Source organism: Nonomuraea roseola, assembly GCF_039535395.1.
Taxonomy (GTDB): domain Bacteria; phylum Actinomycetota; class Actinomycetes; order Streptosporangiales; family Streptosporangiaceae; genus Nonomuraea; species Nonomuraea roseola.
In genome coordinates this window covers 4,416,351-4,472,505 of record NZ_BAAAXC010000015.1, presented here as the reverse complement: position 1 = coordinate 4,472,505, position 56,155 = coordinate 4,416,351, and the positions used below count along the sequence as shown (strand labels likewise).

The following is a 56,155-nucleotide window of genomic DNA, read 5'->3' as shown; positions in this document are numbered from 1 at the left end:
CTGCACGTGGGAGGGCGCTACCTCGGCACCGTCACCCCCGGCGGCGGCTTCGCCAGGCTGGACGGCCCCGCGGGAGGCCGGGTGGAGGTCAGGACCGAGATCTGGGGTCATCCGAACTTCGACGACGCCAGATTGCCAGCGCTCAGGCTCGGCTCCCTTCGCGGCTTCGACGCGGTCACCGCCGTCCGCTCGACGAGGGTCCTCGGCCCGTGGCGGTTGCGGTCGGCCGAGGGAGGTCCGCCCGTGGGCGCCGCCCCCGCGCCCTTGGCCCCCTGGGGCGGCTGGATCACCGCCCATCGCCCCGACGACACCCACTACGTCACCGATCTGCTCCCCGACCCCGGCTGCGACAGCTGGATCCTGCACCTGGACGGCGTGGCGGCGCATGTGGAGGTCCGCGTCGACGGCGTCGACCTCGGTGTGGTCAACCCGCGCGACCCGTACATCGATCTCACGCCCGCGCTGGATCCTGGTGTGCCCGCCCGCCTCGAGCTCACGCTGCGCCGCCGCCACGGCGAGAGCGCGGGCGAGGCCGTCCTGCTGGAAGGGCGCCGGGCGTCGCAGTGGTCGGCGAACTCGGCCGACGAGGCGGCGCTGTGGCAGGCCGCCACCAGCACCGGCCCAGGGACGGAGACCGACCTCCCCGTACGGCTGGCTCCCGGCGAACTGTGCTGGCTGCACGCCGATCTCACTCCCTTCGCGGGCCGCACCTGGACCGTCAGGCTCACCGGCGAACGGATGAAGCTGACCGCCTGGTTCAACGGCCGCGTCGTCGGCAGGCTCTGGCTGCCCGGCGACCCGCGCCCCTCCATGCGCGGCGGCGACCCCGAGCTCCTCACCCTTCCCGCTTCCTGGTTCGCGCCCGCGGGAGGCGACCGGCTGTCGCTGCTGGCCGAGTCCGTCCACCGGGACCTGCCAGGACAGCTCACCGGCATCGCGTTCGGCCCTTGAACGACCCCTCAGACTCGTAGCGCGTGCGCCCGTCGCGGTAGGCGGCCAGCTCGAAGATGCCGTGCCCCACCAGCCCCGTTATCCGCCGCCCTCCAGAACGCGGGGTCAGGGGCGGCGGAAGACGAGTGCCAGCGAGCGCAGCGCCAGCACGAAGCCGACCAGCAGCAGCGCGCAGCCGACCAGCGCGAAGAGCCGCAGGCTGGGGGTGATCATCGGCCCCGTATCGGCGGCCATGAGCACGATCGCGCCCAGTGTCGCCGCCGCGGCCAGGATCGCGACGACCACCTGCTGGACCAGCCCGGTGAGGTAGCTCCTGTCGCGCTGGTCCGACAGCGACCTGACGTTGACCGTGATCCTGCCCTGCTCCAGATCCTCGGCAAGCTTGTTGATCCGCCTGGGCAGCCGCTGCAGCACGGGGAGGTATCCGGCAAGGCGGCTCTCCAGGTCGGCGCGGACCGCCTCGGGCGCGGTGGCCTCGCGCATCATCTCCCTGCCCTGCTCACGGGCGGCTTCCACGACGTCGAGGTCGGGACTGATCAGGCCGAGGGTCCCGTCGAGCGCGGCCAGCGCCCTGAAGGCGGCGGCGATCTGCGGCGGTACGGCGAAGCCGTGCGCGTGGACGAGCCCGAACAGCGAGGCGAACATCCCCGAGCTGCCGCCCCTCCCGAGCCCCGTGCGGTAGCGGACCATCAGCTGCCCGAGTTCGCGTTCGAGCTCGCGCTCGGCCAGGCCCTCCGGCCTGTCCAGCATCTCGATGAGCGCGTCGGTGGCGGCGATGGCGTCGTTCTTGTCGATGGCGAGCAGCAGCATGCCGAGGGCGTTGCGGGTCGCCTGGTCCAGGCGGCCGACCGAGCCGAAGTCGAGCAGGCCGAGCCCGCCGTCGCCGGTGATGAGGATGTTGCCCGGATGCAGGTCGGCGTGGAAGACGCCGGTGCGGATGAGCTGCCTGAGGATCTCGCTCAGCAGCCGGTGGGCCAGGGCCTTGCGGGCCTGCGCGGGCATCGCGGCCAGCAGCGCTCCCGCGCTGCCCACGGGGGTGCCCTCCAGGCGCTCCATGACCAGGAGCCTGCTGGTGGAGTGCCGCTCGTAGGCGGCCGGGACGTCGACGCCGCCGTCGAGCGTGGCCGCCACGCCGCGCAGGTTGTCGAGCTCGACGGTGTAGTCGAGCTCCTCCTCCAGGGAGGCGGCGAACCCCTCGGCCAGCCTGGTGACCCGCAGCGACCTGCCCCAGAGGGTGGCCCGCTCCAGCCACCTGGCCAGCCTGAGGATGATCTCGACGTCCGAGGTGACCTGCTTGCGCGCGCCTGGGCGCTGCACCTTCAGCACCACCGGCGTGCCGTCCAGCAGGTGGGCGGCGTGGACCTGGGCGACCGAGGCCGCGGCCAGCGGCTCGGGCTCGACGCTCGCGAACACCTCGGCGAGCGGCCTGCCGAGCTCCTGCTCGATGGCCTGCTCGATCTGCGTCCACGGCTCGGGCGTCGCCCTGGTCTGCAGGGAGGCCAACTGGTCGGCGAAGACCTCGGGGATCAGGTCGCGCCTGGTCGAGAGGGTCTGGCCGAGCTTGACGAAGGTCACGCCGCCCTCGTTCAGCGCGTCGCGCAGCGAGCGGGCGACCTTGGCCTGCCCCTCGAACGACCGGCGCCGCCCGCCGAGGTAGCCGCTCAGCCCGTGCTTGGCCGCGATGCGGATCACCTGCGTGTAGCGCCTGCCCCTCCGCCTTCGCGCCTTCCAGCCGCGCAGGAACGTCATGGGGGACGGCAGCGTGCCGGTCGGGACGAAGACCTCGAGCAGCACCAGGACGATCAGCCCGATGACGAAGACCCACGCGGCGATCAGCGAAAGGATGACGAAGAGCGTCCCGAGCGGGACCACGACCTCGCCGTCGACGAAGGAGCCCGTCAGCTCGCCGAAGTGGCCGACCGCCCACGACACGGCCGCGCCCATGAACAGGCCCATGACGATCGAGCGCGGCCAGCCGACCGGCACGCCGAGCGCCCGTCTGGCGAACAGCGCGACGAGCAGCGCGTTGAAGATCGGACCGAAGAAGGCGAGCAGATCGGGCACGTCAGTCCTCGTCGCCCTCGTCGCGCTTGTTGTCGTTGTCGCCCTTGTCGCACTGATCGCCCTTGTCGAGTTTGTCGCCCTCGTCGCGCCTGTCGTCGTTGTCGCGCTTGTCGTCCTCGTCGCGCCTGTCGTCCTTGTCGCCGCCCTTGAGGGCGTCGCGGATCCGCTCCTCTTCCTGGTCGATCCAGCGCATCGTGGACTTGGTGAAGTGCTTGCCGTACCTGAAGAGCAGTTCGGGCGCGCCCAGCGCGGCGGCCTGCTCGGCCTCGGGCAACTGGTCGCCGGGAAGGACGGCGTCGATCACGTTCTCGAACTGGGCGAAGAGCTTCTTGCGCTCGTCGAGGAGGCGGCCCACCACGTCGGGGCCGCTGCGCCCGGCGAAGAAGAGCTTGACGAGGTTCTCGTCGCGGATCTGGACGGGCGAGGAGATCGACTCCAGCCACGACCGCAGGGCCGTCCTGCCCTCGTCGGTGATCTCCCATCGCTGCCGCGACCTCGGGCCTTCGGCCTCGCCGACCGCCCTGATCAGGCCCAGTTCGGCCAGGAAGCGCAGCTGCGGGTAGAGCTGGCCGTTGCTGATGCCCCAGAAGGCCTCCATCGAGCGCTTGGCGGCACGCAGGATCTCGTAGCCGGTCTGCGCCTTCAGCGACAGGAACCCGAGGATCGCCCAGGCGGTGGGGGTGAGCTCGACGTTGTCCATGCGCTCATCGTAATACGTCTGCCAGACATATGTGTGCTTATATGTCTGGCAGACATATAATGGACCCCGAGCGCACGGTCTTCCGCGCGGCGTCGGTCTCGAAGCTGGTCACCGCGACGGCCGTCATACGCCTGGTCGAACAGGGCAAGCTCGACCTCGACACGAACGTCCAGAAGTATCTGGACTTCAGGGCGCCCTTCCCCCGGGCCCGTCACGCTTCGGCACCTGCTCAGCCACACCGGCGGCTTCGAGGAGCGGATCTCCGAGTTCCTGGACACCGACCAGGCCACCCTGCCGACGCTGCGCGAGTTCGTCGCCGACGCGCCGCCCGAGCAGATCTTCGAGCCAGGCACCGTCCCCGCCTACTCCAACTACGGCAACTCGCTGGCCGGATACATCGTGCAGCGCGTCTCGGGACAGAAGTTCCAGGACTACGTCCAGCGTGAGGTGCTCGACCCGCTCGGGATGACCTCCTCGACCTTCGCCCAGCCGCTGCCCAAGGCGCTGAACGACCGCCTGGTCAGCACCGTGCCGTTCGAGTTCATCCCCGACGCCCCCGCGGGCGCGATGTCGAGCACCGCCGCCGACATGGGACGGTTCATGAACTTCGTGCTCGGCGGCGAGGGGCCGCTCAGCCGTACGAGCGTCGAGACCATGCTGCGCCCCGCATTGGGCGCCGACCGGCTGGGCACCCTCGCCGAGGGCCCGCGCGCCTCGCTCGGCTTCCTCGACCGCGGGCGCAACGGCGGCGCCCTGCCCGCCGCCCAGCCGACCGCGGCCGCGCACGCCGCTCTCGCCGAAGGCGCCTACGTGTCCTCCCGCCAGCTGCGCAGCACCTTCGGCAAGGTCATCCTGCTGTCCGCCCAGGCCACGCTCACGGCCCAGCCCGACGGCACGATCAAGGCCGACATCCCCGGCACGCTGGGCCGTGCCGGCCACCACGGCGGGGCCGTCCAGGCGGTACGCCCTGCTCGGCGCACTGGCCGCGCTCGTCTCCCTGGCGGGCTGGCTCCCCCTGCTCCAGCTGGTCAGCGCGAACGCCGTCACGCTGCGCGTGTGGCAGGTCATCACCCTGGCAGGGGTTCTCGGCCTGGCCGCCGCGCTGTGGCACCTGTGGCGCTCGCGCCGGATCCGGACGGTGCTCCTGGTGCTCGCGCTGGCCTTCTTCACCTGGTTCGCGCTGACCATGAACCTGCTGAACCCGGATATCACCTGGTAGAACCGCGCGCTTACGCGCGGCCGTCACGAGGCGAGGAAGAGGTCAGCACGTAGCTTCCCTCACTCGACAGGCCCTCGACGGTGTAGCCGTCCGCCAGTGCCATCCGTATCGCGTCGCGGACGGCCAGGCGCCAGCGGGTCGCCAGTGCCAGGTCCGACGCGCGCAGCGCCTCGACGTCCTCGGGTACGGCGACCAGCAGCGGCGAGCCGTCCCGCACGGGGGCCTCACGCAGGACCGGCTCGTCACCCGCCCTGCCGACCACGGGAACGGCCGCGCGGAGCACCGCCTCGGGCACAGGAGAGGGATCGCCCGCCGCGGCCGCCGCCGCCCTGGCCGAGTCCAGCCGCCAGACCACGTAGAACCGGTCGCTGGCGTCGCCCCTGTTGATCCCGTCGCGCATCGCGCCATAGAAGTCAGGCAGGTAGTCCACCGCCCTGGCGCCCAGCCTGTGCAGGCTGAAGTGGGCGTTGCGGCCGATCAGCGGGTCGAAGGTCCAGTGGATCTCCGTGATCCCCCTGGCCGTCGCCCACGCCCGCTGGTGCTGCTTGATCGCCCGACCCACATGGAGACCCCTGTGACCCGGCAGGACGCCGGTGATGTAGGAGCGCAGGGTGCCGTCGCCCGCGAAGAAGGCGACCGTGGCGCCCACCAGCTCGCCACCCACATACGCACCGGCGACGTAGTTCCCGGCGTGCGCCAGGGCCCTGATCAGGCTGGGTTCCAGCGGCTGGTGGGAGGCGCCGCCGCCGCTCCACACCCTGGTGAACAGGGCGGCCGCCGCCTGCTGCTCGGCCACACAGGACAGTTCCCTGACCCGCGGACCCACGTCAAGAACGTCAGCCATGTCCCCGTCCCTCTCGTCCTCGCCTGATCTCGCGACGGGAACGCTAGACGGTGGCAGGGGCCCTGGCCTCGGCCGTGGCGACGAAGGCAGGGCGCTCCTTTGGTGCCACAGCTCAGTCCATCGACCAGACCCCGAGGGCGGGGGCCGCGCGCCCGTCCCGCTACGTCGCATCCCCCGGCCCGGGGACGGCGCCGCGGTCGTCGGAGATCTCCGCCCGCGCCCTGATGGACGACGTCAGGGCGTCTCGCCTGCGGTCCTGGCCTCGAGCGCGTGGAGGACGGCCACCATGTCGGCCTGGCCGTGCCCCAGCGCGACGGCCTCGCCGAACAGGGCGTGACAGACGTCCAGCAGGGGCGAGGCGATGCCCGACGCCCTGGCCGCGTCGGCGATCAGCTGGTTGTTCATCAGGACGTCCCTGGCCGCGGCCTGGACGGCGAAGTCACGCGCCAGCAACTTGGGCGCCTTCATCCTGGAGACGCCGCTGGCCATCGGGCCGGCGTCGAGGACCTCCAGGAACTGCGCCCTGTCCAGCCCGTGACGATCGGCGAAGTGGAAGGCCTCCGTGAGGCCGGTGACCATGGTGATCAGGAACAGGTTGACCGAGAGCTTCATCAGCAGCGCGCTCGGCACCGGCCCGCAGGTGAACCTCTCGTGGCACATCGGCCGCAGCAGGGGGCGCACCGCCTCCACGGCCGCCCGCTCTCCGGCCAGCATCGCCACGAGCTGCCCGGCCTCCGCGGGCTTGCGCGATCCGGAGACGGGGGCCTCGACGTAGAGGCCGCCTGCCGTACGGACGTCGGCTTCGAGCCCGCGTGAGTAGCCCGGCGACGTCGTCCCCATGTGGACAATCGTGCGCCCTGCGACGTTCGCCCCGAAGTCGGGAGTGCCACGGCCCAGGGCGGAGTCGATCGCGGCGCCGTCGGCCAGCATGAGGATGACGGTCCTGGCGCGCTTGAAGACCTCGGCGGGGCTGCCCGCCACCTCTGCTCCGGCCTCCCGCAGCGGCTCGCACCTGGCGGGGGTGCGGTTCCACACGACGAGGTGCGTGCCCGCCCTGGCCAGGTTGAGCGCCATGGGCTGCCCCATGACGCCGAGTCCGATGAAACCCACGTCCACGACGCACCGCCGTCTCCGCGTCCGCTATGACACCCGTCATAGTAGTAGCCTTATGACACTCGTCATAGAGGAGGAGGCTCATCGTGGCGGTTTCCGAACGGGGGCCGCGCGAGCGGATGGTGTTCGGCGCGGCTCAGCTCATCCGGCGTGACGGGGTCACCGCCACGGGCATGCGCGACGTGGCCGCCCACGCGCAGGCGCCGAGGGGGTCGCTCCAGCACTACTTCCCCGGAGGCAAGGAGCAGCTCGTCAACGAGGCCGTGGCCTGGGCGGGCGCCTACGCGGGCAAGCGGGTCGCCCGCTTTCTCGGCGAGCTGTCCGAGCCCTCGCCCAGCGGGCTGTTTGCCGCGATGGTGCGCCAGTGGACCGACGAGTTCGAGAAGGCCGGGTTCGTCGCGGGCTGCCCCGTCGCCGCGGCGACGGTGGACTGCGCCGACTCCAGCGACTCCGTCAGAGCCGCTGCCGCCGCCGCATTCGCCCACTGGAGCAGCGCGGTGGCCCAGGCGCTGGAGGGGATGGGCGTCCCGGGCCCCAGGGCCGGGTCCCTCGCGACCCTCATGATCAGCTCATTGGAGGGAGCGATCCTGATGGCCAGGACCGAGCGGGACGTGCGCGCCCTGACCACCGTGGCGCGCGAGCTGGGGCCGCTCCTGGACGCCTGTGTCGCCCCCTCCTCAGGATGAGCCGCTGGTGGCGAACCGCTCACCCCCGCACGAGTCAGGCTGACCCTCGGGACGGCGGCGCCCCTCCCCGCGGACGGTCTGGATGCGCGCGGTCGCGGTGGCGAGCCCCTCCTGCACATCCCAGAACAGTCCGCGCCGCCGCGTCTCCTTTTCCATGCGCTCCATTGAACAGGGCGCCACCGACAACTGCTCGGGCCGTCGCCCTAGCGGGTCAGCAGCTCGTGCAGGCGGCGTGCCGTCCGCACGAAGCCGCTCGACCCCGTGCGCGCGGCCACCTCGGCGACGGCCGGGATCGGGCCGCGCGCCCCCGCCCAACCGGCGGCCCTTACGGCGAAGCCGAGGATCTGGGTGTGCCCGGAGTGCGCCCTTTCGTCCGTGCCGGGCAGGAGGACCGGCAGCATCCCCGCGACAAGCTGCCAGATCTCGCGGTGGGCGCCCTGCCTGGCGCAGTCCTCCAGGGACTCAAGGACGCCTCCGAGCTTGACCCCGGTCCTGCGCAGCACCAGCCCCAGCTGGCGGCCGCACTCGACGGCGGGCAGGCTGCCGCGCGCCACGGCTCTGAGCAGCAGCGTGGTCCCGGCATCACGCGCGTGCCAGGGCCCTCGCTCGGCCAGGAGCCTGGCGAGCAGCAGAGCCAGCCCTTCTCCGGGGGGACCGTCTCCGTCGACGAGCGCGGCGACGTACCGGTGGAAGTATCCGGGCCTGTCCCACTCGTTGAGCAGATGCGGCAGCAGGTGCATCGCCACGACCTCCCGATCGGCGGGCAGCAGCATCGGCCAGGACTCCATGTAGCGCCCGTGCCCCTCCCAGTGGTAGGGCTCCGGATCGGACAGCAGCGCGTCGACGATCTCAAGACCGGTGGGCTCGATCGCGATGCGGGGCTTGAGGCGGGACGAGTAGCGCTCGCCGGGCTGCTGGTCGTGGGTGTAGTCGCCGTCTCCGTGTGCCCAGTCGACGCGGGTCACCGGCTCCGGCCTGTTCGTCAGCCAGCCGACCAGGATGGCGCCCGCCCGGGTGCTCAGGGCCCGCGCCCGCGCTGCCACCTCGGGCGCGACCTCGCGGGGCACCCGGAGCAGCGCCTGCTGCAGGTCGAAGGGGAGCGCCTCGGCACCCGCCCGCTCGTAACCCTCGAGCCTGGCCACGAGCACCGCCGGGTTAAGGTGGCCGTCCGTGCGGGTCGGCGTGGCCAGCAGGTACGGCGGAAGCGTCCCGGCCTTGAGCGCGGCGTGCACCTCCGCGCACCGGCGGAGCATGACCAGATGCGGCATGGAGACGTTCTTGGGCAGTCTGTCGCGTGGCGGCTCCGGCTTCCTGTCGCGGGTGGGCCAGTCGCCCGTCATCGCCATCGAGAACCCGAGGATCCCGCCGCCGATCGGCTCGGCCTCCTCGACGTGCTCCAGATTGCCGAGCGGCACCCAGTGCGCGTTCAGATCGGCCGTGATGCTCTCCCGCACGGCGGCGGGCAGCTGCCCGAACTCCACCTCGAAGTGGCCTTCGGCGGTGCCGACCCCGAGGCCGCGGCGAGCGTACGCGGGTGGCTCCTCAGGCTCGGGAACGGGCGGCTCCTGACCTGGCGCGGCGGCTTCGCGCAGCATCGCCTCCGCCCACTCCTCGAGGTGGTGCCACTCACGCCGGTCGTAGAGGGAGGTCTTCCCCTTCACGGGCCTTCGCCTGGCCGCACCCTCACCGACGAACCACGCCAGCCAGCTCTCGAAGGCGACCCCGCCCTGCGAGGGCGCCCGCTCGGCCGGTGACGGAAAGGGTTCGGCCCGCTCGTCGACGGCAGGGAGCTCTCCCGGCTGGAAGTCGTCGGCCTCGGCCTCGGTGACGACCTCACCGCCGAACGCCTCGGCCAGCCGTACGGCCAGGTCGGCGGGGAGGACCGCGCCGGCCTCGCGGACCGCGTCGGCCCCGAGGGGCGTGAAGCGGCGAGCGTGCTTGACCGCCAGCCGTACGGCCCGCTCCCGCACGTCGTAGGAGTCGCACAGGAACGCCGAGCCCAGCGCGGGGGCCAGATGGTCGAGGTCGTCCGCCGCCGCGCGGGCGGCCCGGTCGAGCCAGGTCAGCCCGGCGCGCACGAGCTTGCTCTCGGCGCGGAACAGCAGTGCCTCGATCGCCTCGTTGAGGTCGTCGGCGCCGAGACCGACTCCGCGCAGCTGCCGCAGGGCCAGCTCGGCCACCGGCCCCGGGGCGGCCGGCAACAGCCGCAGGTAGTCGCGCGTGTACGGGGCCGTCTCGTCCGGGGCGGGCAGCAGCAACTCGTGCAGGCGGGCGAAGAAGCGGAGGTCCGTGGCGCCGCCACCGCGCAGGAAGCGGCTGACGCAGCCGTCGAGCAGCAGCTTGCGGTCGATCCTGCCCTCCTGTTCGAGCCGTCGTAAGGCGCCCAGCCAGGAGCCTGAGGCGCCGGGATCGGCGGGGTCGTCGCGCAGCGTGTTCCCCACGCCCTCGGCCTCGAAGAGCCGCGGCAGAAGGTGGGCGAGGAGGGGATCGTCACGAAGGGTGGGCACCGCTCCCCTGCCCTGGTCGTCCCAGGTGAGCGCGTCCGTCCATCGATCGCTCCGGGAGTCGGGGCGTGATCGGCGGGCGGCGGCGACCCACGCGACGACGAGCGGGTCGTGCTCGGGAGGTTCGGCTCCGCTCCCGCGAAGCAGCTCCAACGCGAGCTCGGCCGCGTTGCCCGTGTCGCGCCGTCGCGTCGCGCGGATCCGCGTGGCCAGCCTGACCGCCAGGTCGGCCTGCCACTCGGCCGGACGCTCGCCGATGACGCGCAGGATCGGGCCGAGGTCGTCTGCCGCCTCCACCAGGTCTCGGCGGTGCAGCCAGGCGGCGACCGCCGCGGCTCCGCCGATCGTGCCCGCGCCGGCGACCCGCATGGGCTCGATCCACTGGTCGCGCTCGCGCCAGTCGACCCACTGCTCATACCGGTAGTGATGGCCCGACCACCACTGGGCGTGGGCCTGCTCCTCCGACAGGCCACGCTCCATCGCCTCGCGCAGGAAATCCTGCTGGGCGCGCTCGTAGCGCCGGTGCGCCTCGGCCTGCCGCGTCTCGTACCGCTCGTGCGCCCTGCGCCTGGCCGTGGGAAGGTGGCCGGGCAACTCGGCCGCGACCTGCCTGCGCTCGGCCTCGTCCAGCCGGACCACGACCTCCGCCACCCGGCCGGCCTGACCGCTGTCGATCGCCTCGGCCACCGCCTCCCACGCGTCCGCGCGCTCGGCCTGAACCGCATCCGCCTGCTGCCCCGCGCTCATGCGCTCACCTCGGCCTCGACCGCGACCCTGGCGGCGATCCTGGCCGCGAGGACGTGCTTGCACGGTCCGCGCGAGCCTCTGTGGTCGAACCACCACTCACAGGTGCAGCTCCCCTCCGCGATGCTCACCCGACGGACGCCGCCGGGGGTGGTCACCTCGGCGGTCGAGCCGTCGAGCCGCACGGCGCCGGAGTCGACGAGCGCCCTGGCCGCGGTGAGCCTGGGGTTGAGCTCGGCGACCTGGTCTCTGTCGTAGGGCAGCTCCCTGTGGAAGTGCGAGGCCTCGTGCAGGTCGTAGCCGACGCGCCCTGCCGTACCGAGCTGGGTGAGGGCGGCCCGCACGCGCGAGGGCGAGAGCCCTGAGCGGTCGGCCAGCAGGCCGATCTCCACCGAGGGCTCGAAGTTGAGCAGCATGCCGATCACGTCGGCGTCGCCGGCCGCCTCGTCGGTGGACAGGTCGTCGAGGACGGCGCCCTCGCCGGAGAAGCCGCGCCAGGGCTGGGGGGAGATCGCCAGGGTGTAGCGCATGCCGGGCAGCTCGAGCTCCCACGCGCTCGCCTCGAACTCGCTCCCGGCCGCCGGGCCGTACACCCGGAGGGCCTTGGCGAACCTGAGCAGCGGCATCAGCGTGGTGATCCGCCCTGCCCCCGACAGGCAGACCGCGCCTGACGTGGGGCCCGAGACCACCCGCAGGTCGCGCCCCGCGGGCGCGACCCAGACGGTGGCCTTGGACGCGCGCGGCAGGCTGCGCAGGAAGCGCACCGCCTGCGGCCCTCGAAGCTCCGCGCGCAGGTCGAAGCCCGCGGCGATGACCTGCACCTCGGCGAAACCGCGCAGCCAGCGCGTGGGCAGCGGCACCTTCTTCTCCACCACCGCCCCTTCGAGCGTGGTGACGGTCAGCTCGTCGGGGCCCACGCCCAGGTGCAGCGGATCCTTCCCGCCGACCCTGACCAGCGCCTCGCGCAGCGGACCGTTGACGTCGACATTGGTGGTGCCCCTGTCGAGCACCTCACCGTCGAGCGCGTCGAGGTCGAGCCTGGCGTAGACGCCGCCGCACGCGGAGAAGGACTCCAGGCGCAGCCGCTGCCCGTCGCAGGTCACCACGGGGTCGCGGGTCCAGCCCGGACGCGGCTGGTGGTAGCGGGTCATCGCCACGTCGGCCAGCGCCAGCAGGCCCGCGGCGGCGGGCGCGGCCTCGGTGATCAGCCCGCTGAAGAAGCGAGGATGGGCCTGGGGGCCGGACAGCGCCCGGCCACCGGAGGTCGACAGGTCTAGCCTGGAGCCGTCAAGGGTCGAGGGCCCCGCGTAGGAGTACGCCTGCACCGCGTTCGTCATGCCGGGGACATTAGAGATCGTCACCGACAGTTCTACTTCCAGAACACCGCCACCGCCGCGGTCAGCATGGCGAGCGCGCCGACGCCGTAGATGGCCAGGACCTGTCCGCCTGGCGTGACGACATACCCGCGATATACCGCCACCTGCGACGCTCGCCACGACAAGGTCCGTCCGAGTGGAGAACCGAATGCGGAAGATCGCGGCAGCCCTGGCAGTGGTAACGGGCGCCTTCATCCTGACGAACGCCAGTCCCGCGCACGCGTGGCCCAGCGGATGTACTGCGTGGAAGAACATCGACACCAACGAGGCCAAGGCCAAATGCACGGGCGGAACGGGCCACGTGCGAGCGCTGGCGTACTGCACCGCCAACCCGAAAACCGGATTGGGCGGCTACGTCTACGGTCCTTGGGTGACTCCGAAGAAGTACACGAGCGTGGCGGAGTGCCCATCGACGGGCGCGAAGTACATCGTCGCCGCAGGTTACGAGCGGGCCAACTGGTAGAGGCACAACGCCTGCCCAGTCCCACTTTCCACGAGCACCGTTGGGGGAAACCTACGGCCAACGGCCGCTTGCGTCGGCCTCTCAACAAAAAACCCCAGCTCGCTGTAGCGAGCTGGGGTTTCTGCCGGTGCGCCGCCAGGGACTCGAACCCCGGACCCGCTGATTAAGAGTCAGCTGCTCTAACCAACTGAGCTAGCGGCGCTTGCGACGTCGATAACTCTAGCAGCAGCAGAGCACCACTCGCACATCACCCGATCCGCTCACCCACCCGCTCGAAAGCCTCCAGCGTCAGCTTCCAGAACCGGTCCACGTCCAGGCCCGTCGCCACGGAGGCGTTGGCCGTCCGCTCGTCGATCCTGAAGTCCGTCACGGTCATGCCGGCCGTGTACGTCCCCATCGTCTCGACGTCCACCACCGCGGGCACGCACGTCAGCAGCGTCGGGTCGATCACGTGCGCGACGGCGACCGCGTCGTGGATGGCGGGGCCTCCCTCCGCCGTCACCATCCCGTAGAACTGGGAGATCGGCACCACGAGGTCGGCCAGGCGGCCGAGCGTGCGCATCCGGTCCAGGATCGCCTCGGTGACGACCGCGGTGAGGGTCACGTCGAGGCCGACCATGGTGACCGTCCATCCGGCCCTGAACACGATCGAGGCCGCCTCGGGGTCGGCCCTGATGTTGAACTCGGCCGCGGGCGTGTGGTTGCCGCGGGTGTACGAGCCGCCCATGATCACGAAATCGCGGGCCCACTCCACGATGCGCGGCTCCCGCCGTACGGCCAGGGCGATGTTGGTCAGCGGGCCGACGGCGGCAAGGGTGATCTCCCCGGGATTGGCGCGGAGGGTCTCGATGATGAAGTCGACGGCGTGGCCGTCGGACACCCCCTTGACCGGCGCGGGAAGTTCGACGCCGCCCAGGCCGGTGGCGCCGTGGACGGATTCGGCGCGCACACGCTCCCCCATCAGGGCCCCTGCGCAGCCGGGCGTCACGGGGACGTCGCCCAGTCGGTAGAACTCGCGCAGCGCGAGGGCGTTGGCGGTGGTCAGCTCGAGGCTGACGTTGCCGCCCACGGTGGTGATGCCGACCAGGTCGATCTCGGGAGAGCCTCCGGCGAGCGCGAGGGCCAGGGCATCGTCGATACCGGGATCACAGTCGATAAGGAGCTTTTTCACCCTAAGACAGTACATATGAATCGGGGCCGGGCAGTTTCCCCCAAAACTGCCCGACCCCGATCTATCGCGGTCCAGGCCGGGCACCTTCCCCCGAAGCGCCCGGCGGTCCCGCACAGCAGACGACGGTCCCCCTCCGCGTCCGCATCGGCAAAAGCTCTGCAAGTCAGTCGCAGCACCCTTGACCTGCTTCAACGTTACAGAGCCGAATGCAACGGACGCGTCATACCAGGGTCGATAATCGCCCTAATCGGCCTAGGGGAGCTCCAAGCGGACCTCCGTGCCCTCCCGCAGGGAGCGGCTGACCGTGCAGTGCTTGGCCTCCACGCGCTCCGCCACCGCCCTGAACACCTCGTCGGCCTGCTCAGAGGGGAGCTCCACGTCGTAGGTGATGGTGACGGGGCCCAGCTTGTTCGGCTCGACCTTCTCCGCGTCGACGGTCATCGCCAGCTTCAGCAGCCGGTGCCCGCGCTTGGCCGTGAGCGGCTCCACGGTCACGATGCTGCAGCCGCCGACCGCGGCGAGCAGCAGCTCGACCGGGGTGAACACGCCGTCCTGGTCACCGCCGCCGATCTCCACGCGGGCGCCCCGCGCGTTGGTCGCCACGAAACCGTCATCTGTCCGCTCAACACGTACGTTCGCCATGCTCGCAAAACTACCGGGAGTATCACGGCACCGCGCGAGGCAGTGGAGGTCCCTCCGCGGATCAGGCTGGGGTGGGGAGGACGAGGCGGACCAAGGTGCCGCCGTCCGGGGCGGGGACCGCCGCCACCGTTCCTCCGTGGCTGTCCACCACCTGTCGTACGATCGCCAGCCCCAGCCCCGAGCCCGGCTTCGCCCGCGCCTGCGCCGACCGGTAGAACCGGTCGAAGACGAACGGCAGGTCGGACACCGGAATCCCCGGCCCGTGGTCGCGTACCTCGAGCACGCCGTCGTGCAGCGTCACCTCGACCGCGTCGGTGGGCGCGCCGTACTTGGCGGCGTTGTCCAGCAGGTTGCCCACCGCCCGCGCCAGCCGATCGGGCACGCCCTGTACCAGGGTCGGCGAGACCGACACCGTGAAGCGGGTCTCGGGCCAGTGCGACGCCGCCCTCGTCACCTGATGGGAGACGATCTCGTCGAGGCGCACGACCTCCACCAGGGCCGCGGGCTCCTCGTCTCTGGCCAGCTCGACCAGGTCGGACACCAGCCCCGTGAGCTCCTCGAGACCGAGGACCACCGCCTGGCCGACCTCGGCCCGCTCGGACTCCGGCACGTCGCCCCTGACCAGCAGCTCGGCGTTGGTACGCACCGCCGTCAGCGGCGAGCGCAGCTCGTGCGAGGCGTCGGCGACCAGCTGCTTCTGCGCCTTGGCCGAGCGCTCCAGGGCGTCCAGCATCGTGTTGAAGCTGGCCGCCAGCTTGCCGATCTCGTCGTCGCGCGTGACGGCGATGCGCAGGCCGAGGTCTCGGGTCACCGCGATCCTGGAGGTCGTGGCGGTGAGGGTCGACAGCGGACGGAGCGAGGTGCCCGCGGCCAGCCAGCCGAAAAACGCCGCGATGACCAGCCCGCCGGCCGCCACGGCCAGGAAAGGCCAGCCGAACTCCGCCTGCCACCGCCCGATCTGCCCCATGACGCTCTCGGCCCTGCGGCAGGTCACGTAGTAGGCGGCGCCCAGCACCAGCAGGACCGACAGCGCCGCCGCGAGGCCCGCCGCCATAGCGAGCCGGAGATGCAGCTTCATATCTCCCTCAACACGTATCCGAGGCCGTGCACGGTCTGGATGAGCCGCGGCTCCCCGTCGTGCTCGGTCTTGCGCCGCAGGTATCGGATGTAGACCTCCAGCGAGTTGGAGCCGGGGGTGAAGTCGTAACCCCAGATCCGCTCCAAGATGACCTCGCGGGTGAGCACCTGTCCAGCGTTGCGCATGAGCAGTTCGAGCAGCGCCGCCTCCGTGCCCGTGAGGTCGAAGACCCTGCCGCCGCGCCTGGCCTGGCGGCTGGCGGGGTTCAGCGCGAGCCCCGCGAACTCCAGCGCTCCGCCCGACGAGGAGGTACGGCGCAGCAGCGCCCTCACCCTGGCGAACAGCTCCTCCAGGGCGAACGGCTTGACCACGTAGTCGTCGGCCCCCGCGTCCAGCCCCTCGACCCTGTCCCCCACGCCGGACAGCGCGGTGAGCATGAGGACGGGAGTCCTGTCCCCCTCGGCGCGCAGGCGGCGGCAGACCTCGAGACCGTCCATGCCGGGCATCATGACGTCGAGGACGATGAGGTCGGGCCTGTCCACGGCGACCACCGCCAGCGCGGTCGGCCCGTCGGCGGCGCCTCTGACCCGGTATCCCTGGACGCGCAGCGCCCTGGTGACCGCCTCCCGCACCTGCGGCTCGTCGTCCACCACCAAAACTTCGGGCTTACCCATCTTTTATTCAGGCAACTCTCATGTACGTCGCACACCGTCGGTTCTATGACTACCAGCACCCAGTCTCTCTCGCCTCTGCTCTTCTGGGCGGGCGCGGCAGTGGGGCATTTCGGAGCGATCCACCCTGGCTGGAGCTATCCGTGGCTGCCCACCGCGTATGTCGGCGCCGCGCTGCTCGTCGTCCTCGGGTTGGTGTCGGTCCGCTGGCGGCGCACGGCGCCGCTGCCTCCGAGCGTCCGTGTGGTGGCCGCCCTCGCGGGCGCGCTGCTGGTCGCGCACCAGCTCGCCAGCCCCGCCGACGTGACGGGGCTGAGCCGTACCGGCTCCTTCCTGCTGTACGGCGCCGCGCTGGCGGTGGCGGTGTGGCGGCGCCGTCCCGAGCAGCGGGCGGGGACGCTGCTGATCGCCGAGGGCGTCGGCGCGGACAGGATCGCCTCCCGGGTGAAGGACCCGGAGCGGACGCTGGTGCTCTACAGGGCCCGCGACCCGCGTGAGGCCGAGGCCGCCCGCGAGCTGCGCGCCCGCGGCGTGCCCGTAGTGATCGTCGAGGGCGCCGAGCACGACCCGAGGGCCAAGGAGGCGGTCAGCGCCTCGGGCCTGAGCCGCCTCGTCCCCGACATCTCCGAGCGCAGGGTCGTGGTCTACGGCCCTCGCGGCTTCGTGAGGTACGTCAGAAGCGCGCTGTCCAAGCTCCGGCAAAGGGCTTAGCCGTGCGTTATCCCGCCCGTGCCACGGTGACTCGTATGACCTTTCCCGGTGTCGCTGGTGTGCAGATGGTGATGGACCTTCCCGTGTGCGTGGACATTCGCACCGCGCTGCCGGAGCGGGAGCTGACGCCCCTGCTCGACGACGCGTTCTCCTGGCTGCGGTGGGTGGAGGACACCTTCCACCCGGATCGCGAGGACAGCCAGATCGCCAGGCTGAACAGGGGCCAGACCATCGACCAGGTCCCCGAGGTGGTGGAGATCCTGCACAGGTGTGACACGTTGCACGAGGCGACGGGCGGCTGGTTCGACGGGCGCGCGGGCAGCAGGCTCGACCCGATGCCCTACGTCAGGGGCTGGGCGGTGGAGCGCCTGTCACGGGCGCTGACCATCGCGGGCGCCGTCGACCACAGGGTGAGCGCGGGCCACGACCTGCGCGTGCGCGGCTCCTCCTCGCCTGGCCGTCGTTGGCGGCTCGACGTCCGCGATCCCTACGACGGTGTGACCACGCGGGTGCTGTTCCCGCACGACGCCGCCGTGGCCACGGCGGGCGGCTCGGAGTTCAGCGGCGACGGCAGGGCGTGGGTGTGCGTGATCGGACCCGATCTGGGCGTCGCGGGCGCGTACGCCTCGGCGATGCACGCCATGGGCACCGCCAGGGCCAGGCGTTTCGCCATGCGCCTCGCCGCCGACCCGAGTGCGGGCGCGGCTCCGCACCCTGGCGCCGGGTGGAGCGGGGGCGCCCAGCCGTACCAGAGCATGGTCGTCGGCCCCGACGGGCGCGCGACGCTCACGCCGGGGTTCACGACCTATGACGCCGAGACCAGACTCGCAGGCTAGGCCTCGGGATGTTTGGCCAGGTACTCGACGTAGAGGGGTCGCAGCGCCTCGCCCAGCTCGCCCTGGCCCGAGCTCATGGCGTCGCTGAGCAGCGCGGACAGGTGGCTGAGGTCGTTGACGACCTCGCCGCCGTGACCGCTGGCCGCCTCCGCCGCGGGGATGGCCCTCAGCAGCTCCCAGAGGAACCCGAAGTCCCCGTGGCGTACGGCATAGCGCACGGCCCGCTCGTGAAGTTCGCTGGCCGGCATCGACTCGAGTTCCTCAGTGTCCATGTCACTTCCTCCCCAGAATCGGCTCTTTCCCCATAACCCCTCTCGGTAACGCCCTCCCGCGACTACGTGGAGTCATCTCTGGGCACATAGCGTGCATGCCTGATCGTCAGCGGGCACTGGCGATCCGCCCCCCGGACTGCCGTTGCTCGTGGTGCTCGCCCCCACCGGCGTCCAAGAAGACGCGATCACGCCCGCCACGGCCGCCGCGATGGTGGCCGCGGGTGTGTTCAGCGTGATGATCTATCCCTTGGCCGCACTGCGGCTCTATCGAATCGCCGATCAGAAATGCGAGGATCCTGTGGCGTGAAGTTCATCATCAAAATTCTCGTCGTGGCGGCTTCCCTCTGGGTCGCCATCCAGTTCGTGGACGGAGTCGAACTCACGACTCCCACGGGCACGGCCAAGTACTGGGGCACGCTGCTCGTGGTGGCGCTGATCTTCGGTGTCATCAACGCCGTGATCAAGCCGATCATCGAGACCATCGGCTGCGCCTTCTACGTGCTGACCCTGGGGCTGTTCGCCCTGGTCGTCAACGCGGGGCTGATGCTGCTCACCAGCTGGATCTCCTCTCAGATCGACGTCCCCTTCCATGTCTCCGGCTTCTGGGCCGCCTTCTGGGGGGCGCTCGTCGTCTCCATCGTCAGCTGGGTGCTCAGCCTGGTCCTGCCCGACTGATGCTGCTCGACGGCGCCACCCTCACCTGCGCGCAGGTGGCCTCAGGAGTCCCCGTCTCGATCGTCTCCCTCGATCGGGCCGGGGCCGCCTGGCGGACCGCCCAGACACTGACGGGTCCCGTGTACGGGCAGAGCACGGGCGTCGGCGCGAACAAGGACACCACCGTCGAGGAGGGCGGACTCGACCTGCTGCGCAGCCACGCGGGGGGAGCGGGACCGCTCGTCGGCGAGGAGCGCGCCCGCGCGATGCTCGTCGTCAGGCTCAACCAGCTCCTCGCGGGCGGCTCGGGGGTCGACCCCGCCCTCCTGCCCGTGCTCGCCGAGGCGATCAACGATGGTTTCACACCTCCTGTCCGCACCTACGGCGCGATCGGCACCGGCGACCTGACAGCTCTGGCCACCACCGCGCTGTGCCTGCTGGGCGAGCGCGAATGGCGAGGGCCCGAAGGGCGGTCAGGGCCTGGGCCGAGGTTCGCGCTGTCCTCCGGCGACGCGCTGCCGTTCATCAGCTCGGGCGCGGCCACGCTGGCCGACGCGGCGCTGGCCGTCCACAGGCTGCGGACGCTCATGGAGGCCGCCGTCACCGTGGCGGCGCGCTCCTTCACCGTGGTCAACGCCTCGGCCGAGCCGCTGGCGCTGGCCGTGCACGAGGCCAGGCCGCAGCCGGGTCAGGCCGACGTGGCGGCCCGCCTGCGCGGGATGCTCGCCACGGAGGAGGCGGTCAGGGTCCAGGACCCCTACGGCTACCGCGCCTTCGCGCAGGTGCACGGCGCGGTTATGGACGCGCTGGCCAGGGCCGGGCGCGTCGTCGAGGTCGATCTCAACGCCGCCACCGAGAACCCGCTGTTCAGCGGCGAGCTGGCCTGGCACAACGGCAACTTCCACGCCGCCCCCGTCGCCCTCGCGCTCGACGCGATGCGGGCGGCGCTGGTGCCCGCGGCGCAGCTGTCGGCCGCCAGGCTGGCCACGCTCATGGAGCCCGCCTACACGGGGCTGCTCCCCTTCCTCGGTGGGGCTCAGGGCCGGTCGGGCGCGATGATCCTCGAGTACGTGGCACAGGACGCGCTCGCCGAGCTGCGCCTGCTGTCCGCGCCCGTCGCGGGCGGCACGGCGGTGATCTCCCGCGGCACCGAGGACCACGCCAGCTTCGCCACCCAGGCGGCGAGGGCGGCGCTGCGCTGCGTGGAACCCCTGGAGATCGTGCTGGCCTGCGAGCTGGTCGCCGCCCGCAGGGCGCTGGCCCAGCCGGGCTCCCCCAGCGAGCCCGACCGCCCCCTCGACACCGATCTGGACGAGGCGCGCAGGGAGCTCAGCGGCTGATCCGCAGCACCGAGCCGCGCTCGCACAGCGTGGGCTGCTGCACCACCCTGCGCCGCCGTGCGGGGCCGTCCGCGGCGGCGGCGACCAGCCGTACGGCGGCGCGCACGATGCCGTCGATGTTCCAGTCGACCGTGGTCAGGCCGGGGCTGAGCAGGCCAGACATGGGATGGTCGTCGTAGCCCATCACCGACACGTCGCCTGGAATGGACAGCCCGCGCTCGGCCGCCGCGGCGTAGACGCCGTAGGCGATGGAGTCGGAGAAGCAGAACACCGCGGTGTGGCGCCCGCTGTCGAGGATGCCGCGGGCGACCTCGGTGGCCGCCGTCAGCCCGTAGGAGGCGGTGGCCACCTCGATGTCGAGGCCGAGCCTGTCGGCCTCGGCGCTGGCGTGGACGTCGGCGGGCCTGTCGGGGGTGCGCGCGCCTGTGGGGGTGAGCACGGCGATGCGCTCGTGGCCGAGCTCCTTGAGGTGCTCGAGCGCGAGGGTGACGCCCCGCCTGTTGTCGAAGATCACCTCACCGGCCGTGCCGGGCAGCCCGTCGCCGATCGCGACCACGGGCACCGACTCGCACAGCTCGGCCCAGAACGCCGCGGCGGGATCGACCGGCTGCACGATCAGGCCGTCGACGCGCTGGTCACGTAGTTGCTGGGCCAGCGCCCGCTCGCGGGCGGGGTCGCCGACGGCGTCGAGGATCAGCGCGTAGCGATCCTTCTCCCTCAGCCCTCTGCTGATGCCGACCGCCAGCGACTGCTGCCACAGGTCCTCGAGGGAGCCGCAGAGCACGCCGATCATGCCGGTGCGCCCGCTGGCCAGCGCCCTGGCGATGGGGTCGGCCTCGTAGCCGAGCTCGGCCGCCGCGGCTCGCACGCGCTCCATGGTCTCCTCCGAGACCTGGAGCCCGCGTAGCGCGTAGGAGACGGCTGCAGGCGAAAGGCCGGTCGCCTGCGCGACCTCTTTGATGGTCGCTCGCTTTCTGGCCATCGGACCAGCGTAGCCAGCATTGACAAAACCGGGGGTGAAGCGTTTCACTGAAACGCATCACTGAATCGCTTCACATAGCAATCCCAGGGTTTACATGTATTCTCGGTAGGAAATAGAGGGAGGTGTGGCCGTGAGCATCGATGTCCATCAGCACCTGTGGACGCCTTCGTTCGTCGAGGCGCTGCGCGCCCGGTCGCGCCCTCCCTACCTCGACGGCTGGACCCTGATCCTGGACGGCGAGCCGCCGTACGAGGTCGACCCCGCCGACCACGACGCGCGCGACACCACGGACCTCGAGCTCGCGCTGGTCTCCCTCTCCAGCCCGCTGGGCATCGAGTTCCTGCCGCCCGAGGAGGCCTGGCCGCTCATCGACGCCTACCACGAGGGCGCGCTGAAGCTGCCCGAGCCGTTCGGCGCGTGGGCGGCGACCTGCCACAGCGACGTCGACCCGGCCAGGCTGGCCGCCGACCTCGACCGCGGCTTCGCCGGGCTGCAGATCCCCGCGACCGCCGAGCCCGACGACCGGCTGCTCGACGTGCTGACCGAGCTCGACCTGCCGCTGTTCGTCCATCCTGGCCCCGCGGCCGCCACGCCTGGCGTGCCGGGCTGGTGGCCGGCGCTGGTGCCGTACGTGCAGCAGATGCACGCCGCCTGGCATCACTTCCACGCCGTCGTGCGCCCGCGCCACCCCAGGCTGCGGGTCTGCTTCGCGCTGCTGGCGGGGCTCGCGCCGCTGCACACCGAGCGCCTGATCGCCAGGGGCGGCGGCAGGGGCCAGGTGGACCCCCTCTGTTATGTGGAGACCTCCTCCTACGGCCCGCGCGCGATCGACGCGATCGTCCGCGAGCTCGGCATCGACGTGGTGGTGAACGGCTCGGACGCGCCGTACGCCACCGCCCCCGACCCAGGGATGGGCGCCGCCGCGGCGCACGCCATCAGGGTCGCCAACCCTCGACGTCTACTCGGACGAAAGGAGTAAACGCACGTGAGCACCAACCTTCCCGCCAGGACGCTCGACCGGCGGGAGCTACGCGAGCTGGTCGACGACCTGGCCGCGGACCCCGCCCAGTGGCAGGACCAGGTGGACTTCCCCGCCGACGGCGGCCGGCACTACGCCTCGCTCTACCGTGACGCCTATGTGGACGTGTGGCTGCTCTGCTGGCGTCCCGAGGACGACACGGGCTGGCACGACCACGACATCTCCTCAGGCGCCGTCCACGTGGTGCGGGGCGCGCTGCTGGAGTGCAACCCGCGCATCGGCGGCGAGCACCTGGAGACCGTGGTGGCCGAGGGGCAGTCCTTCCACTTCGGCCCCGACCACATCCACCGGCTGACCGGGGCGGTGGACAGAAGCGTGTCGATCCACGCCTACTCCCCTCCGCTGTGGCGCCTGGGGCAGTACTCCATCGACGACACCGGGCTCATGCGCAGGGTCTCGGTGAGCTACGCGGACGAGCTGCGCCCGATCGACGACGACTTCATGGGCGAGGTGCCCGCAGCCGAGGTCGCCTGAGCTCAGGCCGCGCACGACTCCCGCAGCACGCAGCAGGTCGAGCAGGGCTCGGCCTCGGGCAGCGTGACCCACAGACAGCAGGTCCTGCGCCGGTAGCCGTCGGCGGTCTGCTCGAGCAGACCGTCGACCGGCCGGCCGACCGCGCGCAGCAGGCCCATGTAGTCGCCCTGGAGCACCGCGGTCATCGGATGGGCGAACGCCTCCGCGGTGGAGCCCCACAGCGTGCGCGCGCCGACCCTCGCCTGGCCGCTGATCGCCTTGACCAGTGGTTCCTGCGACTGGAGCAGGGCCTCGCGGATGGCCTGCGGGCTGTCGACGACCGTCACCGCCGTGGCTGCGACCGTCACCCCCGCCTCCGACTGCTTGAAGTAGGTGTCCTCGTACCGCATGACGGGCGCCCGCCCGTCGAGCGCCCAGCCGACGGCCATCGGGAAGGTGAGCCAGTAGCCGAGCGTCTTCCACAGCAGCGCGGCGCCCACGTGCCTCGGCGCGTCGTAGCGGCCCGCGGTCTGCTCGATCAGGCCACTGAGCAGGGTGTACGGCTCACGCGTCAGCTCCTGGAGCGGTGTCCACGAGTCGTCGGGTTCGACGCGCAGGCCGGGCAGGACGCCGAGCACGCCCCCTCGCGCGGCTGCGACGCGCTCCAGCACTCCGGTCAACTCCGCGAGCGGCACGGCAGGCCCTTCAGTCGAATAGGTAAGCCTTGCCTAAGATATCAGAGGACGTCCCGCCCGTACCCCTACCACCAGTTGCACCGCGCACGCGGCGAGCCCTGCCAGCAGCGGAACCGTCCAGCCGCCCGTCGCCTGCCTGAGCAGACCGATCACCAGCGGGCCGAGCGCGGCCAGCACGTATCCCACCGACTGGGCGACCGCCGACAGCGCGGTCACCGAGGAGGGGTCGGGGGCGCGCAGCGTGATGATGAGCAGGGCCAGCGCGAGCGACGCGCCCTGCCCGAGGCCCAGCACGATCATCCACAGCCACGGCACGGTGGTCGGCGCGAGCAGCACGCCGAGATAGCCCGCCACGGTCAGCAGCGCGGCGCCTGCCACGTGCGGGGCCTGCGTCCTGCTCCGCTCGGCGTGAACGGGCACCGCCAGCGTCGCGGCGACCTGCGCCAGGTTGGAGATGGCGAGCAGGAAGCCCGCGTGGTCGGCGGGCAGACCGGCCTCCTGGAAGATCGTGGGCAGCCAGGCGAGCATCACGTAGAACGTGAGCGACTGGATGCCCATGAACGCGGTCAGCTTCCAGGTTACGGGGCTGCGCATCAGCGTCCTGAACGGCCTCGGCCCGTTGGCGGGGGCCGACTGCCTGCCGAAGGCCTGAGGCAGCCAGAGCACGGCCGCGGCCACGGCGGGCACGGCGACCAGCGCGGAGACGCCGCGCCAGCCGTAGCCCGTGAGGTGTTCCATGGGGATCGCCAGCGCGGAGGCCGCGGCGGCGCCGCCCACGAGAGCCGAGACGTAGATGGCCGTGAGCAGCCCCGCCTTCTCGGGGAAGTGCTGCTTCACCACGCCCGGCATGATCACGTTCATGATCGCGATGGCGGTGCCCGCGATGGCCGCGCCCGTGTAGAGGGCGGGGGCGCCGTCGAGACTGCGGATCACCACGCCTGCCGCGAGGATCAGCAGGGCCACCAGGAGGGTGCGGTCCAGGCCGATCCTGCGAGCCAGCAGCGGCGCCACGGGACCGAACAGGCCCAGGCAGACGACCATGACCGTGGTGATCGCACCGCCGCCCGCGGGCGTGAGGCCCACGTCGGTCATGATCTCGTCGAGGAGGGGGGAGATTCCGGCGAGGGCGGGTCGCATGTTGAGCGCGGCGAGGACCAGCCCGGCGACCACGAAAGTTGATCTCAAGGACATAGCCAGGCCCACTCTGCCATGCGCCCTCCGGCCCAGAACGGGTAGGTGGCGACATCTCCCCGCATCGTCACCACTGCGTCTCGGTGAAGGCCGCCTCCTCGATCGTCGAGGAGGAGATCACGGGAGCCACGGGTCCGAGGGCCCTTCTCCCTGCTGACAACGTTGTCAGAGGGTCCGGCATGGGAAATGATCGGGGTGTGAGACCGACGATGAAGGATGTCGCCGCCGAGGCGGGCGTCGCGCTCAAGACCGTGTCCAGGGTCGTGAACAACGAGCCCGGGGTCAACGCCGCCACTGCCGACCGCGTCAGGGCCGCGATCGAACGGCTGGGCTACAGCCGCAACGAGAGCGCCAGAGTGCTGCGGCAGGGCAGGACGTCGAGCATCGGCCTGGTCATCGAGGACGTCGGCGACCCGTTCTACTCGGGGGTGAGCAGGGCGGTCGAGGACGTCGCGATCAGGCACGGCTCCCTGGTGCTGAGCGGCTCCTCCGCCGAGGAGCCCGCGAGGGAGCGGGAGCTGGTGCTCACCTTCTGCGCGCGAAGGGTCGACGGGCTCATCGTGGTGCCGGCCGGCGCCGACCACTCCTACCTGCGGTCGGAGCTGGCGGCGGGCACGCCGGCCGTCTTCGTGGACCGTCCTGCCGGGCCTGGCCTGGACGTCGACACGGTGCTCTGCGACAACAGGGGCGGAGCGCGCATGGCCACTGCCCACCTGCTCGCCCACGGGCACCGCAGGGTCGCCTTCCTCGGGGACAGCCCCACGATCTTCACGGCGGGCGAGCGCGAGCGCGGCTACCGCGAGGCGCTCGGCGACCTCGTGGACGAGCGGCTGATCTCGATGGCCCATCCCGAGCTCGACAGGGTGCGCGCCGACCTCGACAGGATGCTCGGGATGGACGAGCCCCCGACCGCGCTGTTCACCGGCAACGGGCGGCTGACGATGACGGTCCTGCGCGCCCTGGCAGGACGGCGGATGGCGCTGATCGGGTTCGACGACTTCGAGCTGGCGGACCTGCTGAGCCCGGGGGTGAGCGTGGTGTCGCAGGACTCGGCGGGGCTGGGGAGGGTGAGCGCGGAGATGCTGTTCCGCAGGATCGCGGGCGGCGGCGGCCCCGCGGAGCGCGTCCAGCTGCCGGTGAGGCTGATCCCCCGCGGATCGGGGGAGCTCCCACCCGAGGCCCCGCGGCGTTCGTGAGCACAGACGACGCGCTCTCTCGGGGCGCCGCCTCGCCGCCCTGCGCGGCGCCGGCCCGGTCACCGGCGCCCGCGCGGGACGCGACGTGGTCTGTTCCCGCAACCTCCGGGCTCACCCCTTGAGCGCGCCCGCCATCAGCCCGCGCATGAAGAAGCGCCCGAGCAGCAGGTAGATCAGCGTCGTCGGGATCGAGGCGAGCAGCGCCGCCGCCATCTGCTGGCTGTACGGCGTGGCCTGCGCACCCGCGATGTTGTTCAGCATGACCGTGGTGGGCCAGCTCGTCGGGCCGGTGAGGAAGACCGCGAACAGGAAGTCGTTCCACAGCGAGGTGAACTGCCAGATGATCACTACGGCGAACGCGGGCCCCGACACGGGCAGCACGACCGACCAGTAGGTGCGCAGCATGCCCGCGCCGTCGACCCTCGACGCCTCGATCAGCTCGTCGGGGATCGTCACGTAGTAGTTGCGGAAGATGAGTGTGCAGATCGGGATGCCGTAGACGACGTGCGCGAGCACCAGCCCCGAGATGTCGCCGTACATCCCGATGTTCACCATGAGCTGGACCAGCGGGATCATCACCCCCTGGTAGGGGATGAACATGCCGAACAGGAAGAGCGTGAACAGCACGTCCGCGCCGGGGAAACGCCATTTCGACAGCACGTAGCCGTTCATGGAGCCGAGCACGCACGACAGCAGCGACCCCGGCACGGCGAGCAGCACGCTGTTCCAGATGCCGGGCGCCAGCTTCTCCCACGCCACCCGCCACGCCTCGAGGGTCCAGACCTGCGGCAGGTTCCAGGCCTGCGACGGGTTGGCCTCGGTGAGCGGCTTGAAGCTGGTGACCAGCAGCACGTAGACCGGGATCAGGAAGACGACCGCGAAGACGATCAGCAACCCACGGCGGAGGATCACGAGCGCCTCTCCTTGCGGACCGACCAGATCAGGTAGGGGATGACGAAGACCGCCACGCTCAGCACGATGTAGGAGGCGATGGTCGCCCCCTTGGCCGGGTCGTGGAAGTCGAAGACGGCCACCCACATGAACACCGCGGGCACGTCGGTGATGATCTGCTTGCCCGACACGGCCATGACCAGGTCGAAGGTCTTCAGCGAGATGTGCCCGAGGATGATCAGCGCGGAGAGCGTCACGGGCCGCAGCAGTGGGAGCACGACGTGCCGGTAGACGCCCCACTCGGTGCAGCCGTCGACTCTGGCAGCCTCGCGCAGCTCCTCAGGGATGCCTCTGAACCCCGCGAGGAAGAGTGCCATGACATATCCGGACATCTGCCAGACGGCGGGGATCGCCATGGCGGCCATGCCCCAGTCCTGGTCCCTGAACCAGGCCCACTGAGGCAGGCCGACCACGTCGAACAGCCGGTTCAGGCCGACCGCCCTCTCGTCCTGGCCGGAGTTCATCAGCCAGCGCCACACGATGCCCGTCGCCACGAACGAGATCGCCATCGGGAAGAGGTAGATCGCCCTGAAGGTGCCCTCCCCCCTGATCCCCTTCTCCATCAGGAAGGCGAGGAACCAGCCGAGCACCAGCGCGCCGAGGACGAACACGACGGTGAACAGGATCGCGTGGTTGACCGACAGGTGCCATCGGGGCTCGTCCCAGATGTCGACGAAGTTCTGCAGGCCGACGAAGTTCCCCTCGGAGACCTCGTCGTGCTTGTCGGTCATCGCCAGACTGAAGTTCCAGCCGAGCATGCCGTAGACGAACACGCCGATCGCGATGATCGAGGGCGTCACCAGCAGCAGCCCCGGCAACCAGGCGCGGGCCCGCCGCAGGGCGGACCCGCCTTTTCGTGCCATCACTGTGCCTGCCTCACTGGGCGTTGGCCGCCGCCGCGTCGACGAGGCCCTTCTGCAGCGCGGCCACGTCCTTGGTGCCGATGAACAGCCCGACCGACTCGTTGATCGAGGCGAGCCAGGGCTGGCTGACGGCCACGCCGTGCTGGACGGATCCGGCCAGCTTGTTGGATGACCAGTCCTTCAGCGCGTCGCCGAGGTAGTCGGTGTAGAGGGCGGCGTCGGCGTCCTTGCGGGCGGGGATGGAGCCCTTCTTCGGGTTGAAGGCGTCCTGCCCCTCCTTGCTGGCCGCGACCTTGAGCCACGCGACCGCGCCGTCCCTGTTCTTGGCGCCCTTGGGCAGGGTGAAGCTGTCGGACAGCCACATGTAGGTGCCCTCGGTGCCGGGCGAGGGCGCCCAGTCGAAGTCGGTCTTCGACTTCTTGCCGAGGCCGCCCTCCGGCGGGTTGTGGAAGTAGCCGTAGGCCCAGTCGCCCATGATGTTGAAGGCGGCCTGTCCCTCGGCCACCTGGGCGGCCGCCGGCTGCCAGTCGTCCTGCGGGTCGCCCGCGTAGGACATGATCTTGGCGAAGTCGTTCAGCGCCTTGGTGACCGCGGCCGAGCCCCAGTCGGCGCCGGGCTTGAACAACGCGTTGTAGGCGTCGGTGCCCAGCGAGCCGAGCAGGACGCTCTCCATCAGGTGGGTGACGGTCCACTCCGAGCCGATGGACAACGGGATCTTGCCCTTGGCCTTGACCTTCTCCAGCGCCGCGATGAACTCCTCGATCGTCTTGGGCGCGGCCGCGACGCCCGCCTCCTTCAGGACGCTCGGGTTGAACCACAGGATGTTCGACCTGTGGATGTTGACCGGCACCGAGTAGATCTTGCCCTCGTAGCTGATCTGCTCGACGAGCTGGGCGGGGAAGGCGTCCTTGAGCTTGAGCTCGTCATAGAGGAAGGTGAGGTCCTCGAGGTCGCCCGCCTTGATGTAGCCCAGCAACTCGGCGCCCGCGTGACCCTGGAAGGTGTCGGGCGGGGTGTCGGCCTGGAGCTTGGACTGCAGCAGCGCCTTGGCCTTGTCGCCCGAGCCTCCGGCCACAGCCGCGTCGAAGAACGTGAGGTTGGGATTCTCCTTCTCGAAGATCCCCTTCATGGCCTTCAGACCGTCGGCCTCGCCGGGGCCGGTCCACCAGGAGAAGACCTCCACCTGCTGTTTGGCGCCGCCACCCGTGCCCGACGCCTGGCCGGAGGGAGCCGGAGTGCCTCCCCCTCCGCCGCAGGCCGCCAGACCGAGCATGGCCGCCATGGTGATGCCTGCCAGCCACCGTCGTCTCATCGCACACCGCTCCTTCACCACGGTCGGTGACAACGTTGTCAGTAGGGCCATCAACCCACTTCGCACTTGGCGACGTCAAGGCATGTGCGGATAACAGCTCGGCATATTCGGGGAGCGCTCTCTTTGCAGACACCCGATCGCCGGTGGGGTGCGCAGGCCACGCAACCGCATGGGCCGGAAGGCAGGCCGCCGGGCGACAGCGGCCCGAGGCCACGCTACGGCGAGCCCCGAGCCTGCCGGCATCCCCCGGCTTCGGAGCGCCTCACGTATGTATGGCCATGTGTACTCAACCGGCGCCCCCAGAAGGCTGGGCGGGCTCGAGCCCTGCGCGGCTCGAGCCCGCTGTCGCGCCCGCAGGACCACGACCTCCACCCCTCCGAGGAGGTCAGGCCCATCAGCGAACGCGACGTCTCGGGTGGATCGACAGGCCGTGCTCGCCCTGCGTGCGGGCGCCCCCGCACCTGGGTTCGCGGTGCGCGCCGCCGGTCGATCACAGAGGCAACGCTAGGCCGAGGCCGCTCCTGGCACATGCTCCGAGATGGCCATTCGGGCATGTATCCGCGAGAGGTCAAGGGTGTGTAGAGAAGCGGTCGCCGCGTGGCCGCGTCACCTGAGCGGAGCGGGCACCTGTGTACGTGAGGGCCGGCCTCACGGCCGCCTGTTCGCGATCGCCCCGGCCGCGATCGGCGTGCCCCGGCGGTGCGTCCACGTCTGACTCGCTGCCGACGAGATCGTTCGGTTCGGTGGGCGGCCTCAGGCGCACAGCGGCTTCTCCAGGGGGAGGTGGCGTTACCGACAGTGCTACACCGATTACCCACACCGAGGCGATCTTATGCATGCCGGGCACGGCCGGCGACGGGTGGCGGCGCGGCCCTACCTCGCCGACCCACTCGCAGCGCGCCAACCGGCCCCTGGCGGGAAAGCTGTGGAGAATTGTCAGTGGCGCCGGTCACACTCCTTGTATGGCGGACGAGCCCCTCGAACTAGGCGAGATCTCCTTCTCCGACTGGCACGCCCACACCGACAAGATGACCGAGGTCGGCTTCCTGACCATCGCCAGGCGCCTGCCCGCCCTCGTGGGGCAGGCGATGCGCATGGCCTGGCGGGCCAGCCCCCGCGACACCGCGGCCACCATCGGCTTCAACCTGGCCGGCGGCATCTTCACCGCCTTCGGCCTGCTGGCCACGACAGGCGTGCTCGACGCGCTGTTCCGCGAGGGCCCCACCCCCGACAGGGTGCGCGCCGCGCTGCCCAGCCTGGCGCTGGTGGCGGTCGCCGCCGCGCTGCGCACGGTGACGCAGGCCGCGGCCGGCTGGGCGCAGTCGCGCCTCGACCCCCAGGTCTCCAGGCTCACCGAGGAGCGTCTGTACGGCCTGACCAGCAGAGTCCCCCTGGCCGCCTACGACGACCCCGACTTCCACGACGCGCTCCAGCGGGCGAGGATGCGCGGCGTGTCGATGGCCGACGTGGTGGTGATGACCGCCATCGACGTGATGACGGCGCTGGTCGGCATCGCCGCCGTGGCAGGCGTGCTCGGCGTGCTGCATCCCGTCCTGCTGCCGCTGTTGCTGCTCGCGGTGCTGCCCGACGCGTGGGCGGCGGTGCGCTCGGCCAGGATGCGCTACACGACCATGTACTCCCTGATCCCCGCCAGCAGGCGCAAGTGGATCATCGCCGAGCTGCTGGCCGACCGCTCCCCCGCCGCCGAGGTGCGCTCGTTCACGATGCGCGGCTTCCTGCTGCGGATGTACGACGCGGTGGCGCGGGCCGAGCAGGAGGTCATGCTCCGCCTGGCCAGGCGGCAGACCGTGGCCAGGCTGGTCGGCGAGGCGCTGGGCGGCCTCGGCAGCGGCCTGGTCTACCTCGCGCTCGGCCTGCTGCTGGCCTTCGGCGCGCTGCCGCTGGCCGTGGCGGGCACCGCCGTCCTGGCGATCAGGCAGGGCCAGATGTCGCTGAGCAACCTGATGTACGCCACCAACAGGCTCTACGAGGAGGGCCTCTACTTCACCGACTTCCTCGACTTCTGCGCCGACGCCGAGCAGCGGATCTCCGAATCGAGGCCCACCGCCGCGCCCACCGCCTTCGAGGAGATCAGGGCCGACGACGTCACCTTCACCTACCCGGGCGCCGAGAGCCCCGCGCTGCGCGGCGTCACGGTGACGATCAACAAGGGCGAGGTGGTCGCGTTCGTCGGCGAGAACGGCTCGGGCAAGTCGACGCTCGCCAAGATCCTTTCAGGCCTCTACGAGCCCGAGGGCGGCACCGTCACGTGGGACGGCCTCGACGTGAGCCAGGTCCCGCCCGATGAGCTGCGCCTGGCCACCGCCGTCATCGCCCAGGACCACACCAGGTGGCCGCTGACGGCCCGCTACAACATCACGATGGGCACCGACAAGGGCGAGCCCGCGCTGGTCTCGGCCGCCGAGGTCGCGGGCGCCGACGAGGTGATCGCCGAGCTCCCCCACGGCTACCGCACGCTCCTCGACAGGCGTTTCAAGGACGGCCACGAGCTGTCCGGCGGCCAGTGGCAGCGCATCGCGGTGGCGCGCGGCTTCCACAGGGACGCGCCGCTGCTGATCTGCGACGAGCCCACCGCCGCGCTCGACGCCAGGGCCGAGCACGCGCTGTTCGAGCGCATCCGCCACCACTCCGAGGGCAGGACGGTGCTGTTGATCACTCACCGGCTGGCCAGCGTCCGCTACGCCGACCGTATCTACGTCCTCGACCACGGCAAGGTGGTGGAGGAGGGCACGCACCAGCAGCTGATGGCCGTCGAAGGGCTCTACGCCGACCTCTACACCCTGCAGGCGCAGGCCTACCGCTAGTCCAGCACCGCCTGCATGATCTGCCTGGCGATGGGGGCGGCCACGTCACCGCCGAACCCGGCCCGCTCGACCACCACGCCGACCGCGACCTTCGGCTCGCCGGCGGGGGCGAAGGCGGTGAACAGCGCGTGGTCCTGGGCGCCCCGCAGGTTCTCCGCCGTGCCGGTCTTGGCCGCCACCTCCACCCCGGGGATGGCGGCGGCCGTCCCCGTGCCTCCGGGCTGGGTGACGCTGACCATCATGGCCGTGAGGTCGTCTGCGTCCTGGGCGCTCATGGCGGAGCGCCACCGCGAGGGCTCGGCCCGCTCGACCACCGAGCCGTCCGGCAGGCGCACCTCCTCCACCAGGTAGGGCCGCATCAGCGAGCCGTCGTTAGCCACGGCCGCCGCCATCATCGCGATCTGGAGGGGCGTCGCCCTGTCATCGAACTGCCCGATCGCCGACATGGCCGTCTGCGCCTGGTCCATGCCTGCCGGGTAGACGCTCCGTGCGACCGGCATCGGCACGGTCAGGCTGTCGTCGTCGAACCCGAACGCCTCCGCCTGCCGGCGCAGCACGTCCTGTCCGAGGTCGATGCCCATCCTCGCGAAGGCGGTGTTGCAGGACATCTGGAAGGCGTAGGCCAGCGGCGGGTGGCCGTCGCCGCACGATTCGCCGCCTGCGTTGCCCAGGCCGATGGAGGTGCCGGGCAGCGGCATGCGGGCAGGCGCCTCGACCTGCGAGTCCGGCGTGTACCTGCCCGAGGTCAGCCCCGCGGCGGTGGTGACGATCTTGAACGTGGAGCCTGGCGGGTAGTTCTGGTTGATCGCCCTGTTGAGCAGCGGCTGGCCGGGATCCTTGCGCAACTGCTCGTCGGTCCTGGCCAGCTTCTCGCTGTCGAAGGTGGTGTAGAGGGCGGGGTCGTAGGACGGGTAGGAGACCATGGCCAGGATGGCGCCCGTGGCCGGATCCATCGCGACGGCGGCTCCGCGCCTGCCGGTCGCGGCCAGCCCCGCGTAGGCGGCCCGCTGGGCCCGCGCGTCGATCGTGGTCCGCACGTCGGCGCCCTCGATCGTGCCGTCCCTCACCAGCGCGCGCACCCGCACCCTGGCATCGCTGCCCGACAGTCTGGCGTCCTCCGCCCGTTCCAGTCCCGTGGTGGTGTAGAGAGAGGCGTACCCCGTGACGGCGGCGTAGAGGTTGCCCTCGGGGTAGGTGCGGCGGTATCTGTAGCCGGCGTCGCTCGTCCTGCGGCTGTCCGCGATGACCGTGCCGTCGGCGGTGAGGATCCTGCCGCGCGGATGGTCGAACTTGGCGATCAGCGTGCGCTGGTTGCGTGGGTCGGCGTTCAGCGTCTGCGCCATGAAAGCCTGGATGACCGTGACGTTGCCGAGCAGGGCGAACATCATCACCGCGCACACCAGCGCCACACGACGCAGCGGGATGTTCATTCGTCTCGCCCGGGGTCCGGCCATACCTTCCGGTCTAACAACCGCAACCCCAAGCGCGTGCTACAGCACGCTGCGATAGTAGGAAATCTTGTTGTGGATGTAGCGCTGGCGCTCGGCCAGGTTGTCGATCTGGTCCCTGACGCGCCGGTCGTGCTCCTCCAGCAGCGCGATCCTGTCGGCGATGGTGTGGTCGCCCGCGCGCACCAGCTCGGCGAAGCGCAGCATCTCGGCGATCGGCATGCCGGTGTCGCGCAGGCATCTGATCGTGCCGAGCCATCCGAGGTCGTCCTCGGAGAACCTGCGCTGGCCCGCGGAGTTGCGGTCTACGGGGGCCAGAAGGCCGATCTTCTCGTAGTAGCGAAGGGTGTCGATGCTGAAGCCGGTCTCCTCGACCACTTCAGCAGGGGTGTAGACGCTCACGAGGCCGATCCTCCCACCTGGAGTGGACTCCAGGTCAACCGCTTGACATGGAGTGCGCTCCAGATCGCACAGTCTCGGCCATGAACATCGCACTCGGCACCATCGACTTCGGCACCAGGGTCGGCCTGGGGGACACCTTCGCGCTCCTCGACCGCTTCACCGAGGCGGGCGGCACGATGATCGACACGGCGAACAACTATCCGTTCTGGAACGAGGGACGCACCGGCGACGAGAGCGAGACGGCCATCGGGGCCTGGCTGGCCGCGCGCGGCAACCGTGACAGCGTCGTGCTCAGCACCAAGGTCGGCGGACGGCCGACGATCGCGGGAGACACGACGCTCGGCTCGGCGGAGGGCCTGTCGGCCAAGGCCGTACGCGCCGGAGTGGAGGGGAGCCTGCGGCGGTTGGGGACCGACTACATCGACGTGTACTGGTCGCACATCGACGACAGGTCCGTCCCGCTGGAGGAGTCTCTCGGGGCCTTCGACGAGCTCGCGCGGGCCGGCGCGATCCGCAGGCTCGGCGCGAGCAACATGGTGACGTGGCGGCTCGAACGGGCGAGGAACCTCGCCGCTGCCCACGGCTGGATGCCCTACACCGCGCTGCAGCTGCGTCACACCTACCTGCGTCCGAGGCCCCTGACCAGGCTTCCCGAGAGCGGGCACGTCCTGGCCACCGACGAGAGCCTGGCCTATGCGCGGGAGGAGAGGGACCTCACGTTGTGGGTGTACAACACGCTGATGTCAGGCGCCTACACCAGGGCCGACCGGCCCGTTCCCGAGTTCTACGACCACAGCGGGACCACCGGACGGCTGCGGGCGCTGCGCGAGGTCGCGGACGAGCTGGGCGCGACGCCCAACCAGGTGGTGCTGGCCTGGCTGCTCGCCCAGGGTCTGGTGCCGATCGTGGGAGCGACGACGACGGCCCAGCTGGATGAGGCCATCGGCGCCGCCGGGATCACGCTCGACGAGGCGCTCATGGCGCGTCTGGACGAGCCGCGCTGAGATACTCGGCGAGGTAGCGGCGCACCAGCTGCTTGCACTCGGCGATCAGCGCGGCGTCGCCCTGGGGGTGGGTGCGGAAGGCCAGCTTCAGCACCGCGTCGGCGGCCTCGACCGCGACGCGCAGGGCCAGGTCGAGGCCCTCCCCCGCCGGCTTGTCGTGCAGCCCGGCGACCAGGGCGCGCAACCGCTGGGCGACCACGGCGCTGTTCTCCAGGGCGCTGTCGAGCATGTGGTTGGTGCCCTGCAGCGCGGGGCCTCCTGGGGAGGGCAGCACCTCGCCGAAGTCGACCACCGCGAAGCCCGGCGTGGTGCGTTTCATCGCCACGAACTCGTCGATCGCCAGGTCGGACAGCTGCGACCAGTGCGCGGGCTCGGCCGCGGCGATCCTGTCGGTGACCCTGACGAGAAACCTGTCGAGATTGCGCATCGCGAGCGCCCTGACCAGGCCCTGCTTGTCGGGGAAGAACTGGTAGAAGGTGCCGATGGGCACCTCGGCCCTGCGGGCGACCTCCTTGGTGGTCAACCCGTCGTAGCCCACCTCCTCCAGCAGCGTGGCGCACTCGTCGAGCATGCGCTCGACCCGCTCGGCGCTGCGGCGCTGGGAGGGACGGCGGCGCAGAGTACTCGTCATACCCCTCATCCTGGCCCATGTTTAGGATGACCAACTATGTTCCTGTGGGGTACGGCCACCGCCGCTTACCAGATCGAGGGCGCCGCAGACGAGGACGGCCGCGGCGCCTCCATCTGGGACACCTTCGCCCGCCAGCCCGGCAGAACCCGTGACGGGCACACCGGTGACGTGGCCTGCGACCACTACCATCGCTGGCCCGAGGACCTGGCACTCATGTCGGACCTCGGCGTCAACGCCTACAGGTTCTCCCTGTCGTGGCCGAGGATCCAGCCCGAGGGTTCGGGGCCGGTCAACTCGAAGGGTCTCGACTTTTACGACCGGCTCGTGGACGGGCTGTGCGAGCGCGGGATCACCCCGCTGCCCACGCTCTTCCACTGGGACCTGCCCCAGGCCCTGGAGGACAGGGGCGGCTGGCTGAACCGCGACACCTCTCACCGTTTCGCCGACTACGCCGCGACTGTGGCCGAACGCCTCGGCGACCGGGTGGGCGGCTGGATCACGCTCAACGAGCCGTTCGTGCACATGGTGTTCGGCTACGCCATGGGCGTGCACGCTCCCGGCCACGCCCTCATGCTCGACGCCCTCCCCGTCGCCCACCACCAGTTGCTCGGGCACGGGCTGGCCGTGGGGGCGCTGCGGGCGGCGGGGGCCGAGCGGGTGCTGATCACCAACAACTGCACGCCTGTCTGGGCGGAGGACGCCGCCGCAGGCGACGCCTACGACATCCTGCACAACCGCCTGTTCAACGATCCGGTGCTGCTCGGCTCCTACCCCGACCTGTCGGCGTACGGTGTGACGCTCGACTGCGTGCGCGAAGGGGATCTGGAGATCATCTCCGCCCCGCTCGACGGGCTCGGCGTCAACTACTACAACCCGACGCGGATCGGCGCACCGACCGACGACTCGCTGCCGTGGACCGACCTCGGCATCACCGGCTACCCCACCACGGCCTTCGGCTGGCCCGTCGTCCCCGACGGCCTGCGCGAGCTGCTCGTCGGCCTGCGGTCGCGCTACGGCGACGCGCTGCCTCCCGTGTACGTCACGGAGAACGGCTGCTCCTACCCCGAGCTCGACGACCAGGCCCGCGTCGACTTCCTCGACGGCCACCTCGCCGCCCTCCGCGCCGCCCAGGACGAAGGCGTCGACGTGCGCGGCTACTTCGTCTGGTCGCTGCTGGACAACTTCGAGTGGGCCGAGGGCTACCACCAGCGCTTCGGACTGGTCCACGTCGACTTCCCCACCGGCCGCCGCACGCCCCGCGCCTCCTACCACTGGTACAAGGACTTCCTCGCCCGCCGGTAGCCGGCCGCCCCCCCGCCGGGGCTACGCCCGCTCTACACGCCCTCGACCGTGGCCGACACCCCCGACACGGGGAGGACCCGTGCGACGGCGGGCGGCCGGCCTGTGCCGCTCGACGGCCGAAGGGGTGGCCCACGCCCTGGAGACCTGCGCCGCTCCGGGGCCTGCGTCACCGGTTGGGCGCGGAAGGCCGGATCAGAACACCGACACGTGGACGTGGTCCCAGTGGTTGGCGGTGACGCCGCCGCGGTTGGACATCATGTCCCAGCCGCCGCCGGTGCGGATGTCGTAGTAGCGCTGCTTCCAGATGATGTACATCACCCCGTAGCGCGAGCCGTTGGCGATCAGCCACTGCGCCAGCTCGTCGCCCCTGGCCAGGTTGGCGCCCGTGGCCATGCTTCCGCCCGGGCTCATCATGAAGTCGCACGCGCGGCCCTTGCCGTGCTCGCCCGGGTCGCCGACGCGCAGGCAGCCGACGCCGTAGAACATCGGGAAGTTGCGCATGACCTCGTCGCGCAGCGTGATCATGCGCTGGGTGAGGCCCGAGGCGCTTCCTGGCTGCTGGATGCCGTACCTGGCCAGGAGCTTCTCGATGTCGCGCCGCTTGGACTGCATCTTCTTGATGTCGCGCTCGAGGTCGTCGATCTTCGCGTCGGCGTCCTTCTTCGCCTTCTGCGCGTCGGCGACCATCTCCTCGACGCGGTTGAGCGTGGAGGTGCGCTCCGCGGCCAGATAGGCCATGTTCGCCGCCTGCCCGAGCACCTGGTACGGCTCGCCGCCCGAGGTGAAGAGGCTGGTGCCGTCGAGCGGCCCCTGGATGTAGCTGGTCTGCGCGATCTGGGTCACCTCGACCCTGGCGGCGGCCAGCGACGCCTTGAGGTTGGCCGCCCTCTCCGTGGCCCGCTTGGCCGACAGCCTGGTGTCCTCGAGGCTCTCGATCGTGCCCCGGTAGACGGTGTTGAGCGCGGTGGCCTGCTTGGTGAGTTTGCGCAGCTTGGACTGGCTGTCGGGGTCAGCGGCCGCCACGTGGGGGAGGGGGGTGGCGAGCAGCGCGACGAGAGTGGCGGCGAGCACGGCACGACGCCCTGATCTCACGCTCGTCCTCCCCTCATAGACGGAGCGACTATAGAAGATGATCTTGATGCTTGCCACCCGAACCATGGAACTCGTGCGCCTTTGGCGAAGTATCTACCACTTTGTCGGGTCGCTTTCCAACAGTTGGGTCTTGCCGAGACCATCGCCGAGGGCGACATTGCGAGCATCCCGTCTTCTGCAAAGGGGCAGAACTTGGCTCGAACACTCACCCTCATCGCGGCCGTGACCGCCTGCCTCGCCACCTCCCTCGTGGCGGGCCAGGCCGTCGCCTCCGAAGACCCTCCGTTACCCCCGTCGGACAGGATCGAGCTCTACCAGCTCGACGCCACCCCCGGCACGGGACAGGCGCTCGCGGAGAGCGGCATCGACGTCGTGCGGAAGGAAGCCGCCGCGGGCAAGGAGCACATCGAGTTCACCGCGGACCAGGGCGACCTGGCCAAGGTCGGCAAGCTCGGCCACAAGCCGGAGCCCGTGCGCAACCCGCAGGGGCAGACCCAGCTGGAGGCCGCCAAGGCGCAGGCCTCGGGCGGCTACACGGTCTTCCGCAGCTACTCCGAGCAGGGCGGCATCGCCGACCAGCTACGGGCCATCGCCGACGCCAACAAGGACGTCGTCAAGCTGCAGTCGATCGGCAAGACAATCAAGGGCCAGGACATCCTCGCGGTCAAGGTGACCAGGCACGCGAGGACGCTGCGCGACGGGGCCAAGCCCGCGGCGCTCTACTCGGCCACCCAGCACGCCCGCGAGTGGATCGCCACCGAGGTCGACATGCGGCTGCTGAAGTACGTGGTCGCCAACAAGAAGGCGCTGGCCGACCTACTCAGGACGACCGAGCTGTGGTTCGTCCCCGTGGCCAACCCCGACGGCTACGACTTCACCTTCACCGAGGGCAACCGCCTGTGGCGCAAGAACCTGCGTGACAACAACGGCGACGGGCAGATCGCCAGCGGCGACGGCGTGGACCCCAACCGCAACTTCCCGACCAACTTCCACTACGACGAGGAGGGCGCCTCCAGCATCCCCAGCAGCGAGACCTACAGGGGCACGGGCCCGGCCAGCGAGCCCGAGACCAAGGCCATGGACGGGCTGCTGCGGCGCATCGGGTTCGCGCTCCAGCTGAACTACCACTCCTTCGGCCCGCTGCTGCTCTATCCCGCGGGCTGGCAGATGTACACCGAGACCGCGGACAACCCGGTCTACGAGGCGCTCACCGGCACCGACGCCAAGCCCGCCGTACCGGGGTACAACCCCGGCCTCGCCGCCGGAGAGCTGTACATCACCAACGGCGACACCAACGACCGCGCCCACGGCGAGTACGGCACGCTGTCGTGGACGCCCGAGCTGAACGAGGGCTGCGAGGGCTGCGGCTTCGTCTTCCCCGACGACGAGGCGCTGGTGCAGGCGGAGTTCGAGAGGAACCTCCCCTTCGCCCTCGACATCGCCAGGTCGGCCGCCAACCCGGTGGAACCCGTCACCCACCTCGGCAACAAGACGCCCGACTTCGTCGTCGACCCCTTCGAGGTCAGCCACGGCAGGGACCAGGTGGTGGAGGTCAACGCCAAGCGCAAGCTCGGGCCCGTCGTCGTGCAGTACCAGGTTAACGGCGGACGCACCAGGACCGCCCTGACCACCGAGTGGAAGGGCGGCGAGCGCTACGGCAAGGGCTACGACGTCTACTACCACCGGCTGCGCGGCAGGATCAGCGGCACCAAGCCGGGTGACAGCGTCAAGGTCTGGTTCAGGTCGCTGACCAAGCAGAGCGCGAACTTCACCTACAAGGTGGCCGACGACATCGGCGGCAAGGTGCTCATCCTGGCGGCCGAGGACGTCACGGGCATCAGCCCCGCCCAGGGCGTGACGGAGCCGAAGTACGTCGACGACTACGCCAAGGCCGTCTCCGAGGCCGGCTACAGCTCCGACGTCTACGACATCGACAGGAACGGCCGCAAGGCCCCGCACCCGCTGGGCGTGCTCAGCCACTACAAGGCCGTGATCTGGGAGACCGGCGACGACATCAACCCGCGCACGCCCGAGCAGGTGCCCGGCACCATCGCCAGGCACAGCGTCGAGACCGAACTCGCGGTCCGCGACTACCTCAACGAGGGCGGCAAGCTGCTGTCGGCGGGCAAGTACGCCCATTACGCGCGCCATGCCAACCAGGGCTTCTTCTTCCAGCCCGACGCGGCGCTCGGCGAGTGCGTGACAGCCTCCACCCCGCCGTGCTTCGAGCTCAACAACGACTTCCAGCAGTACTGGCTGGGGGCCTACATCTGGTTCGACAACGGCGGCACGAGCCCGCAGACCCACGAGCCGTTCGGGCTCAAGGGCGCCGAGGGCCCGTTCGCCGGTTTCACCGCCACGCTCAACGGCGGCGACTCGGCGGGCAACCAGGACCACAACAACTCGTGGGTGGCCACCTCGGCGATCCTGCCGGTGGCGACCTTCCCGCAGTTCGAGAGCAGGGCGGGCATCACGTGGGACAGGCCGGGCGGCCCGTTCGACCCGCACACGGGCGCGTGGGACGTGCAGAGCGGCATCGCCGACGCCTCGTGGAAACGCCTGACCAAGACCATCGACCTGACCGGGAAGACCAGCGGTGACCTGACGTTCTGGGCCTCGCTGGACACCGAGGCCGACTGGGACTTCTTCACCGTCGAGGCGCACACCGTCGGCCAGGACGACTGGACGACACTGCCCGACGTGAACGGGCACACCAGCCAGTCCACAGGTTCGAGCTGCGCCACGCCCAACGGCCAGCACTGGCGGACCATCCATCCGTTCACCACCCGCTACCAGGGACCGAACTGCGAGCCGACGGGCAGCAGCGGCGCCTGGCACGCCGCCTCGGGCAACTCGGCGGGCTGGCAGCAGTGGAAGATCGACCTGACTCCCTACGCGGGCAAGAAGGTCGAGATCTCGCTGTCCTCCATCACCGACTGGAGCACCCACCAGGCCGGCGTCTTCCTCGACGACGCGAAGGTCACGCTCGACGGCGCGGTGGCCGAGGAGACCTCCTTCGAGTCCGACTTCGGCGGCTGGAGCGCGAGCGGCCCGCCGCCCGGCTCGGGTCCGCTGTTCAACAACTGGATCCGTACCGACAAGGTCTTCGACGAGGGCGGCGGCATCCTCACCAAGGACACCGTGCTGCTCGGGTACGGCGTCGAGGGCGTCACCACGCAGGCCCAGCGCACCGACCTGGTGAAGCGGTCGCTGACCTACCTGATCGGCGACCCCAGGTAACCCGCCGGGGGGTACGGCTCGCCGGAGCCGTACCCCTCTTGCGTGCCCGCACAGAACATGATTCGGTCTCCCTGGGAACCAAGCACTCGGTCAAGCGGGAAGGTCACGACATGCGCCAGCACGACACGCTGTTCATCGGGGGCGAATGGGTGGCCCCCGCGGGATCAGGGACGATCGAGGTCGTCAACCCGCACACCGAGCAGGTCATCGGCCGCGTGCCCGACGGCACGCCCGCCGACATGGACCGCGCCGTGGCCGCCGCCCGCGAGGCCTTCGACCACGGCCCTTGGCCGCGCCTCAGCTTCGCCGAGCGGGCCGAGGCGATCGGCAGGCTCGCCGAGATCTACGCCGCCAAGCAGGGCGAGATGGCCGCGCTCATCACCGAGGAGATGGGCTCGCCCATCACCTTCTCGCAGCTGGCCCAGGCCCCCCAGCCGCTGGGCATGCTGCAGTACTACGCCGAGTACGGCAGGACCTTCCAGCAGGAGGAGGAGCGTCCTGGCCTGTTCGGCCCCTCCACCGTGCGCAGGGAGCCCGTCGGCGTCGTCGCGGCCGTGGTGCCGTGGAACGTCCCGCAGTTCGTCTCCATGACCAAGATCGCACCCGCCCTGCTGGCCGGGTGCACGATCGTGCTCAAGCCCGCGCCCGAGACCCCGCTCGACGCCTACCTGCTCGCCGAGATGGTGCAGGAGGCCGGCATCCCCGGCGGCGTGCTCAACATCGTCCCCGCGGGACGCGAGAGCGGCGAGCACCTGATCTCCCACCCCGACGTGGACAAGGTCGCCTTCACCGGTTCCACGGCGGCGGGCCGTCGCATCGCCGCGATCTGCGGCGAGCAGCTCAAGCGCTGCAGCCTCGAGCTGGGCGGCAAGTCGGCGGCGATCGTGCTCGACGACGCCGACCTCGGCGCCAGCATGGGCATGCTCGCCATCGCCTCGCTCATGAACAACGGCCAGGCGTGCGTGGCGCAGACCCGCATCCTCGCCTCGCACCGCCGCTACGACGAGGTCGTCGAGGCCGTGGCGGGCATGGTCACCTCGCAGGCCGTCGGCGACCCCTCCGACCCCGCCACCGGCATCGGCCCGCTGGTCGCCAAGCGCCAGCAGGAGCGCGTCGAGGGTTACATCAAGATCGGCATGGACGAAGGCGCGAAGATCGTCGTCGGCGGCCTCGACCGCCCCCACGACCAGGGCTGGTACGTCGCGCCCACCGTCTTCTCCGGCGTCACCAACGACATGCGCATCGCCCGCGAGGAGATCTTCGGCCCGGTGCTCGCGGTCATCCCCTACGAGGACGAGGCCGACGCCATCCGCATCGCCAACGACAGCGACTACGGCCTGGCCGGCACGGTCTGGACGGCCGACGCCGACCACGGCATGGACGTGGCCCGCCAGGTCCGCACCGGAACCTACGGCGTCAACTGCTTCATGCTGGAGGCCAACGTGCCCTTCGGCGGCTACAAGGCCAGCGGCGTGGGCCGCGAACTCGGCCCCGAGGGCCTGTCGAGCTACCTGGAGTACAAGACGATCTCCAGGCTCGGCTGACCGTTCCAGGCTCCGGTACGGCGTGCCGTACCGGAGCCCGCTGGCCGAGTTGCACCCAGCGCGCCCCCGCGACGCTGGGCGTTCACCCGCGGCAGCGTGATGCCCCGCGTCCGCCGTGGGCGGTCCCCTCGCGAGTTGCTGCCGTACGTCCTAGGTAGACGCGATTCATCCGGGAAAGGTTCGATCTTTTGTCGCATTAGTTGAAATCCATGCGCCGACGCGGCGGATGAGCGCCGGAGTGGCCGCCGATTCGGCATGGCCGTAACCGGGCTCGATCCACAGCTCCTTGGGTTCGCGGGCCGCGTCGAACACCTGGTGGGCGTGGTCGACGGGGAAGAAGGTGTCGGCGTCGCCGTGCACCACGAGCAGCGGGGTCGGCGAGATCAGCCCCGCCGCCTCGTGGGGCGCCATCGGGACAGGGTCCCACCGACCCCTGGCGATCCTGGTGCGCTTGACCATCCGCGCCGCCCACCTGCCCACGGGCCGCTCGATCGCCCAGTGCACCTGCCGCATGGGCTTGGTGTCCCTGTAGTACCACCGGGCGGGGCCGCTGACCGCGGCCACCGCGTCCACGCCGCGATAGAGGGCCGCGTGCCGTACGGCGACCGCCGCGCCCATCGAGAAGCCCACGACGGCGACGCAGGAGTAGCCGATGATCCTCGCGTGCCGTACGGCCGCGTCGAGGTCGAGCACCTCCAGGTCGCCCACCGTCGTCTCGCCGCCCGAGTGGCCGTGACCGCGGAAGTCGAAGGCCACCACCCCTCCGAAGCCGCTGAGCACGTGCACGATGCGGCGCGCGGTGCGGTCACGCCACGAGCCCGTGAAGCCGTGTGCCACCACGATGCCCAGATCGCCTCTGCCTCGCGAAGGGGTGTGCGCGGCGTCGATCCGCACTCCGTCATCGGTCCTGAGCATGACGGGGAAGTTGGCGGCGAAAGACATGGGACGAGCTTATGATCCCTTGAGCTCTCGGCTGCCGATGACCTGCCTGATGCGTGAGTCCTCCGCCGCCTTGATGGCCTCGTCGGAGTCGGAGATCATGATGCGTGCGGCGCTGGCCCTGATGTGCTCGTCCACCTCGAAGCCGGCGGGCAGCACCGTGACGATGGCCCCCACGGCGATCGCGCCGTCCACCGCCGCGCTGAGATGCTCTCCCCGGGGCAGGCAGACGACCACCCGATCACCGGGGCGCAGCCCTCGGCTTCGGAGCAGGTCTTCTGTGCTCATGCGATCAGGCTAGGGAGCGCGCTTCGCCCGCACATGGGGCGGAATATGCAGACCGTTATGCAGAACCCAGGTTGTGCTCGACCGCCCAGAGTGCGATCTGCGAACGCGAGGTGAAGCCCAGCTTCTCCATGATGTTGGCGATGTGCCTGGCGACCGTGGCGGGGCTGATGACCAGCTCGTCGGCGATGGCCCTGTTCGACAGGCCGCGGGTGAGCAACCCTGCGATCTCCCGCTCCCTGGCGGTGAGCACGGGGTGCGGCACCTCCGCCACGGCGGGAACGGGAAGCGGGCCCTGCTCGCGCCTGCCGTCCAGAACGAGGCGGGCGATCTCGACCGGGTCGAGCTCCCTTCCGCGTGACCACTGCAGCGCCGTACGGCCCTCCCCCAGCCTGTCGCGGGCGCGCGCGAGCACCTCCTCGACCCTGCCCGACGCCACGGGCTCGCCCATCTCCTCGGCGAGGGCGACCGCGGCGGCCGAGGCGAGCACCGAGCCCTGGATGTCGTCCTCGACGTCGGCCAGGCGCGAGAGCACCCGCAGGACCCTGGCCATGCCCAGCCGCTGGCCGGTGCTCTGCGCCAGCGCGAGGCACTCGGCCAGCAGGCTCCGCGCCGTGACGTGGTCGCCGCGCGCGATCGCGACCTTGGCCACCATGACCAGGCAGCGCTCCATCTCGACCCTGTTGTCGAGCTCGTCGAAGATGGCCGCGGCCGCTCTGTAGTGGGTCACGGCCGCCTCGGTGTCGCCGCGCCACTCCGCCACCGCGGCCAGCTGGCTGGTGGCCATCGCGACGTGCCACGGGTGCCCGTTCTCCTTGGCGACGGCCAGCGCCTCGCCCGCGTGCCGCTGCGCGAGCCTGAGCTGCCCCCTGACGCCCGCGAGCACGGCCAGGCACGACTGCGCGATCACGCGGTTGAAGGTGTCGTCGTGCTGCCTGGTGGTCGCCACGACCTCGTCGAAGTGCCTCTCGGCCCTGTCGAACTGGCCGGTGCGCAGCAGCAGGACCCCCGCGACGTTCAGCGTGACGCCCTTGCCCAGGCTGTGCGGGACCTTCTCCTGCTCCTTGAGCGCCTCGGAGACCGCCCGCTCACAGCCCGCCAGGTCGTCCCTCGCCTCCATACCGTAGGCCAGAGCGCCCTTGCAGAGGGCGACCACCTCGGGCGGCACGCCCGTGAGGTCGAGAAGCAGGAGCCTCTCGAACCAGTCGACGCCTTCGGCGATCTCCCCGTGGACGGCCAGCATGGCCGAGGCCACGTAGGCCAGGCGCAGCCCGAGCAGGGCGTTGTCGGACTCCACCGCCCAGTCGACCGCCACCCTGCAGTCGTCGACCAGGTTCCTCGAGCGCACGAAGTACCGCCTGCGCTCCTGCCACGAGGCGCGCGGCGCGGCCAGGCCCGCCTCGAAGCAGCGCTCCTCCATCTCGCAGATCACCTGCAGGTGGCGGTCGCGGAACCAGACGTGCTCGTCCTCCTTGCGCAGCAACCGGCCGGCGAACTCCTTGATCGTCTCCAGCAGCCGGTAGCGGCCGCCGTCGGCCAGCAGCAGCGACTTGTCCACCAGGCCGCCGAGCAGGTCGAGCACCTCCTCGCGGGGCAGCAGCCGCTCGTCGGCGCACACCTGCTCGACCAGGTCGAGGTCGAAGTGCCCGGCGAAGACCGACAGCCGCCTCAGCAGCACCCGCTCCTTGGCCGTGAGGAGTTCGTGGCTCCACTCCACGGTGGCGAGCAGCGTGCGCTGCCGGGCGGGCGCCGTACGGTCGCCGGTGGTCAGCAGCCTGAACCTGTCGCCGATCCGGTCGGCGATCTGCGCGGGGCTCAGCATCCTCGTGCGGGCCGCGGCCAGTTCGAGCGCGAGCGGGAGCCCGTCGAGCGCCACGCAGAGCCTGGCGACGTCGTCGAAGTCGTCCGCGGCCAGGCGGGTGCCCGCGGCCATGGCCCTGTCGGTGAACAGCAGCACGGCCTCGGCGTCGGGGTGGCGCGCGTCGGGCAGGTCGAGCGGGGGGACCCGCCAGACCAGCTCACCGGGGATGCGCAGCGCCTCCCTGGTCGTGAGCAGGATGCGCAGGTCGGGACAGCCTGCGAGCAGTTCGGCCACCAGTTCGGCGCAGCGCTCGACGACCTGCTCGCAGTTGTCGAGCAGCAGCAGGGCCCGCGCGCCGCGCAGCCGTACGCGCAGGCCGTCGAGAGCGGGGCGCGAGCGCTCCTCCCTGACCCCGAGCACGGTCGCGATCTCGTGCGCGACCAGATCGGGGCTGGTGATCCTGCCCAGCTCGACCAGCCACACGCCGTCGGGGAACTCGCCGACGACGCTGCCCGCCACGCGCAGCGCCAGGCGCGTCTTGCCGATGCCGCCCACACCGCAGAGCGTGACCAGGCGCTGGTCACGCAGCAGCCCGCGCAGTTCGTCGACGTCGCGGGCGCGGCCGACGAAACGGTTGGGTTCAGCCGGGAGGTTATGCGATGTCATGCCTTCGACCGGGTATATGGGGCAGGCGTCACCGCGAGTGTGCATGCGATCACTCGGTTGCACAAGCGGTTCTGGATCCAGCAGCGGCGCGCTCTCATCTTCGCGCACATCGAGCGGCATCTCCGGGCTTTCGATCTCTTCCCGGGCCCTCGCCCACCGCCGGCGGGGACATGGTGATACAAAACTCCTATTGTTGTCTCATGACGCTCCTCGAACTGCTCCACGCCGACGACGGCACCGACGCGGCGAGCGAGCGGATCCTCGACGCGGCCTACGCGCGGTTCCTGGCGTACGGGGTGCGAGGCACGACCGTGGACGACGTCGCCAGGCAGGCGGGGCTGTCGCGAATCACCGTCTACCGGCGCTTCTCGCGCAAGAACGATCTCATCCAGGGCGTCATCCTGAGAGAGCTGCGCCGCTTCCTGCACGACTTCGAACAGGCGGTCGCGGGGCTGCCCACGCCTGCCGAGCAGGTCGTCGAGGGGTTCGCGGTGACGCTGCGCCTGGTGCGCGGCCACTCCCTGCTCGGCCGCCTGCTGGCGGGCGAACCTGAGACGATCCTGCCGCACCTGACCACGGGCGCCGAGCCCTACATGGCGGTGGCCAGGCAGTTCGTGGCCTCGCACCTCGACTCGCCGGACGCCGAGGCGATCGCGGAGATGTTCATCAGGATCTCCCTGTCGTTCCTTCTGACGCCGTCGTCGGCGATTCCACTGGAGAGCGACGAGCAGGCCAGGGCCTTCGCCCGCCGCCACCTGGTGCCCTTCCTCAGCGCGGGCGGCGCTGAAGCGCACCCTCCCGCCTCAGCGTGACGGCCGACGCGATCACCCAGGGAAGCGTCACCAGACAGGCGCCCAGCGCCCAGACGGGCGCGGCCGTCAACGCGACCGCCAGGACGACGTTGACCTGCACGACCCCGCTGACCCTCAGCGCCCTGGGCAGGGCTGCGCCCATACGGATCCAGGCGAAGGCCGCGACCGCGGTCCAGACGAGCAGCGGCCAGGCGAACCGGGCGACCTCTGCCCCCATGAACGGCACCATCCGAGGCCCGAGCGCGCAAAGGATCGTCGCAAGATAGAGCAGGAGTGAGCCCGAGCCCGCGTGGTGGCGCAGATTGCGCTCGTCCAGGCGCGCGTAGAAGGCCCTGGAGCGGCGCACCTGACCGCGTACCACCTCGCCCACGCGCAGACCGTGCCCTCTGATCACGGCGGCGGCGACGGCTCCCGACACCAGCGCCGCCGCCAGCAGGCCCACCAGGCCGCCCATGGGCAGGTCGTCGAGGCCGAGTGCCGACTCACCGACGACCTCGGCCGACACGGCGGTGACGATGAACACCGGACCGAGCCAGGACACGGCGCGCGGCGGTGGCGGATCCTCACGCTCCATCGGGACGTAGTGGCCGCCCAGGGCCTCCGCCTGCCGTACCGTCTCCTCGAAGGGACGGCCCTGACGCTCCAGGATCATCGCCTTGAGCAACAGCGATTCGGAGTCGCCGGGAGCCTCGGCGATCAGCCGGTCGACGTAGGCGTGTGCCCAGGGGAATCGCCCCTCGTCGAGCAGGTGACGGACATGCCGCAGATGGGAGGACACAGGGTGAAGTGTGCCTCGTTGTGCCCGCCGCACCAAGGATGGTAACGGGATCAACTAAACTGGGTATGTCGCGACGTCCCGCGGCCAGCTTCCACGAACACAGAGTGAGACCTCATCATGCCTTTGAACAGCCGCGACGACCTGCGGAACATCGCGATCATCGCGCACGTCGACCACGGCAAGACCACTCTCGTGGATGCCATGCTCTGGCAGTCAGGCGCCTTCCGCGCCAACCAGGACGTCGACGATCGCGTCATGGACTCCAACGACCTCGAGCGCGAGAAGGGCATCACCATTCTCGCGAAGAACACCGCCGTCAAGCACGGCGACATGACGCTCAACATCATCGACACCCCTGGGCACGCCGACTTCGGTGGCGAGGTCGAGCGTGGCCTTTCGATGGTCGACGGCGTGGTCCTGCTCGTCGACGCCTCCGAGGGCCCGCTGCCGCAGACGCGGTTCGTGCTGCGCAAGGCGTTCGCCGCGAAGATGCCTGTCATCCTCTGCATCAACAAGGTCGACCGCCCTGACGCCCGCATCAAGGAGGTCGTCGACGAGGTCTACGAGCTCTTCATGGACCTCGACGCCACCGAGGAGCAGATCGACTTCCCGATCGTCTACGCCTCGGCCAAGGCGGGTCGCGCCTCGCTGAACCGTCCCGACGACGGCGGGCTGCCCGACTCCGAGGACCTCGAGCCGCTCTTCGACGTCATCAAGTCGACGATCCCCGCGCCGACGTACGACCCGAACGCGCCGCTGCAGGCTCACGTCACCAACCTCGACGCCTCGTCCTACCTGGGCAGGATCGCGCTGTGCCGCATCCACCAGGGCACGATCAAGAAGGGCCAGCAGGTCGCCTGGTGCCGCACCGACGGCACGATCCAGCGGGTCAAGATCACTGAGCTGCTCATGACCGACGCGCTCGAGCGCAAGCCGGCCGAGGAGGCGGGCCCCGGCGACATCATCGCCATCGCCGGCATCCCCGAGATCATGATCGGCGAGACCCTCGCCGACCCCGAGGACCCGCGCCCGCTGCCGCTGATCACGGTCGACGAGCCCGCGATCTCGATGACCATCGGCACCAACACCAGCCCGCTGGTCGGCAGGGTCAAGGGCTCCAAGGTCACCGCCCGCATGGTCAAGGACCGCCTCGAGAAGGAGCTCGTCGGCAACGTGTCGCTGCGCGTGCTCCCCACCGACAGGCCCGACGCGTGGGAGGTCCAGGGCCGTGGCGAGCTGGCGCTGGCCATCCTGGTCGAGCAGATGCGCCGTGAGGGCTACGAGCTGACCGTGGGCAAGCCGCAGGTGGTCACCAAGACCATCGACGGTAAGATCCACGAGCCCGTCGAGCGCCTGACCGTCGACTGCCCCGAGGAGTACCTCGGCGCGGTCACGCAGCTGCTGGCCGTCCGCAAGGGCCGCATGGAGCACATGACCAACCACGGCACCGGCTGGATCCGCATGGAGTTCGTGGTCCCCGCCCGCGGCCTGATCGGCTTCCGCACCGAGTTCCTCACCGAGACGCGCGGCACCGGCCTGGTGCACCACGTCTTCGAGGCCTACGAGCCGTGGTTCGGCGAGCTGCGCACCCGCAACAACGGCTCGCTGGTCGCCGACCGCTCAGGGCCCGTCACCGCCTTCGCGATGACGAACCTGCAGGAGCGCGGCATCCTGTTCGTCTCGCCCACCACCGAGGTGTACGAGGGCATGATCGTCGGCGAGAACTCCCGCTCCGACGACATGGACGTCAACATCACCAAGGAGAAGAAGCTCACCAACATGCGCTCCTCCACGGCCGACGTCACCGAGACGCTGATCCCGCCGAGGGTGCTCTCGCTCGAGCAGGCGCTGGAGTTCATCCGCGAGGACGAGTGCGTGGAGATCACGCCGGAGAACGTCCGCATCCGCAAGGTGGTGCTCGACGCCGCCACCCGCGGTAGGTCCGCCGCCCGCGCCAAGCGCGCCAACTGACGCCCTCGCCGCGGCCGCCGTCCTGTCCTCAGGGCGGCGGCCGCGGCGCAGGCGGGCCGCATCGCCTGCGGCGTGGTCAAGTAGCGGCGGGATCTTCACCGCCATCGTGCTCCTGCTGGTGCGCCCTGGTAACCACTCCGTTACCGTATGCCGTGGATCATGCTGGGTGTGGGCTGGCTGCGGAAGATCGTCGGGTACGCGCTCGCCGCGCTCTCCATAGGGGCGATCGTCTGGTGCGTGGTCGAGGCCAGGCCGGTCACCACGGCGGTCCCGCGCCCCGCCCCTCACTCGCCCTCCCTGCTGGAGACCTACGGGCTGCAGGAGCACACCCCGCGCACCCCTCCCGAGCTGGTCACCGAGATCAGGGTCACCGACGCGACGGACGCGGACCTGTCCGCGGTCCCGCAGGGCAAGATCGACGAACGCCTCCGCCAGCTGAAGATCGTCGTCGAGCATCGTCTCGTGCTCGACAGCACCGACCCGCAGGCCGCGATCCTCCGCTCGGAGGGTGCCTTCCCCGACGACATCCAGGGCTTCACCGACCGGCAGCTCGGCGCGGTGAAGGCCGAGGGCGGCGCCGTCCTGGCCCCCACCACCAGGCTCGCGCCCGTGCTCTCGACCTCGGGCGAGCGCACCACCATCCGCTTCACCCTCACGCTGCTGCGCCAGATCGAGCAGGACGCGCTGCCCACGCTCGACCTCCTGCCACCGACCGCGCCGGGGGCGGTGTCCGAGCGGGAGATCGCGGTGATCTCCCCGCAGTGGGTCGTGTTCAGGGCCGACGGGGTGACTCCCGAGCGTGAGGAGGCGGGGCGGCTGGACTTCACCGCCCACGCGGGCCCCGTGCACCTCCAGCTGGCCCACAAGACGTACGGCAGGCCGGACGCCGTGCCGCAGGACCTGTTCTCGTGGACCCCCGTGCTCAGCGTCTTCACCACGATCGCGTTGACGGTCTACCTGGTCAGGGCGCTCGGGCCGATCTGGTGGCGGCGCCGGTCCAACCGCGAGCTGGTCGCGGGCGTCAGCCTGTGCGCGGTGGCGCTCGCGATGGCGATGTTCATGGCGGACATGCCGTACCTCGGGCCGGTGATCCTCTTCGGCGCGCTGCCGATGCTGGCGCTGCGGCACGCGCGCCGCGTCGTGCCGGGGCCGCCGCCATGGAGCTCCATGGACGCGCTGCTCGTGACCCTCATCGGCGTGCTCGTCGCCAGCGGCATGCTGACCTGGTCGTTCATCCACGGGCAGGTGCCGCCGCAGACCCTGGTCGTTGGCACCGTGACGGCGGCGCTGGCGGCGGCGGGCTCGGCGGTCGCCTTCGGCGGCGACCTCGGCATCCCCGTCCTGATCGCGAGGATGGCGGGGGTGACGGCGGGCGTCGCCGTCGGCGCGCTGGCCCTGGCGCTGTGGGTGCGCGCGCTGATGAGCGGTGGCTACTACCCGCCCGACAGCGTACGGCTGGTCCTCGCGCTGTGCTGGTCCCTGATCGCCATCTCGGGGGCGGCGGTCGCCACGCGGTCGTGGTCGCGCACGGCGATCGTGGTGGCGGTGCTCGGCAGCCTCTTACTGCTCGGCTGGCCCACCGAGTGGCTCGACACGGGCTCGTGGAGTGTGCAGCCCGACCAGCAGGCGCCCAAGAGCCCGCTGCCTCCCGTGCTCGGCCAGCCGCTCAACGAGGTCACCCGCGGCGTGCTCGGGCTGCTGCTGCTGACCTTCGTGCTGTTCGTGCTCAGACTGCGCCGCCTCGGCTCCGACCTGTCCGCCATGGCGGACCCGGCGGTCCAGGCGACGGTGCTCGTCTGCCTGATGGTGCTCTATCTCACCCCGCGCGCCGAGGCGGGATCCAGCGTGATCGACCTGCCGCTGCCGTCGCTGGCCATCACCTCGCTCGTGGCGTGGGCAGCTGCGGGCTGGCTGCTGAGCGGACCCAGGCCCGAGATCCCCGAGCCCGGCTCCCGCCTCGAACACCGCGAGCTGATCAGGCAGGCGCTGCACCGGCGGCTGCTGCACGTGTCGGAGCAGGAGCTCTACCGGCTCGGCAGGTCCAGGCTGGGCACGGGCGAGATCACGATGGAGGACTTCGAGCAGCAGCGTCTCGTCCTCGACGAGGCCCTCACCAGGGACCCTCCGCACACCGAGACCGCCTTCGCCTCCTCCGCCGGCTGCTCGCCGTGGCACAACGGCCTGGCGGCCTTCGTCGTCAGCGTGCTGCTGTCGATGCCCTTCGCGCTCATCTACGGCTGGCCCTCGGGGGTCGAGCTGACGAGCTGGGTGTTCGACTCGCGCTTCCTGGTCGCGCTGTCAGCCTTCGGGTTCGTCTACGGCTACTTCTATCCCCGCATCAGGGGCACCCAGCCGGTCACCAAGGCGCTCTACCTGATGAGCGCGGCGCTGGTCACCGAGCTGTCGGCCTACATCCCCGCGCTCGTCGACCCCGACATCGGCGGCTGGGACAAGCTGCAGGTGCTGGCGATCGTGGTCGGGCAGGTGGCGCTGGTCAGCATCGGCCTCGGGCTCTACTGGGAGTGGCGGATCATGTACGTCGCGGGCGAGCCGTGGGCCAGGGTGCGCAACATCAGGAGCGTGCGCAGCCTGGCCACCCCGGTGGTCGCGGTCGTGATCGCGGCGGGCACGGCGGCCGCCACCTCGGCCGCGGGCAACACCGTCGACCGCATCCTCAAGGGCGGCTCCTCCACGAGTCAGAGCCCGCCCTGAGCCGCGAACGGGTGGTCGCACCTGGCGGTCGTAGCCGAGTTCACCAAGGCGCACCACGCGACGCGGGGCGGCGCCCGGGGCCATCGGTCAGCGGGGAGGCAGCTCGCTGGCCCTGACATGGGTGCAGACCCACTCGACCAGCGTGCTGTAGTCGCGCCACGTGACCCGGACCCTGTCGGCGGCCTGCTCGGTGTGCACCCACGGCTCGGGCTCGAAACGGCGGCCGAAGTAGAGCGAGCGGTGCCGCAGCAGCTCGATGCGGGGATGGTCGTCGGGCACCCCGCGCGGCCTGGTCTTCAGCCTGTCGCCCTCGGCGGCGTAGCCCTTGGCGGTGAGCTCGTCGGCGATACGCTGCAGGCGCTTTCCCGACAGGTCCTCGTCGACCGCCGCGCGATAGCGGGCCACCTGGTCGGTGGCGGTGGAGTAGAAGCCGCCGGCGGTGTAGAGGCCGGAGGCGTCGAGCTGCACGTAGAGGCCGATGCCAGGCATGAAGTCGACGAAGGCGCCCTGATGGGTCTTGTAGGGCGACTTGTCCTTGGCGAAGCGCACGTCGCGATGCGGCCTGAACAGCTGGGCGGCCCCGAACTCCGTCGCGAGCTCCTCGGTCAGCGCCAGCATGGGAGCCCTGACCGCCTCCTCGTAGAGCTGCCGGTGGCGGGTGAAGTAGGTCTTGCTGTTGTCCGCCTCGAGGCCCTCGTAGAAGACGAAGGCCTCGTCGGGGAAGCCGGTGAATCCCATGTTCACAGCGTGCCATGCGGCACCGACACCTAGCGCCGCCGCTTGGCCGTACCGAAGATGGAGCGGCTGATCTCGCGTCCGATGGAGCTGGCCGCCGACCTGGCGAACGACTTGAAGATCGACGAGCCGAGCACCGACTCCAGCACCGACGGCTGCTCCGGAGCGGGTTCGGGCGCGGGCGAGGACGGCACGGGCTCGGGCGCCGCGGGCGGCGGCGCGACCCTCGCCGCCAGCAGCTCGTAGGCCGACTGCCTGTCGATCTCCTGGCCGTATCTGGGCCGCAGCGGCGAGGCCGCGACGATCCCGCCGACGACCGACGGATCCGAGGGCGCCATGAGCGAGCGGGGCGCCAACAGCCGGGTCCACGCCACCGGGGTCGGCACGCCCTTGTCCGACAGCACGGTCACGACCGCCTCGCCGATGCCGAGCTGGGTCAGCAGTTCCTCGAGGTCGTAGGAGGAGTGCGGGAAGGTGGAGACCGTCGCCTTCAGTGCCTTGGCGTCCTGCGGGGTGAAGGCCCGCAACGCGTGCTGGACCCTCGCGCCGAGCTGCGCCAGCACGTCGGCGGGCACGTCCTTGGGCGTCTGGGTGACGAAGAAGACGCCGATCCCCTTCGACCTGATCAGGCGCACGGTCTGGGTGATCGAGCGCAGGAACGGCTTGGAGGCGTCGGTGAAGAGCAGGTGCGCCTCGTCGAAGAAGAACACCAGCTTGGGCTTGTCGGGGTCGCCCACCTCCGGCAGGTCGCTGAACAGGTCGGCCAGCAGCCACATCAGGAAGGTGGAGAAGAGCAGGGGCCTGTCCTGGACCGAGGGCAGCTCCAGGATCGAGACCACTCCCCTGCCGTCGGGCGTGACCCGCAGCAGGTCGTGGGTGTCGAACTCGGGCTCTCCGAAGAACCGGTCGGCGCCCTCTGCCGACAGGTTGGTCAGAGCGCGCAGGATCACCCCCGCCGTCTGCTTCGACAGCCCGCCGACGCCCTTCAGCACGTCCGGGTTGTCGATCAGGTACTGGATGACCGCCCTCAGGTCCTTCATGTCCAGCAGCGGCAGGCCGTTGGTGTCGGCGAAGTGGAAGATGAGGCCGAGCGAGGACTCCTGGGTCTCGTTCAGCTCGAGCACCTTGGACAGCAGGGTCGGCCCGAAGGCGGTCATCGTGGCGCGCAGCGGCACGCCCTCGCCCAGCCCGCCCAGCGCGTAGAACTCCACGGGGCAGGCGACGCCCGACCAGTCCTGGCCGATGCCCGCCGTCCGCTCGAGCAGCCCCTCGGAGGGCTCTCCCGGCGAGGCCATGCCCGACAGGTCGCCCTTGATGTCGGCGAGGAAGACCGGCACACCCTGCTCCGACAGCTGCTCGGCCATCACCTGGAGCGTCTTGGTCTTGCCCGTGCCCGTGGCTCCGGCCACGAGCCCATGCCTGTTGAACATCCGCAGCGGCACCCTGACGGGCGCGCCGGGGCGCGGCTCGCCGTTCTCCATGAGGACGCCCAGCTGCAGCGCGGGACCCTCGAAGTCATAGCCTTGCGTCATCGTTCGGTGTACTTCCTGCCTGGATCGGGCGTCCCGCCGTACAGCTCGGAGACGGTGACGAACCTGTAGTCACGCTTGGCCAGAACGTCGATCAGGTGGGGCACGGCCTTCACCGTCGTGCGATGGATGTCGTGCAGCAGCACGATGGAGCCCTTCGTCGCCCTGACCGCGCGCCGGGCGACCAGGGAGGGCACGCGGTCGCGCCAGTCGAACGTGTCGACGTTCCACAGGATCTGCGCGAGCCGCTCCCTGCGGGTCTCCGCCGCCACCCTGCGGTCGGTCGCCCCGTACGGCGGGCGCATCACCCTCATCCGTACCCCGGTGATCTTCTCCACCAGGTTCTGGGTGCGCAGGAGCTCGTGTCTGATGCCGTCCCTCGGCAGCGCGGTGAGCTGGGCGTGGCTCCACGAGTGGTTGCCGAGCTCGTGCCCGTCCTCGACCATGCGCTGCAGGTTGTGGTGCCTGTCGGCGGCCACCATCTGCCCGGTCACGAAGAAGGTCGCCCTCACCTCCCGCTCGTCGAGCAGGTCGAGCAGCCACCTGGTGTAGTCACCGGGGCCGTCGTCGAAGGTCAGCGCCACGCACTTGGACTTGGTGCAGTCGACAGGCTCGGCCGGCCTCGGCCAGTCCGGCTGGACGGCGGCCAGCAGCTTGGCCAGAACCGCGGGCTCGAGCCTGGCCGGAATCCTGGCGTTGAGGGGGACGGCCACGGGCTCCTTGACCGTCTCGTGGGCGGTGCACCCGGCCACCAGCGCCAAGGCGAGCAGCGCCGACCACACCCGCATGCTTCCCCCCGAAAGCGACACGGGGGGTCACATCACGGATAGTCCTGAACAGAGCCCCCCCGAAGCTCTTTCGCCAGGTCCTCCCACCAGACTGGGACATCAGCCTGCAATTCCGTGTAGCGACGCGCCACGCGTATGGCACATCCGACCGGATCCGTACCCAGATGCCGACGTTTCACCGCGCCCTCTTGCCAACGGTAGAACCCCTCACGGAACCGCACGACAAGCCCGATCCAGACCGAGAGAGTGGCGTCGTCGCCCACCTCGTAGGCGCTGGTCACTCCCAGGCCGGTCAACTCCGCGTGAAGCTTCTCGATCGCCGCACGGGACTCAGTCAACGCACAACCCCCTGTCGAGGACGTGTCCCAGCAACTAGGGATGTACCCAGCTTGGACACGATCGAGTCCGCGAACGCCGGGGTTTCGGGGCCTAGTGATCAGGGGTCTCCCTTGGCTCGCTCACGACCATCACCATTCGGAGCTCATCTTCTCCTTGGTTGGCGTAGCGGTGTGGGCGATCGGCGGAGAAGACGACGGCGTCGCCTGTCGCGACGGCGTGGCTCTGGCCGTACACGCTCAGCGTCAGCTCGCCCGACAGCACCCAGAGCATCTCGCGCGCGCCCGGCAGGTGCGCGTCTCCGTCGTGGTGCTCGCCCGGCGCGAGACGCCATTCCCAGAGCTCGAGGATGGCAGGGGCGTCGGTGCCGACCAGCAGCCTGGCAGAGCCTTCCCCCTGCTTGAAGGTGACGATCTCGGCAGCGGGCACCACCCGCACCAGCGGGGTGTCGGAGACCTCCAGCAGGCGGGCGACGCTGACGCTGAGCGCGTCGGCGATCCTGACCAGGGTGGTGATGCTGGGGTTGGTACGGCCCTGCTCGACCTGCACGAGCATGCCGCGGCTCACTCCTGACCTGGCGGCGAGGGCGTCGAG

At 70.6% G+C, this 56,155-nt stretch carries 50 protein-coding genes, 1 tRNA gene and 1 pseudogene (2 of these 52 only partly in view); 20 read left to right on the top strand and 32 right to left on the bottom strand.

Annotated elements, in window-relative coordinates:
* Positions 1-951, top strand: partial view of a beta-galactosidase gene (locus ABFX55_RS44665; protein ID WP_346129780.1) — the end only. Its footprint begins 1,632 nt before the window's first position; only the last 951 of its 2,583 coding nucleotides appear in the window; its start codon lies off the left edge, out of view; the stop codon is at positions 949-951.
* A gap of 105 nt (positions 952-1,056) precedes the next feature.
* On the opposite strand, the gene ABFX55_RS44660 is transcribed toward ABFX55_RS44665, so the two are convergent.
* On the bottom strand, positions 1,057-3,015 hold the full coding sequence (locus ABFX55_RS44660; RefSeq protein ID WP_346129778.1) for an ABC1 kinase family protein: 1,959 nt from the start codon (positions 3,013-3,015) through the stop codon (positions 1,057-1,059).
* Between the two features lies 1 nt (position 3,016).
* The gene (locus ABFX55_RS44655; protein ID WP_346129776.1) at positions 3,017-3,715 is read right to left on the bottom strand and encodes a PadR family transcriptional regulator; all 699 of its coding nucleotides are present in this window, start codon (positions 3,713-3,715) and stop codon (positions 3,017-3,019) included.
* Between the two features lie 29 nt (positions 3,716-3,744).
* Here ABFX55_RS44655 and ABFX55_RS50095 point away from each other — a divergent pair.
* Positions 3,745-4,987 (top strand): annotated as a pseudogene (locus ABFX55_RS50095) (serine hydrolase domain-containing protein).
* Here ABFX55_RS50095 and ABFX55_RS44640 read toward each other — a convergent pair.
* Together ABFX55_RS44640 and ABFX55_RS44635 are read right to left on the bottom strand one after the other, a co-directional pair.
* Positions 4,945-5,778 carry a GNAT family N-acetyltransferase gene (locus ABFX55_RS44640; RefSeq protein WP_346129770.1) on the bottom strand — a complete coding sequence of 278 codons (834 nt, stop codon included), beginning with the start codon at positions 5,776-5,778 and terminating at the stop codon, positions 4,945-4,947. The pseudogene ABFX55_RS50095 and the gene ABFX55_RS44640 overlap by 43 nt on opposite strands.
* A 234-nt stretch (positions 5,779-6,012) precedes the next feature.
* Complete coding sequence (locus ABFX55_RS44635) at positions 6,013-6,894, bottom strand: NAD(P)-dependent oxidoreductase (RefSeq protein WP_346129768.1); 882 nt, start codon at positions 6,892-6,894, stop codon at positions 6,013-6,015.
* 83 nt (positions 6,895-6,977) lie between these two features.
* Between ABFX55_RS44635 and ABFX55_RS44630 the strand changes: the two genes are divergently transcribed.
* Positions 6,978-7,577 (top strand): TetR/AcrR family transcriptional regulator, encoded by a 600-nt coding sequence (locus ABFX55_RS44630; protein ID WP_346129767.1) that lies wholly within the window; start codon positions 6,978-6,980, stop codon positions 7,575-7,577.
* Here ABFX55_RS44630 and ABFX55_RS44625 read toward each other — a convergent pair.
* From ABFX55_RS44625 to ABFX55_RS44615, 3 genes are read right to left on the bottom strand one after another with little or no spacing between them, the layout of a single operon-like run.
* The gene (locus ABFX55_RS44625; RefSeq protein ID WP_346129765.1) at positions 7,569-7,733 is read right to left on the bottom strand and encodes a hypothetical protein; all 165 of its coding nucleotides are present in this window, start codon (positions 7,731-7,733) and stop codon (positions 7,569-7,571) included. The two genes, ABFX55_RS44630 and ABFX55_RS44625, sit on opposite strands and share 9 nt — an antisense overlap.
* Positions 7,734-7,780: 47 nt before the next feature.
* The gene (locus ABFX55_RS44620; protein ID WP_346129763.1) at positions 7,781-10,828 is read right to left on the bottom strand and encodes a DUF7824 domain-containing protein; all 3,048 of its coding nucleotides are present in this window, start codon (positions 10,826-10,828) and stop codon (positions 7,781-7,783) included.
* Entirely contained in the window at positions 10,825-12,162 is a 1,338-nt protein-coding gene (locus ABFX55_RS44615; RefSeq protein ID WP_346129761.1) for an SWIM zinc finger family protein, read from the bottom strand. The genes ABFX55_RS44620 and ABFX55_RS44615 overlap by 4 nt, the downstream gene beginning before the upstream one ends.
* A gap of 187 nt (positions 12,163-12,349) precedes the next feature.
* Between ABFX55_RS44615 and ABFX55_RS44610 the strand changes: the two genes are divergently transcribed.
* Positions 12,350-12,664: a hypothetical protein gene (locus tag ABFX55_RS44610; RefSeq protein WP_346129760.1), complete on the top strand. Its 315-nt coding sequence runs from the start codon at positions 12,350-12,352 to the stop codon at positions 12,662-12,664.
* Positions 12,665-12,792: 128 nt separating this feature from the next.
* Here the strand turns inward: ABFX55_RS44610 and ABFX55_RS44605 are convergent.
* The 5 genes from ABFX55_RS44605 to ABFX55_RS44585 form a co-directional block, all read right to left on the bottom strand.
* A tRNA-Lys gene (locus tag ABFX55_RS44605) sits at positions 12,793-12,866 on the bottom strand.
* Between the two features lie 45 nt (positions 12,867-12,911).
* Entirely contained in the window at positions 12,912-13,835 is a 924-nt protein-coding gene (locus tag ABFX55_RS44600) for a nucleoside hydrolase (protein ID WP_346129758.1), read from the bottom strand.
* A gap of 252 nt (positions 13,836-14,087) precedes the next feature.
* Entirely contained in the window at positions 14,088-14,477 is a 390-nt protein-coding gene (locus tag ABFX55_RS44595; protein WP_183656569.1) for an OsmC family protein, read from the bottom strand.
* A gap of 61 nt (positions 14,478-14,538) precedes the next feature.
* Positions 14,539-15,555 carry a HAMP domain-containing sensor histidine kinase gene (locus tag ABFX55_RS44590; RefSeq protein ID WP_346129756.1) on the bottom strand — a complete coding sequence of 339 codons (1,017 nt, stop codon included), beginning with the start codon at positions 15,553-15,555 and terminating at the stop codon, positions 14,539-14,541.
* Positions 15,552-16,229, bottom strand: a complete 678-nt coding sequence (locus ABFX55_RS44585; protein ID WP_346129755.1) for a response regulator transcription factor — start codon at positions 16,227-16,229, stop codon at positions 15,552-15,554. Before ABFX55_RS44585 ends, ABFX55_RS44590 begins: the two co-directional genes overlap by 4 nt.
* A 45-nt stretch (positions 16,230-16,274) precedes the next feature.
* Here ABFX55_RS44585 and ABFX55_RS44580 point away from each other — a divergent pair, with 45 nt between their 5' ends.
* Positions 16,275-16,937: a ferric reductase-like transmembrane domain-containing protein gene (locus ABFX55_RS44580; RefSeq protein WP_346129753.1), complete on the top strand. Its 663-nt coding sequence runs from the start codon at positions 16,275-16,277 to the stop codon at positions 16,935-16,937.
* 35 nt (positions 16,938-16,972) lie between these two features.
* Entirely contained in the window at positions 16,973-17,773 is an 801-nt protein-coding gene (locus ABFX55_RS44575; RefSeq protein WP_346129751.1) for an FAD:protein FMN transferase, read from the top strand.
* Here the strand turns inward: ABFX55_RS44575 and ABFX55_RS44570 are convergent.
* Positions 17,770-18,045 carry a hypothetical protein gene (locus tag ABFX55_RS44570; RefSeq protein ID WP_183656556.1) on the bottom strand — a complete coding sequence of 92 codons (276 nt, stop codon included), beginning with the start codon at positions 18,043-18,045 and terminating at the stop codon, positions 17,770-17,772. The genes ABFX55_RS44575 and ABFX55_RS44570 overlap by 4 nt on opposite strands.
* 142 nt (positions 18,046-18,187) lie before the next feature.
* On the opposite strand from ABFX55_RS44570, the gene ABFX55_RS44565 reads away from it, so the two are divergent.
* The 3 genes from ABFX55_RS44565 to ABFX55_RS44555 are packed head-to-tail and all read left to right on the top strand — an operon-like array spanning position 18,188 to position 20,039.
* Entirely contained in the window at positions 18,188-18,352 is a 165-nt protein-coding gene (locus tag ABFX55_RS44565) for a hypothetical protein (RefSeq protein ID WP_346129750.1), read from the top strand.
* Complete coding sequence (locus ABFX55_RS44560; protein WP_346129748.1) at positions 18,349-18,720, top strand: phage holin family protein; 372 nt, start codon at positions 18,349-18,351, stop codon at positions 18,718-18,720. The genes ABFX55_RS44565 and ABFX55_RS44560 overlap by 4 nt, the downstream gene beginning before the upstream one ends.
* Positions 18,720-20,039, top strand: coding sequence for an aromatic amino acid ammonia-lyase (locus ABFX55_RS44555; protein ID WP_346129746.1), 1,320 nt, complete (start codon positions 18,720-18,722; stop codon positions 20,037-20,039). The genes ABFX55_RS44560 and ABFX55_RS44555 overlap by 1 nt, the downstream gene beginning before the upstream one ends.
* Here ABFX55_RS44555 and ABFX55_RS44550 read toward each other — a convergent pair.
* Positions 20,029-21,021, bottom strand: a complete 993-nt coding sequence (locus tag ABFX55_RS44550) for a LacI family DNA-binding transcriptional regulator (RefSeq protein ID WP_346129745.1) — start codon at positions 21,019-21,021, stop codon at positions 20,029-20,031. The two genes, ABFX55_RS44555 and ABFX55_RS44550, sit on opposite strands and share 11 nt — an antisense overlap.
* Positions 21,022-21,151: 130 nt before the next feature.
* Between ABFX55_RS44550 and ABFX55_RS44545 the strand changes: the two genes are divergently transcribed.
* Positions 21,152-22,000, top strand: a complete 849-nt coding sequence (locus ABFX55_RS44545; RefSeq protein WP_346129743.1) for an amidohydrolase family protein — start codon at positions 21,152-21,154, stop codon at positions 21,998-22,000.
* Between the two features lie 6 nt (positions 22,001-22,006).
* Positions 22,007-22,534, top strand: coding sequence for a cysteine dioxygenase (locus ABFX55_RS44540; RefSeq protein WP_346129742.1), 528 nt, complete (start codon positions 22,007-22,009; stop codon positions 22,532-22,534).
* A 2-nt stretch (positions 22,535-22,536) separates the two neighbouring features.
* Here ABFX55_RS44540 and ABFX55_RS44535 read toward each other — a convergent pair whose 3' ends face one another.
* Positions 22,537-23,208 (bottom strand): hypothetical protein, encoded by a 672-nt coding sequence (locus ABFX55_RS44535; protein ID WP_346129741.1) that lies wholly within the window; start codon positions 23,206-23,208, stop codon positions 22,537-22,539.
* Between the two features lie 33 nt (positions 23,209-23,241).
* Positions 23,242-24,399, bottom strand: coding sequence for a CynX/NimT family MFS transporter (locus tag ABFX55_RS44530; protein ID WP_379479041.1), 1,158 nt, complete (start codon positions 24,397-24,399; stop codon positions 23,242-23,244).
* Between the two features lie 197 nt (positions 24,400-24,596).
* On the opposite strand from ABFX55_RS44530, the gene ABFX55_RS44525 reads away from it, so the two are divergent.
* On the top strand, positions 24,597-25,595 hold the full coding sequence (locus ABFX55_RS44525) for a LacI family DNA-binding transcriptional regulator (RefSeq protein WP_346129737.1): 999 nt from the start codon (positions 24,597-24,599) through the stop codon (positions 25,593-25,595).
* A gap of 111 nt (positions 25,596-25,706) precedes the next feature.
* On the opposite strand, the gene ABFX55_RS44520 is transcribed toward ABFX55_RS44525, so the two are convergent.
* The 3 genes from ABFX55_RS44520 to ABFX55_RS44510 are packed head-to-tail and all read right to left on the bottom strand — an operon-like array spanning position 25,707 to position 28,721.
* A complete protein-coding gene (locus ABFX55_RS44520) occupies positions 25,707-26,504 on the bottom strand; it encodes a carbohydrate ABC transporter permease (protein ID WP_346131437.1) in 798 nt (265 codons plus the stop codon).
* Positions 26,504-27,409 (bottom strand): carbohydrate ABC transporter permease, encoded by a 906-nt coding sequence (locus ABFX55_RS44515; protein WP_192777545.1) that lies wholly within the window; start codon positions 27,407-27,409, stop codon positions 26,504-26,506. The genes ABFX55_RS44520 and ABFX55_RS44515 overlap by 1 nt, the downstream gene beginning before the upstream one ends.
* 13 nt (positions 27,410-27,422) lie before the next feature.
* Complete coding sequence (locus ABFX55_RS44510) at positions 27,423-28,721, bottom strand: ABC transporter substrate-binding protein (protein ID WP_346129735.1); 1,299 nt, start codon at positions 28,719-28,721, stop codon at positions 27,423-27,425.
* A 962-nt stretch (positions 28,722-29,683) separates the two neighbouring features.
* Here ABFX55_RS44510 and ABFX55_RS44505 point away from each other — a divergent pair.
* The gene (locus tag ABFX55_RS44505) at positions 29,684-31,546 is read left to right on the top strand and encodes an ABC transporter ATP-binding protein (RefSeq protein WP_346129733.1); all 1,863 of its coding nucleotides are present in this window, start codon (positions 29,684-29,686) and stop codon (positions 31,544-31,546) included.
* On the opposite strand, the gene ABFX55_RS44500 is transcribed toward ABFX55_RS44505, so the two are convergent.
* Together ABFX55_RS44500 and ABFX55_RS44495 are read right to left on the bottom strand one after the other, a co-directional pair.
* Positions 31,543-32,976 carry a peptidoglycan D,D-transpeptidase FtsI family protein gene (locus tag ABFX55_RS44500; protein ID WP_346129732.1) on the bottom strand — a complete coding sequence of 478 codons (1,434 nt, stop codon included), beginning with the start codon at positions 32,974-32,976 and terminating at the stop codon, positions 31,543-31,545. The two genes, ABFX55_RS44505 and ABFX55_RS44500, sit on opposite strands and share 4 nt — an antisense overlap.
* 60 nt (positions 32,977-33,036) lie before the next feature.
* Complete coding sequence (locus ABFX55_RS44495; RefSeq protein WP_183656527.1) at positions 33,037-33,396, bottom strand: MerR family transcriptional regulator; 360 nt, start codon at positions 33,394-33,396, stop codon at positions 33,037-33,039.
* A gap of 80 nt (positions 33,397-33,476) precedes the next feature.
* On the opposite strand from ABFX55_RS44495, the gene ABFX55_RS44490 reads away from it, so the two are divergent.
* On the top strand, positions 33,477-34,400 hold the full coding sequence (locus ABFX55_RS44490; protein ID WP_346129730.1) for an aldo/keto reductase: 924 nt from the start codon (positions 33,477-33,479) through the stop codon (positions 34,398-34,400).
* Here the strand turns inward: ABFX55_RS44490 and ABFX55_RS44485 are convergent.
* A complete protein-coding gene (locus ABFX55_RS44485; RefSeq protein WP_346129729.1) occupies positions 34,372-35,031 on the bottom strand; it encodes a TetR/AcrR family transcriptional regulator in 660 nt (219 codons plus the stop codon). The two genes, ABFX55_RS44490 and ABFX55_RS44485, sit on opposite strands and share 29 nt — an antisense overlap.
* Before the next feature lie 36 nt (positions 35,032-35,067).
* Between ABFX55_RS44485 and ABFX55_RS44480 the strand changes: the two genes are divergently transcribed.
* Positions 35,068-36,333, top strand: coding sequence for a GH1 family beta-glucosidase (locus tag ABFX55_RS44480; RefSeq protein ID WP_346129727.1), 1,266 nt, complete (start codon positions 35,068-35,070; stop codon positions 36,331-36,333).
* A 192-nt stretch (positions 36,334-36,525) separates the two neighbouring features.
* Here ABFX55_RS44480 and ABFX55_RS44475 read toward each other — a convergent pair whose 3' ends face one another.
* Positions 36,526-37,425: a coiled-coil domain-containing protein gene (locus ABFX55_RS44475; RefSeq protein WP_346129726.1), complete on the bottom strand. Its 900-nt coding sequence runs from the start codon at positions 37,423-37,425 to the stop codon at positions 36,526-36,528.
* A gap of 192 nt (positions 37,426-37,617) precedes the next feature.
* Here ABFX55_RS44475 and ABFX55_RS44470 point away from each other — a divergent pair, with 192 nt between their 5' ends.
* Positions 37,618-40,665: a M14 family metallopeptidase gene (locus tag ABFX55_RS44470; RefSeq protein WP_346129724.1), complete on the top strand. Its 3,048-nt coding sequence runs from the start codon at positions 37,618-37,620 to the stop codon at positions 40,663-40,665.
* Between the two features lie 110 nt (positions 40,666-40,775).
* On the top strand, positions 40,776-42,209 hold the full coding sequence (locus ABFX55_RS44465; RefSeq protein ID WP_346129723.1) for an aldehyde dehydrogenase: 1,434 nt from the start codon (positions 40,776-40,778) through the stop codon (positions 42,207-42,209).
* 165 nt (positions 42,210-42,374) lie between these two features.
* On the opposite strand, the gene ABFX55_RS44460 is transcribed toward ABFX55_RS44465, so the two are convergent.
* From ABFX55_RS44460 to ABFX55_RS44450, 3 genes are read right to left on the bottom strand one after another with little or no spacing between them, the layout of a single operon-like run.
* Positions 42,375-43,151 carry an alpha/beta hydrolase gene (locus ABFX55_RS44460; RefSeq protein WP_346129721.1) on the bottom strand — a complete coding sequence of 259 codons (777 nt, stop codon included), beginning with the start codon at positions 43,149-43,151 and terminating at the stop codon, positions 42,375-42,377.
* A gap of 9 nt (positions 43,152-43,160) precedes the next feature.
* On the bottom strand, positions 43,161-43,436 hold the full coding sequence (locus ABFX55_RS44455) for a hypothetical protein (protein WP_346129719.1): 276 nt from the start codon (positions 43,434-43,436) through the stop codon (positions 43,161-43,163).
* Positions 43,437-43,491: 55 nt separating this feature from the next.
* Positions 43,492-45,900, bottom strand: coding sequence for a helix-turn-helix transcriptional regulator (locus tag ABFX55_RS44450; RefSeq protein WP_346129718.1), 2,409 nt, complete (start codon positions 45,898-45,900; stop codon positions 43,492-43,494).
* A 200-nt stretch (positions 45,901-46,100) separates the two neighbouring features.
* Between ABFX55_RS44450 and ABFX55_RS44445 the strand changes: the two genes are divergently transcribed.
* Positions 46,101-46,712 (top strand): TetR/AcrR family transcriptional regulator, encoded by a 612-nt coding sequence (locus tag ABFX55_RS44445; protein ID WP_346129716.1) that lies wholly within the window; start codon positions 46,101-46,103, stop codon positions 46,710-46,712.
* Here ABFX55_RS44445 and ABFX55_RS44440 read toward each other — a convergent pair.
* Positions 46,669-47,490 (bottom strand): hypothetical protein, encoded by an 822-nt coding sequence (locus ABFX55_RS44440; protein WP_346129714.1) that lies wholly within the window; start codon positions 47,488-47,490, stop codon positions 46,669-46,671. The two genes, ABFX55_RS44445 and ABFX55_RS44440, sit on opposite strands and share 44 nt — an antisense overlap.
* A 117-nt stretch (positions 47,491-47,607) precedes the next feature.
* Here ABFX55_RS44440 and typA point away from each other — a divergent pair, with 117 nt between their 5' ends.
* Positions 47,608-49,461 (top strand): translational GTPase TypA, encoded by a 1,854-nt coding sequence (gene typA / locus ABFX55_RS44435; protein ID WP_346129712.1) that lies wholly within the window; start codon positions 47,608-47,610, stop codon positions 49,459-49,461.
* A gap of 159 nt (positions 49,462-49,620) precedes the next feature.
* The gene (locus ABFX55_RS44430; RefSeq protein ID WP_346129710.1) at positions 49,621-52,173 is read left to right on the top strand and encodes a hypothetical protein; all 2,553 of its coding nucleotides are present in this window, start codon (positions 49,621-49,623) and stop codon (positions 52,171-52,173) included.
* Between the two features lie 87 nt (positions 52,174-52,260).
* Here ABFX55_RS44430 and ABFX55_RS44425 read toward each other — a convergent pair whose 3' ends face one another.
* From ABFX55_RS44425 to ABFX55_RS44405, 5 genes are all read right to left on the bottom strand, one after another.
* Entirely contained in the window at positions 52,261-52,911 is a 651-nt protein-coding gene (locus ABFX55_RS44425; RefSeq protein WP_346129708.1) for a DUF2461 domain-containing protein, read from the bottom strand.
* A 29-nt stretch (positions 52,912-52,940) separates the two neighbouring features.
* Entirely contained in the window at positions 52,941-54,440 is a 1,500-nt protein-coding gene (locus ABFX55_RS44420) for a helicase HerA-like domain-containing protein (protein WP_346129706.1), read from the bottom strand.
* Complete coding sequence (locus ABFX55_RS44415) at positions 54,437-55,225, bottom strand: polysaccharide deacetylase family protein (protein ID WP_346129704.1); 789 nt, start codon at positions 55,223-55,225, stop codon at positions 54,437-54,439. Before ABFX55_RS44415 ends, ABFX55_RS44420 begins: the two co-directional genes overlap by 4 nt.
* A 32-nt stretch (positions 55,226-55,257) precedes the next feature.
* On the bottom strand, positions 55,258-55,563 hold the full coding sequence (locus ABFX55_RS44410) for a hypothetical protein (protein ID WP_346129701.1): 306 nt from the start codon (positions 55,561-55,563) through the stop codon (positions 55,258-55,260).
* Positions 55,564-55,654: 91 nt separating this feature from the next.
* On the bottom strand, positions 55,655-56,155 hold the 3' portion of the coding sequence (locus tag ABFX55_RS44405) for a helix-turn-helix domain-containing protein (RefSeq protein WP_312895838.1). Its footprint extends 93 nt past the window's final position; 501 of the gene's 594 nt are visible here — the last part of the coding sequence; its start codon lies beyond the right edge, outside the window — the gene reads right to left on this strand; the stop codon is at positions 55,655-55,657.

What these genes read in the sequence shown, in the direction of transcription:
- ABFX55_RS44420 (WP_346129706.1), bottom strand. Translation starts at nt 54,440, where the DNA reads ATGACGCAAGGCTATGACTTCGAGGGTCCCGCGCTGCAGCTGGGCGTC.
- ABFX55_RS44530 (WP_379479041.1), bottom strand. Translation starts at nt 24,399, where the DNA reads ATGTCCTTGAGATCAACTTTCGTGGTCGCCGGGCTGGTCCTCGCCGCG.
- ABFX55_RS44465 (WP_346129723.1), top strand. Translation starts at nt 40,776, where the DNA reads ATGCGCCAGCACGACACGCTGTTCATCGGGGGCGAATGGGTGGCCCCC.
- ABFX55_RS44430 (WP_346129710.1), top strand. Translation starts at nt 49,621, where the DNA reads ATGCTGGGTGTGGGCTGGCTGCGGAAGATCGTCGGGTACGCGCTCGCC.
- ABFX55_RS44555 (WP_346129746.1), top strand. Translation starts at nt 18,720, where the DNA reads ATGCTGCTCGACGGCGCCACCCTCACCTGCGCGCAGGTGGCCTCAGGA.
- ABFX55_RS44500 (WP_346129732.1), bottom strand. Translation starts at nt 32,976, where the DNA reads ATGAACATCCCGCTGCGTCGTGTGGCGCTGGTGTGCGCGGTGATGATG.
- ABFX55_RS44625 (WP_346129765.1), bottom strand. Translation starts at nt 7,733, where the DNA reads ATGGAAAAGGAGACGCGGCGGCGCGGACTGTTCTGGGATGTGCAGGAG.
- ABFX55_RS44590 (WP_346129756.1), bottom strand. Translation starts at nt 15,555, where the DNA reads ATGAAGCTGCATCTCCGGCTCGCTATGGCGGCGGGCCTCGCGGCGGCG.
- ABFX55_RS44415 (WP_346129704.1), bottom strand. Translation starts at nt 55,225, where the DNA reads ATGCGGGTGTGGTCGGCGCTGCTCGCCTTGGCGCTGGTGGCCGGGTGC.
- ABFX55_RS44615 (WP_346129761.1), bottom strand. Translation starts at nt 12,162, where the DNA reads ATGACGAACGCGGTGCAGGCGTACTCCTACGCGGGGCCCTCGACCCTT.
- ABFX55_RS44515 (WP_192777545.1), bottom strand. Translation starts at nt 27,409, where the DNA reads ATGGCACGAAAAGGCGGGTCCGCCCTGCGGCGGGCCCGCGCCTGGTTG.
- typA (WP_346129712.1), top strand. Translation starts at nt 47,608, where the DNA reads ATGCCTTTGAACAGCCGCGACGACCTGCGGAACATCGCGATCATCGCG.
- ABFX55_RS44480 (WP_346129727.1), top strand. Translation starts at nt 35,068, where the DNA reads ATGTTCCTGTGGGGTACGGCCACCGCCGCTTACCAGATCGAGGGCGCC.
- ABFX55_RS44575 (WP_346129751.1), top strand. Translation starts at nt 16,973, where the DNA reads ATGACCTTTCCCGGTGTCGCTGGTGTGCAGATGGTGATGGACCTTCCC.
- ABFX55_RS44425 (WP_346129708.1), bottom strand. Translation starts at nt 52,911, where the DNA reads ATGGGATTCACCGGCTTCCCCGACGAGGCCTTCGTCTTCTACGAGGGC.
- ABFX55_RS44655 (WP_346129776.1), bottom strand. Translation starts at nt 3,715, where the DNA reads ATGGACAACGTCGAGCTCACCCCCACCGCCTGGGCGATCCTCGGGTTC.
- ABFX55_RS44460 (WP_346129721.1), bottom strand. Translation starts at nt 43,151, where the DNA reads ATGTCTTTCGCCGCCAACTTCCCCGTCATGCTCAGGACCGATGACGGA.
- ABFX55_RS44570 (WP_183656556.1), bottom strand. Translation starts at nt 18,045, where the DNA reads ATGGACACTGAGGAACTCGAGTCGATGCCGGCCAGCGAACTTCACGAG.
- ABFX55_RS44640 (WP_346129770.1), bottom strand. Translation starts at nt 5,778, where the DNA reads ATGGCTGACGTTCTTGACGTGGGTCCGCGGGTCAGGGAACTGTCCTGT.
- ABFX55_RS44450 (WP_346129718.1), bottom strand. Translation starts at nt 45,900, where the DNA reads ATGACATCGCATAACCTCCCGGCTGAACCCAACCGTTTCGTCGGCCGC.
- ABFX55_RS44550 (WP_346129745.1), bottom strand. Translation starts at nt 21,021, where the DNA reads ATGGCCAGAAAGCGAGCGACCATCAAAGAGGTCGCGCAGGCGACCGGC.
- ABFX55_RS44585 (WP_346129755.1), bottom strand. Translation starts at nt 16,229, where the DNA reads ATGGGTAAGCCCGAAGTTTTGGTGGTGGACGACGAGCCGCAGGTGCGG.
- ABFX55_RS44510 (WP_346129735.1), bottom strand. Translation starts at nt 28,721, where the DNA reads ATGAGACGACGGTGGCTGGCAGGCATCACCATGGCGGCCATGCTCGGT.
- ABFX55_RS44620 (WP_346129763.1), bottom strand. Translation starts at nt 10,828, where the DNA reads ATGAGCGCGGGGCAGCAGGCGGATGCGGTTCAGGCCGAGCGCGCGGAC.
- ABFX55_RS44580 (WP_346129753.1), top strand. Translation starts at nt 16,275, where the DNA reads ATGACTACCAGCACCCAGTCTCTCTCGCCTCTGCTCTTCTGGGCGGGC.
- ABFX55_RS44610 (WP_346129760.1), top strand. Translation starts at nt 12,350, where the DNA reads ATGCGGAAGATCGCGGCAGCCCTGGCAGTGGTAACGGGCGCCTTCATC.
- ABFX55_RS44490 (WP_346129730.1), top strand. Translation starts at nt 33,477, where the DNA reads ATGAACATCGCACTCGGCACCATCGACTTCGGCACCAGGGTCGGCCTG.
- ABFX55_RS44485 (WP_346129729.1), bottom strand. Translation starts at nt 35,031, where the DNA reads ATGACGAGTACTCTGCGCCGCCGTCCCTCCCAGCGCCGCAGCGCCGAG.
- ABFX55_RS44445 (WP_346129716.1), top strand. Translation starts at nt 46,101, where the DNA reads ATGACGCTCCTCGAACTGCTCCACGCCGACGACGGCACCGACGCGGCG.
- ABFX55_RS44455 (WP_346129719.1), bottom strand. Translation starts at nt 43,436, where the DNA reads ATGAGCACAGAAGACCTGCTCCGAAGCCGAGGGCTGCGCCCCGGTGAT.
- ABFX55_RS44595 (WP_183656569.1), bottom strand. Translation starts at nt 14,477, where the DNA reads ATGGCGAACGTACGTGTTGAGCGGACAGATGACGGTTTCGTGGCGACC.
- ABFX55_RS44505 (WP_346129733.1), top strand. Translation starts at nt 29,684, where the DNA reads ATGGCGGACGAGCCCCTCGAACTAGGCGAGATCTCCTTCTCCGACTGG.